Origin of the sequence: Pseudomonas sp. MWU16-30317 (genome assembly GCF_020515695.1) — a bacterium.
GTDB lineage: Bacteria > Pseudomonadota > Gammaproteobacteria > Pseudomonadales > Pseudomonadaceae > Aquipseudomonas.
On the sequence record NZ_JAIWJA010000009.1, the window covers coordinates 56,109 to 112,035 of the forward strand.

The following is a 55,927-nucleotide window of genomic DNA, read 5'->3' on the forward strand; positions in this document are numbered from 1 at the left end:
TCGCGAGTCTTACCGGCTGCGCCACCGTCAGCACGCTGGATGCCAACAAGCCCGGTGCGCCGGTGGTGTATGCCGGCACGCGATTGGATTTCTACCTGACGCAGGGCGGGTGCTGCCCTCAGGACCGCTTCGGCACTGAAGGGCCGAAATACCCCGCCTGGGACATGCCAGGCAGCATGCTGCTCGATACGTTGTTGTTGCCGCTGTCGCTGCTGACTGCTGCAGGTATTGGGTTTAGCGCTCAAGGCGGGTTGTAGGCTTTCGGGCCTCTTCGCGAGCAAGCTGTGCACCCACATCAGACTTGAGTCGTACGACTGTGGGAACGGGGCTTGCCCGCGAAGGCGCCATTAGCCACGGCTCACAAGCCGGCTATTTACCCAGCCGCCGCAGCTCATCCGACTCGACCACCCTTACCCCATCCTGCTCTTCGAGCGCCAGGCGCCACAGCGCGCGGGCCAGTTGCGTGGCTTCGATGCCATGGTATTTGCCGGGAATCAGTCGTGACAGCGGCCCTGCCAGCTGTTCGCTCAAGCGTGGCTCGGTACGGGCACCGAGCAGAATCGATGGGCGGGCGATGGTCAACTGCGGCCAGTTTTGCGCGATCAGCGATTTTTCCGTCTGGCCCTTCACGCGGTTATAGAAGATGGACGATGTTTCGTCGGCATTGACGGCGCTTATCACCAGCAGATGGCGCGCGCCCAAGTCTCGGGCGCGCTGCGCATAAGCCACCACCAGATCGTGATCGATGGCCCGAAAGGCATCCTCCGAGCCCGCCTGTTTGATGGTGCTGCCCAGGCAGCAATAGGCGATGTCGACGCGGCCTTCGAGTTGCGGCAGCAGATCGGCGAGGTTACCTACCGGGTTTTCCAGGTGCGGATGCTCGGCCAACTGGCGCCGGGTCGGAGCCAGTACACGGCTGACCGTCGGTTCGTTGAGCAAGCGGTCGAGCAGGTGTTCGCCGGTCAGCCCGGTGGCGCCGGCGAGGAGGATATGCTGCGGGGTCAGGTACATGGTGCTACTCCTTGCGACACGCGCCAGCCGGGTGATGGCTACTGTAAAGCTTAGTCTTGGGCGACAACTCCCGCTTCCTTGCGCGCTGCCTTGGCTGCGGCCGCCGCACTCTGCAAGGCCTTTTGCGCTTGCTGCTGGCGCAACCGTTGCCAGTGCGCGATCACGCCTTTGGGGGCCCAGATCTGCGGCTCGGAGGCTTCGTAGTTGTCGGCTATCTCCCTTTCGGCAACGTGAGCGCGCGCTTGTTCAAATGCCTGTTGCAAGTCGTCGGTGGCGTTCAGCGCCTGGGCGAACAAGGCATCGCCGAAATAGGTGAAGTCGGCCTCTTCCGAGCATCCGAACGACACGCGATCAGCCCGTGAGGCGGTCATGATCAGTGTACGGGCGTCCTTGAGGGCCGGGATGAAACCTCCGGAATAGCAAGATGAAATCACCACCACCTTGTCGCGGTCCTTGAGCGGCGCGAGCACGCTCGCCAGTTCGTCGGCAGGCAGGTCAGCGAGCTCCATGCGCGGCTGTTCCAGCACCAGTTCATGATTCTGGGTGCCGTGACTGGTCAGGTAGATGAAGATCAAATCTTCCGGGCCACTGCGCTCGGCCAGGGTCTTGACCGCGCGGCTGAGGGTTTCGCGGCTGGCCATGGGGCGGTCAGCGAGGTGATCGCGATGATTGACCAGAGTGATCTGGCCTACGGCGCCGAAGCGGCTGGCGAGCATGGCGCTGACGTAGTCGGCTTCACGCAGGAACACGCTCTGGTTGCCATCACCGCCCAGCACCAGGCTGTACAGTTCGGTTGCGGGCGTCGAATGCGGCACTGCGGCCAGTGCTTTGTCCAGCAGCGCGCCTTGGTTGAGCAGGCCTTGCTCCAGGCTGTCGGGCAGCAAGCGGCCACTGCCATCGCGCACGCGCTGGCCGTTGACCCAGTAGCCGCTTTGTGTGGCGCCGCTCTTGACGGTCAGCACGCCCTGACCCTGATAGGCGTCGTCGGCGAAGCCACCTTCGAATGTGCTGCCATCGGCCATGGTCAGCTTGCCCTGACCAGAAAAGTGCCAGTCGGCAAAACCGCCTACGTAGTGACTGCCATCGCTGCCCAGCAGTTCGCCTTGGCCGGTGAGGGCGCCGGCTTTGAAGTCGCCGATCCACACATCGCCGTCGCTGTTTTCAAAGCGCCCACGGCCTTGCAGCTGGTTCTGATGGAAATTGCCGATGTATTGATCGCCGTCGGCATTGCTGTAGTTGCCGTGCCCCTCCAGCTGGCCGTTGACGAACTTGCCGCTGAACTGATTGCCACTGGCGTCGCTGCGTACGCCTTCGCCGTTGGGCTTGCCTTGATCGAACAGGCCCTGGTAGGTGCTGCCGTCCTCGAGCTCAAGATGGCCGGCGCCGGAATACTGGTCGTTCTTGAAGTTGCCGCGGTAGGTCTGGCTTTTTTCCTTGAGGGTACCTTCGCCGTCGCGGCGACCGAGCTTGAAGCCGCCGCTGTAGCTGCTTTTCGGGGTGCTCAGGCTGCCTTGGCCGTCGAACAGGCCTTTTTCGAAATGGCCGCGATAGACCTCGCCGTTGCTGCCATGCCATTCGCCGTCACCGTGCCACTGGCCGTTGACGAAATTGCCCTTGTACCAGCTGCCGTTGGGGTAATCGATGCGACCTGCGCCTTGCAAAACGCCGTTGACCACTTCGCCGCGATAACGGCCGCCATCGGGCAGTCGCGCGTCGGGCGGCAATAGGGATTCGCCATCACCGCAGGCAACGAGCAGTAGCGAAAGCGCAAGAGGAGCAAGTGGGCGCATGACGGGATCCGGGCAATTGAGGCGCCGAGTATGCCGTAATCCGGTGGCGAGGAAATAGCCGTTAGCAGGCTTTCATTTCCTCTCAACTGTTACCAGATTCGCCGCGACAGCTCTGGCCCGCAGCTAAAGGAAGCACAGCGACAACGGTTCAGCGATGTACGCGGGTTTGGATTCGCCTTCTATTTCAAGAGTGGCGAGGATTTTCATCAACCACTGGCCGGGCTTTTTCTCGCTGACTTCGGTCAGGTCGACCTTCAAGCGCACCTGGGAATCGACCTTGACTGGCTGGATGAACCGCACGCTGTCCATGCCGTAGTTGATAGCCATTTTCATGCCGGCGGGGAACACCATGACCTGGCTCATCAGGGAGGGGATCAGTGAGAGCGTCAGCAAGCCGTGGGCGATCGTGGTGCCAAAAGGCCCGGTGGCGGCGCGCTCCGGGTCGACATGAATGAACTGGTGATCGCCCGTGGCATCGGCGAAATCGTTGATGCGTCCTTGGTCGATGGTCAACCAGTCGGAGCGCCCCAGGCAGGTGCCCACGTATTCGTGCAGTTGATCGGCGGGAACGTCGCGCATGGGCAATACCTCCACGGGGGGCAATGGGGGGTAACAATTTGTACGTTCGTGCCAGGGCGCTAGATCAACACGCTCGGGGCAGCGGGTCAAGCCTTGATCCAGACCGGTCGGCGGTTCTAAGCCAGGCGCTGGTCGTGCTTATAATGTCGGCTCGATGGAGAGGACCTTTATGGCGTTGCGTGGATTGACCTGGCTCGTGCTGTTCCAATTGTTGGGGACGGTGATCAATCATTTGCTGGTGCCGATCGTGCCCGGGCCGATCATCGGCCTGTTGCTGATGCTGGCGTACCTGATGCTACGCGGCGATGTGCCGGCGCCGGTGAGCGAGGCGGCCAGCAGCCTGCTGCGCTATCTGCCTTTGATGCTGGTGCCGCCAGCGGTCGGGGTGATGGTCTATGCCGGGCAGATTGCCGAGGATTTCTGGGCCATCGGCGGCGCCTTGCTGATCTCGGTGCTGGTCGCGATGGCCTTTGCCGGCTGGTTGATGCAGCGCCTGATCGGTCGTCGCCCGCCCAGCGATGAGGGTCAGCCATGACCCTGGACTGGCAGGGCACGCTGGACTCGGTCATCCATCACCCGCTGTTCGGCATCGGCATCACCTTGGGCGCCTACCAGTTGGCGGTGGGTGCCTATGAAAAGACCCGCTGGATCTTCCTCCAGCCGGTGCTGGTGTCGATGCTGATATTGATCGGCGTGCTGGTCGCCTGCGGGATCGACTACACCGAGTACCGTAAGAGCACCGACATCCTCAATACCCTGCTGGGCCCGGCTACCGTGGCCCTGGCGGTGCCGCTGTACCTGAATCTGCGGCGTATTCGTCAGCTGTTCTGGCCCACCTTGACTACGCTGGTGTTGGGTGGGGTGCTGGCTACGGGCTCATGCCTGCTGCTGGGCTGGCTGTTCGGCGCTGATCACATGATTCTCATGACCCTGGCTCCCAAGTCGGTGACCTCACCGATCGCCATGCTGGTGGCCGCGCAGATCGGCGGCGTGGCGGCGCTGGCAGCGGTATTCGTGTTGATCACTGGTGTCATCGGGGCCATCTTCGGCCCTGGGATGTTGTCTATGCTGGGAGTGGAGAACCCAGCTGCGCGCGGCATGGCCCTGGGGCTCACGGCGCACGCGGTGGGGACCTCAGTGGCGATCCAGGAAGGTGAGGAATGTGGGGCTTTCGCCGCATTGGCGATGAGCTTGATGGGGGTCTCGACCGCCGTATTGCTGCCATTGGCGGTCAGTCTGTTCGTTTAAGGAAATCCTATGATTTTGCCGCTGTTCCCGCTCAATACCGTGCTGTTTCCGGACTGCGTGCTCGATTTGCAAATATTCGAGGCGCGCTACCTGGACATGATTACCCGCTGCATGAAGCAGGGCACCGGATTCGGGGTGGTATGCCTGTTGGAGGGCGATGAGGCGGGCAATGGCGAAGTGCTGCACGCACCGGTGGGCTGCGAGGCGATGGTGGTCGACTTCAATCCGCAGAACAACGGCCTGCTGGGGATTCGCGTCAAAGGCACCCGGCGATTCGAAGTCAAAAGCTGCGAGACCCAGCGTGATCGGTTGCTTCTCGGCGAAGTGGAGTACCTGTATGAATTCCGCGAGGAGCCACTGAGTTCCGACGAGGACGACCTGTTGGCGCTGCTCAACGCCTTGGCCGAGCATCCGATGGTCGCCGCTCTGGGCATGCTTGATGGCGCAAGGACCCAGCAATCGTTGGCCAATCAGCTGGGTTATCTGCTGCCCTTCCTCAACGGCGACAAGCTGCGCTTGTTGTGCCTGGATGACCCCCGCGAGCGCCTGGATAATATCCAGACGCTGCTTGATGAGCTGCAGGGCGAGTTGTTCGACTGAAGCGGTTCTGGCCTTGCAACGAGGGGGGCTGGCCCTCAACAAGAGCAACCAGCCGCTGCGGATGCGTTGGCGTCACCGGTTTTCGGGGACAAGCCCCTTGCTAAAGGGTTTGAGCACCATACTGATAATGCGCCATGGCATGGGGCAGGGTGGTTGCCAGATGCCAGCCTAGAATGGCTGCAACCGCTGGCAGTATCCACCACCATACGCGCCCGGCCACGGCAGGCATCGACCCACCAAAGTGTCGGTTGGCCGCGAGGCTGACCGCACACAGGCAGCAGGCGAGCATGGCCCCGGCCAGCACGTCGGTCGGCCAGTGCACACCCAGGTAGATGCGCGATGCGGCGATCATCGTCGCCGGGATGCACGCCAACACCAGCCACATGATGCGCATCCGCGGCGCCTGGCCGAGGCCAGCCAGGAGCGCCAAAGTCAAAAACAGTGCAAACGACGCCGAAGCATGGCCGCTGGGCATGCTATAGGTGCTCAATGGATCGTTCAGTATCTCCGGGCGCCCGCGGGCGAAGAACATCTTCAGGCTGGCATTGCACAGTGCGGTGCCGAGCAGTGCGCCGACGGCAAAGAGGAAATGCCGCCACTGACGGTGGATTGCCAGGATCAGCACCACGGCGGCGGCCAGCATGAACTGTGTGCGGAAGTCGCCCATGGCCGTGGTCATCGCCACGAAGGGATCCATTGCCTCGCTGCGGTGCTCCTGCACCAGTTGCATGAGGCCATTGTCGAGATGGGTCAGGTAGGGCCAGCCGATCAGCAATGCCAGCAGCATGGCCAGGCTCATCAAGGCCACCCACAGGGTCGCGCGGGTATGGCGGCGCAGGCTGCTATTGATGCTCAGGCCGACGAGGATCGCCAGGCCACCGGCGACCGCCCCCGCCTCCGGCCAGAAACCGGGCGGCAGCGGCAAGCGGAAGGCCGCACCGGTGGCCCAGCCGGGGAGTAGATAAGCGATAGACCAGCCGGCCGCAGCCAGCACGCTGACCAGTGCGAAGCGGATCAGCGGCATTTCCAGCATGCCGGCGATCAGCGGCAGCATGGGCCGCAACGGGCCGATGAAACGGCCGATCAGCAAGCCCTCGACGCCATAGCGATGGAAATAGTTTTCGGCCCTCTCCATCCATTGCGGGTGGCGCGCCAGCAAGGGAATACGCTTGATGTCCTGATGATAGCGACGGCCGATGGCGTACGACAGCGCGTCGCCCAGCAGGCCGCCGGCATAGCCCAGCAGTAATGTCTGGCCAAGCGACAGGGCGCCGTGACCGGCCAATACGGCAATAGCGAAGAGCACCACGGTGCCGGGCACGATCAGCCCGGCGATCGCCAGGCATTCGACGCAAGCCACTACGAAAATCGCCAGGCCCAGCCACTGTGGGTGAGCGGTCAGCCAGCCAGTAAGGCCGTCAAGCCAAGAGCCCATCTATCGGTTTCCTTTTATCGGTGCGGCGGTGGTCGGTGAGGGGTTGATCTGCAAAGCGTAGTCCTGCCCCTCTCGCTGCCCCCGACGCAGCGGATTGCGCGTGCAATGCCGAGCGTATTCAGGATCGACGAAGCGATAGGGCAGATGTTCATCGCGCCCGGCGGGGATGCCCAGGCGAGTGGTCTGGATGACCTGGGGGACCAGGACGCCGGTGTCCTCGACAAAAAAATGTTCGGGATCGAAGCGCTGGGCGTCCCATTGCGGCACTTTCAGGCCCAGTGCCTTGCACAGAAGCGTCTGCCCGGCGCACAAGCGCTCAGGCGGGCGCAGTTGGCCATTGGCGTCGGGATTGTTGAGCTGCATCTGCGCCAGCGCGTTGCTGTCGCAGACCTCATCGACCCAGGGATAGGCCGACTTGATCAGCACGGCATTGCCAGGCCCGGCAGCGCTGAAATTCAACGAATCGCCACCACGGGCGTAATACATATAGATGTGGCCGCCATCGAGGAACAGCGCTCGGCGTTTTTCGGTGTAGCCCAGCGAAGCATGGCTGCCTTTTTCTGCCGCGTAGTAGGCCTCGGTCTCGATGATGCGCGCTGACAACCAGTAAGGCCCTTGGCGATGCCGGATGATCTTGCCCAGCAGGTCGCGGGCAAGGACTTGCGCGTCGCGATGGAAAAACTCGTCGGGCAAATGCCGGCGGACGGCGGTGGCGGGCATGGCAACATCCAGATGGGTGTGCGGATTTGGGAGCGGCAGCCGGCAGATGATAGCAACCGGCACCTTAATCGGACCTGAATGACTGGCATTTGTTGCCCAATTTCGACCATCCGCCTGCCACCGCTGTGCGTGGCGCGGCGCGGCAGCTATAATCAGCCGCTTTCCCCTTTGCCAAGACCACAGAGACCATGACTGAGTCCGTGCTTGACTACATGACCCGCCTGGGTCGCGCTGCCCGCGCAGCCGCTCGCGTGATCGCTCGTGCCAGCACCGGTCAGAAGAACCGTGCCTTGCTGGCGACTGCCACGGCGCTGGACGCTGCCCGCGAACAACTGGTCGCTGCCAATGAGCTCGACCTGGCCGCCGGCCGCGCCAACAATCTGGAGCCAGCGTTGCTCGAGCGCCTGACCCTGACCCCGGCCCGTATCGACAGCATGATCGTCGGTTTGCGTCAGGTGGCAGCGTTGCCTGATCCGGTCGGCGCCATCCGTGACATGAGCTACCGCCCCTCGGGTATTCAGGTTGGCAAGATGCGCGTACCGCTGGGCGTAGTGGGGATCATCTACGAATCCCGCCCTAATGTGACCATCGATGCCGCCAGCCTGTGCCTCAAGTCCGGCAACGCCACTATCCTGCGCGGCGGCTCCGAAGCCATTCATTCCAACCGCGCCATCGCCACGTGCATCGCTCAGGGCCTGGAAGCGGCGCAACTGCCGGCCAGCGTCGTACAAGTGGTCGAGACCACTGACCGTGCGGCCGTGGGTGCATTGATCACCATGCCCGAATACGTCGACATCATCGTCCCCCGTGGCGGCAAGGGCCTGATCGAGCGTGTCAGCCGCGATGCCCGCGTGCCGGTCATCAAGCACCTCGATGGCATCTGCCACGTCTATGTCAGCGCCAATGCCGAGCTCGACAAGGCCCAGCGCATCGCCTTCAATGCCAAGACCTATCGCTACGGCATCTGCGGTGCCATGGAGACCCTGCTGGTAGATGCCAGCGTCGCCGCACGATTCTTGCCGCCGATGGCTGCCCAGTTCCGCGAAAAAGGCGTCGAGCTGCGCGGCTGCCCGCGCACTCGCGACCTGATCGAGGCGCTGCCTGCCACCGAAGACGACTGGCACACCGAGTACCTGGCGCCGATCCTGTCGATTCGCGTGGTCGACAGCCTCGACGAGGCCATCGAGCACATCAATCACTATGGTTCCCACCACACCGATGCGATCGTCACCGAACATCAGGGTCAGGCCCGGCGCTTCATGGCCGAGGTCGACTCGGCTTCGGTGATGCTCAACGCCCCGACTTGTTTCGCCGACGGCTTCGAGTACGGCCTGGGTGCGGAAATCGGTATTTCCACGGACAAGATCCACGCCCGTGGCCCGGTCGGCCTCGAAGGCTTGACCTGCGAGAAATATGTAGTGGTCGGTGACGGCCAGTTGCGCGGCCAGGAGTCCATCTGATTGGCTGAAGTCGGCCAGTCCGGGGCACCTACCGTTCGACCGCAGCGCATTGGCGTACTGGGCGGCACCTTCGACCCGGTGCACATCGGTCACCTGCGCAGCGCCCTGGAAGTAGCCGATGCGCTGGCGCTCGACGACTTGCGCCTGACGCCGAACTTCCGGCCGCCGCATCGCGATACTCCGCAGGTGTCGCCCGAGCAGCGTCTGGCGATGGTGCGCAGCGCTGTCAGCGGGGCGGCGCCGTTGAGCGTCGATGACCGCGAACTGCGCCGCGATACGCCGTCGTACACCATCGACACACTGGAATCGATGCGCGCCGAGCTGGCGCCTCAAGACCAACTGTTCTTGCTGCTGGGCTGGGATGCCTTTTGTGGCTTGCCCTCCTGGCACCGCTGGGAAGAATTGCTGCTGCATTGCCACATCGTGGTGTTGCAGCGCCCTGACGCGGACAGCGAGCCACCGGATGCCCTGCGCAACCTGTTGGCCGCCCGTTCCGTCAGTGACCCGCAGACCCTCAAGGGGCCGGCGGGTCAGATCGCGTTTGTCTGGCAGACACCCTTGTCGGTGTCCGCCACCCAGATCCGTCAACTGCTGGCCAGCGGTAAGTCGGTGCGTTACCTGGTGCCTGACGCTGTACTGGCCTACATCGAGGCGCACGGGCTGTACCGTACGTCGAACTGAATAGGCGCACTTGAAGGCACGAACAGTCCTGTATTCAAGCGCCCGAATATACGAGCAAAACGAGTTTTATATGACGAACAAAGACGTAAGCAAAGTTAAGCGCAAAGGCACGTTCAAGAGCGCTCCCCTCGCAGTGCCGGCCCACACCGGGCCTGAGCTCGCTGGCGAAGAGCTGGTGAAGGTGGCCGTTGCCGCCCTGGAAGACGTAAAGGCTCTGGATATTCAAATCCTGGACGTGCGCGACAAGCAGAGCATCACCGACTTCATGATCATCGCGACCGGTACCTCCAACCGCCAGATCGGCGCGATGCTGGACAAGGTTCGTGACGCCGTCAAAGCCCAAGGCGTCAAGCCGCTGGGTGAAGAAGGCAAGGGCGACAGCGACTGGGTGCTGTTGGACATGGACGACGTGATCGTGCACATGATGACCAGCAACGCTCGTCAGTTCTACGACCTGGAGCGCCTGTGGAAAGGTGCCGAGCAGAGCCGTGCCGTCGATGGCAAGCACCACAGCCCGGAAGTCGGTCACTCGCAGTTCGACAAGCTCAACAAAGACCAGGAATAAGGAACCGCTGTGCGCCTGCGTCTGATTGCTGTCGGTTCTCGCATGCCCAAGTGGGTGGAAGATGGCTGGCACGAGTATGCCAAGCGCCTGCCATCCGAATTGGCGCTCGAGCTGGTGGAAATACCGCTCAACACCCGGGGCAAGAATGCTGACGTGGCGCGCTTTATCCGTCAGGAGGGCGAAGCCATGTTGGCCAAGGTCGGCCCCAACGAGCGGATTGTGACGCTCGAAGTGCATGGCAAGCCCTGGAGCACCGAGCAATTGGCGGTGGAGCTGGACAGCTGGCGGCTGGATTCACGCACGGTGAACTTCATGGTCGGCGGCCCCGAGGGGCTGGCGCCGCAAGTGTGCGCGCGGGCGGATCAACGCTGGTCGCTGTCGGCCCTGACACTGCCGCACCCACTGGTAAGAATCCTGATCGGTGAACAGCTGTATCGTGCCTGGACAGTCCTGTCCGGACACCCTTACCACAAATAATCTGCGCCCAGCCCGATGACCCAGCCGATTCGCCTCAAGGACCACGAGAAAGACGCCCGCACCGTGCGCAGCCGCGTCGTGGTCGGTGCTGTGGTCGTGTGTGCGCTGCTGTTGGTGCTGATCGCGCGTCTGTATTTCCTGCAGGTCATCCAGTACGACTATCACTCCACGCTGTCGGAGAACAATCGGGTGCACGTGCAGCCGATTCCGCCGACCCGCGGGCTGATCTTCGACCGCAACGGCGTGGTCATCGCCGACAACCGCCCCAGCTTCAGCCTCAGCGTCACTCGCGAACGGGCGGGCGACTGGCAGCAGGTGCTCGACCTCATCGTCGAGGTGCTGAGCCTGACGCCCGATGATCGCGAGCTGTTCGAAAAGCGCATGAAGCAAGGGCGGCGGCCGTTCGAGCCGGTGCCGGTGCTGTTCGAACTCACCGAGGAGCAGATCGCGCGGATTGCGGTCAATCAGTTCCGCCTGCCGGGTGTCGAGGTGGTCGCGCAATTGGTGCGCCATTACCCCCAGGGTGAGCATTTCGCTCACTCGGTGGGCTACATGGGGCGCATCAACGAGAAGGAGCTCAAGTCCCTGGATACCGTGGCCTACAGCGGCACGCATCATATTGGCAAGACCGGTATCGAGCGCTTCTACGAGCCCGAGCTGCATGGCCAGGTGGGCTACGAAGAAGTCGAGACCAACGCACGTGGCCGCGTGCTGCGGGTACTCAAACGCACCGACCCGGTGCCGGGCAAGGACATTGTCCTGAGCCTCGACATCAAGTTGCAGCAAGCTGCAGAGCAGGCACTGGCGGGACGACGTGGCGCGCTGGTGGCCATGGACCCGAGCACTGGCGAGGTGCTGGCGATGGTCAGCCAGCCAAGCTTCGATCCCAACCTGTTCGTCACGGGCATCAGCTTCAAGGCCTACGCCGAGCTGCGCGATTCCATCGACCGTCCGCTGTTCAATCGGGTACTGCGGGGGCTTTACCCACCGGGTTCGACCATCAAGCCGGCAGTGGCCATCGCCGGCCTTGATACCGGGGTGGTCAATGCCGGTACGCGGGTGTTCGACCCAGGCTATTACCAGTTGCCCAATTTCGATCACAAATACCGCAACTGGAATCGTACCGGCGATGGCTGGGTCGATCTCGACACGGCCATCATGCGGTCCAACGACACCTACTTCTACGATCTGGCGCACAAGATGGGTATCGATCGCTTGTCGACCTACCTCAACCGGTTCGGCATCGGCCAGAAGGTCTCGCTGGACATGTTCGAGGAAGCGCCGGGCCTCATGCCTTCGCGGGAATGGAAACGCGTGGCCCGCAAGCAGGTCTGGTATCCCGGCGAAACCCTGATCCTCGGCATCGGCCAAGGCTACATGCAGGCCACGCCGCTGCAATTGGCGCAGTCCACAGCGCTGATCGCCAACAAGGGCAAGTGGAATCGGCCCCGGCTGGCCAAGACCATCGAAGGCGTGCCGCCGGTTGACGACAACCCCATGGACGATATCGTCCTGCGCGACCCGGCCGATTGGGCCAAGGTCACCCACGGCATGGAGCAGGTAATGCAGGGCGCCCGTGGTACCGCGCGCAAGGCGGCGGCCGGTGCGCAATACCGGATTGCCGGCAAGAGCGGCACCGCCCAGGTGGTCGCGATCAAGCAGGGCGAGAAATACGACCGCAGCAAAGTCCAGGAGCGCCATCGTGACCACGCCTTGTTCGTCGGCTTCGCCCCAGCGCAAAGCCCGAAAATCGTGGTGTCGGTGATGATCGAGAACGGTGAGGCCGGCTCCGGAGTGGCCGCCCCCGTGGTACGTCAGGTGATGGACGCCTGGCTGCTCGGTCCCGATGGCCAGCTCAAACCCGAATACGCCAGCACCCCAGGTGCGGAGATCACGGCACGTGAAGAGTAATTTCGATCGCATCCTCTCCAGTGAGGATGTGATGCGCCGTCGCGCGACCTTTTTGCAACGTATCCATGTCGATGGGCCCCTGCTCATCCTGCTGCTGACCCTGGCGGCCGGCAGCCTGTTCGTCCTGTACTCGGCCAGCGGCAAGAACTGGGACCTGCTGATCAAGCAGGCGACCTCGTTCGGTATCGGCCTGGTGTCGATGTTCATCATCGCTCAGGTCGAGCCGCGGTTCATGGCGCGCTGGGTGCCGCTGGGCTATGTGATCGGGGTGGGCTTGCTGGTGGTCACCGACGTCATGGGCCACAACGCCATGGGCGCGACGCGGTGGATCAACATTCCTGGGGTAATTCGCTTCCAGCCGTCGGAGTTCATGAAGATCCTGATGCCGGCCACCATCGCCTGGTATCTGTCCAAACGCACCTTGCCGCCCCATCTCATTCATGTGGTGGCCAGCCTGGCGCTGATCGGCGTGCCGTTCATTCTCATCGTCCGCCAGCCCGATCTGGGGACCTCGCTGCTGATTCTGGCGGGCGGCACCTTCGTGCTGTTCATGGCCGGGTTGCGCTGGCGCTGGATCATCAGCGTGCTCGCCGCCGCGGTGCCGGTGGCGGTGGCGATGTGGTTTTTCATCATGCACGACTATCAGAAACAGCGAATTCTGACCTTCCTCGACCCCGAGAGCGACCCGCTGGGCACCGGCTGGAACATCATCCAGTCGAAGGCGGCCATCGGTTCGGGCGGGGTGTTCGGCAAGGGCTGGCTGATGGGCACCCAGTCGCACCTGGATTTCCTGCCTGAAAGCCATACCGACTTCATCATTGCGGTGATGGGCGAAGAGTTCGGCCTGGTGGGCATCTGCGCCTTGCTGCTGATTTATCTGTTGCTGATCGGGCGCGGCCTGGTGATCACGGCCCAGGCGCAGACGTTGTATGGCAAATTGTTAGCAGGCAGCCTGACGATGACGTTTTTTGTTTACGTTTTCGTCAATATCGGTATGGTCAGTGGCCTGTTGCCGGTGGTGGGGGTACCGCTGCCCTTCATTAGTTACGGCGGAACTTCGCTGGTGACCTTGATGTCAGCGTTTGGCGTTTTAATGTCGATCCACACGCACCGCAAATGGATCGCACAGGTTTGAAAAAGGTGAGCCACTCAATGCAATCAATGCGTAACTGGGCTACTCGATACGTTCCATGGGTCGGCCTGGTGGGCATCCTCGGTTCGTCGCAACATGCGGCGGCCGGCGATTACGAAGGCTCGCCTCAAGTGGCGCAGTTCGTCGGAGAAATGACACGTGATTACGGCTTTGCCGGTGAGCAACTGATGGGCGTTTTTCGCGAGGTCGAGCGCAAGCAATCGATCCTCGACGCCATCTCGCGCCCGGCCGAGAAGGTCAAACCGTGGAAGGACTACCGGCCGATCTTCATCACCGATGCGCGTATCGCCAGGGGTGTGGATTTCTGGCGTCAGCACGAGGTGGCGCTGGCGCGGGCCGAGAAGGAATACGGCGTGCCGGCCTCGGTGATCGTCTCGATCATTGGCGTGGAGACGTTTTTTGGTCGCAATACCGGCAATTACCGGGTGATCGATGCGTTGTCGACCCTGGCGTTCGATTATCCGGCGCGTTCCGACTTCTTTCGCAAGGAGCTGCGTGAATTCCTGTTGATGTCCCGCGAGGAGCAACTCGATCCGTTGACGATCAAGGGCTCCTACGCCGGTGCAATGGGGCTGCCGCAGTTCATGCCCAGCAGCTTTCGGGCGTATGCAGTGGACTTCGACGGTGATGGCCACATCAATATCTGGAGTGACCCCGATGACGCCATCGGCAGCGTCGCCAGCTATTTCCAGCGCCATGGCTGGGTCGCCGGCGAGCCAGTGGTCAGTCAGGCGACGGTGCGTGGCGATCAAGCCGACAGCGGTTTGAGCCCGGGTATTGATCCGGTCAAGACCGTTGGGGAGTTGCGGGCGCTGGGCTGGTCGAGTCATGATGCGCTGCGCGACGATATGTCGGTGACGGCATTTCGCCTGGATGGCGCCAATGGCCCTGAGTACTGGATGGGGCTGAAGAATTTTTACGCGATCACGCGTTACAACCGCAGCGTGATGTACGCCATGGCCGTACATCAGCTGGCGGATTTGCTGGTTCAAGCACGGGGCAACAAGTAATGCGGGTTACGCCGACAAGCGCACCACTCAAGCTGCTGGGCTTTACAGCAATGGCACTGTTGATCGTCAGTTGTTCGAGCACCAGCAGCCGCTCGCCTGTGCAAGGCGGCACGGCTGTTCGCTCGATGCCGGGGCTGGACATCAACCGCGCCCACAAGGACGGTGCCCCTTGGTGGGACGTCGACGTGTCGAAGATCCCCGACGCAATACCGACCCTGCACAGCGGCCCGTACAAGGCCAACCCCTATACCGTACTGGGCAAGACCTACTTCCCGCTCAACGACTCGGCCAGTTATGTGGCCGTCGGCACCGCGTCCTGGTACGGCACCAAGTTCCATGGCCAGAACACCGCCAACGGTGAGGTCTACGACCTGTACGGCATGAGCGCGGCGCACAAGACCCTGCCGCTGCCCAGCTATGTGCGTGTGACCAACCTGGACAACAACCGCTCGGTGATCCTGCGGGTCAACGACCGCGGACCGTTCTATTCCGACCGCATCATCGACTTGTCCTATGCCGCCGCGAAAAAACTCGGTTATGCCGAAATCGGCACGGCGCGGGTCAAGGTCGAGGGCATCGATCCACAACAATGGTGGGCACAGCGTGGTCGTCCGGCACCGCTGATGCTTGATCAACCCCAAGTGGTCGCCGCTGAAACACCCAAGCTGACGGCGTCCACTGGCACCGTTGAACAATATACGCCACCGCCCCAGCAACACGCGGCCGCGATCATGCCAGTGGCAATCGACGCAAAAAAAAACGCTTCTGCGCCAGCAGCTGGCCAGTATCTCCAGGTGGGAGCCTTCGCCAACCCGGACGCTGCAGAGCTCCTGAGGTCGAAGCTCAGCTCGATGGTCAAGGCCCCGGCCTTCACCAGCCCGGTGGTGCGTAACCAGCAAACTCTGTACCGCGTGCGCTTGGGGCCGATTGGCAACCCGGCGGAAGTCCAGCAGGTACAGAACAGTGTTCGCTTGGCCAATCTGGGCTCGCCGAATGTGGTCACGGAATAACCCTCCGGTACTGGCTCGGTCCGCCGAACCGCAACAACGCCAGGCCTTCAAGCCTGGGAAACGATTTGCCCATCTGGGCATCTGCCCATCAGTAATCTCGAGAGACGGATGAACATCACCACCTTTGCCAAACGCCTATGCCTGCTTGTACCCCTGATGATCGCTCCAACTGCATGGGCGGCTGATCAGATGGTGCCCGCGCCGCCGCAACTGGCGGCCAAAGCCTTCGTACTCATGGAAGCCTCCAGCGGTCAGGTGCTGGTCGAGGACAACGGCGATCAACGCCTGCCGCCTGCCAGCCTGACCAAGCTGATGACTGCCTATATCGCCACGCTGGAAATCCGTCGTGGGCAGATCGGCGAAAACGACCCGGTAACCATCAGCGAAAACGCCTGGCGCACCGGCGGTTCGCGGATGTTCCTCAAGGTCGGTTCGCAAGTGTCGGTCAGCGACCTGCTGCACGGCATCATCATCCAGTCGGGCAACGACTCCAGTGTCGCCCTGTCCGAGCACATCGCCGGTAGCGAAGACGCTTTCGCCGACATGATGAACACCACCGCCGGCAAGTTGGGCATGGCCAACAGCCACTTCATGAACCCGACCGGTCTGCCGAACCCGGAGCACTACTCCACCGCGCACGACATGGCGCTGCTGGCCCGGGCGATCATCCACGAAGATCCAGCTCACTACGCCATCTACTCGCAGAAAGAGTTCTTCTGGAACAACATCAAGCAGCCTAACCGCAACCTGCTGCTGTGGCGCGACAAGACGGTCGACGGTCTGAAGACGGGTCACACCGACGAAGCCGGCTACTGCATGGTGGCTTCGGCCGTACGTGACGGCATGCGCCTGATCGCCGTGGTATTCGGTACCACCAGCGAAGCCAACCGCGCCGCCGAGACGCAAAAGCTGCTGACTTACGGTTTCCGCTTCTATGAAACCCAGACCTTCTACAAAGCCGGTGCAGAGCTGGCACAGGCGCCTGTCTGGAAAGGCACCGCGAGCACCGTGCGTGCCGGCCTGGCTGAAGACCTGACCATGACTGTGCCCAAAGGCCAGCTGAAAAACCTCGCGGCTACCATGACCATGGTGCCGCAATTGGTCGCACCGATCGCCAAAGGCGCGGTGATCGGCAAGGTCGAAGTGAAGATGGGTGACAAAGTGCTGCAAAGCACCGACCTGATCGCACTGGATCAGGTTGATGAAGGTGGCTTCATCCGTCGCCTCTGGGATAGCATTCGGCTATTCTTCCACGGCTTGTTCAACTGATATCGTGACCTGCGCGCCCCTGGCTCTTACCTGAGCCGGGGGCGATGTTGTCGCCACGGCTTACGAGGCCGTTACTGCCATGACCGATCCCAAAGTCCCTGCTTCTGCCGACGCCAAGTCTGGCGAAGATATAAAGTCCCACGAAATCAAGTTCCCTTGTCCCGACTACCCCATCAAGGTGATCGGCGAAACGGGAGCAGGCTACAAGGCCCTGGTGCTTGAGGTCCTCGGCAAGCACGCCGAAATCGACCTTGCGACCCTGGCCGAGCGCCAGAGCAGCAACGGCAAGTACACCACTTTGCAGGTGCACATCATCGCGACCGGCGAAGATCAACTGCGCGACATCAATAGCGCGTTGCGAGCGACCGGCCACGTGCACATGGTGCTCTGATGCCGAGCGCATCCAGCGTGCTGGGCTTCCGCGAGTTGGGCCTGATGGCCTACGAGCCTGCCTGGCATGCCATGCAACGTTTCACTGATCAACGTAGCAGCGACACCCCCGACGAAGTGTGGTTGGTCCAGCACACGCCGGTGTTCACTCAAGGCCAGGCTGGCAAGGCCGAACACCTGCTGCTGCCGGGGGATATCCCGGTGGTGCAGGTCGATCGCGGCGGTCAGGTTACTTACCATGGTCCCGGCCAGTTGGTGGTGTACCTGCTGCTGGACGTGCGGCGCCTGGGTTTTGGAGTGCGCGAGCTGGTCAGTCGTATCGAAAATGCCCTGATCGATCTGCTCGCCAGTTTCGGCGTCAGCGCCGCGGCCAAGCCGGATGCACCCGGTGTCTACGTAGAAGGTGCTAAAATCGCGTCCCTGGGCCTGCGTATCCGTCGCGGCTGCTCGTTTCACGGGCTGGCGCTGAACGTCGACATGCAACTTGAACCGTTCCAACGTATCAACCCATGCGGATACGCCGGGCTGGCAATGACCCAGCTGTGCGATCATGCAGGCAGCATTGAATTTGCCGAGGTTAGTGCCCGGCTGCGCGTGCAGCTCGTCAAACACCTCGACTACGCTGAGCAGACGACCCTGACGGGCGGAATCGAATGATATGACTACTGCTTTTGACACCACCGTGGAAAACCTGATCCCGACCACCAGCTTGCCGGTCAAGGCCGCACCTCATAAAGTGGAGGCGGGCGTCAAGCTGCGCGGTGCTGAGAAGGTCGCGCGCATCCCGGTCAAGATTATCCCGACCGAAGAACTGCCGAAAAAACCCGACTGGATTCGCGTACGCATCCCGGTTTCACCGGAAGTCGACCGCATCAAGCAGCTGCTGCGCAAGCACAAACTGCACAGCGTCTGCGAAGAGGCTTCGTGCCCGAATCTGGGCGAGTGCTTCTCCGGTGGCACCGCGACCTTCATGATCATGGGTGACATCTGCACCCGTCGCTGCCCGTTCTGCGACGTCGGCCATGGCCGCCCGAAAGCGCTGGATGCCGACGAGCCGATGAACCTGGCAGTGGCCATTGCCGACCTTCGCCTCAAGTACGTGGTAATCACTTCGGTAGACCGCGACGACCTGCGTGACGGCGGTGCCCAGCACTTCGCCGACTGCCTGCGCGAGATCCGCAAGCTGTCGCCGGGCGTCCAGCTCGAAACCCTCGTCCCGGATTATCGCGGCCGCATGGATGTGGCGCTGGCTATCACCGCAGCCGAGCCGCCGGATGTGTTCAACCACAACCTCGAGACCGTGCCGCGTCTGTACAAGGCTGCGCGCCCTGGTTCCGACTACCAGTGGTCGCTGACCTTGCTGCAAAAATTCAAGGAGATGGTGCCTCACGTACCTACCAAGTCCGGCCTGATGCTCGGCCTGGGCGAGACGGACGAGGAGGTGATCGAGGTGATGCAGCGCATGCGCGAGCACAACATCGATATGCTGACCCTCGGCCAGTACCTGCAACCTTCGCGCAGCCACTTGCCGGTGCAGCGCTTCGTGCACCCGGACGTCTTCGCCTGGTTCGCCGAAGAAGGCTACAAGATGGGCTTCAAGAACGTCGCCTCCGGGCCGCTGGTACGTTCGTCGTACCATGCTGACCAACAGGCGCATGAGGCCAAGGCCAAGCTGTAAGCGCGTCGACTCGCCTTGCTCACACAGGTCTGTGAGTACGGGGGGCGTGCATTACGGGAGCAAAGCTTGCCGCGAAGAGGCCGTAACAAGCGCCGCCGTATTTTCAGGGTGAGCGCAGCGCTGTAGAAAAAGCCGACAGTTTCTATCGCATAGAAGCTGTCGGCTTTTTTGTGCAAGCTGTTAAAGTCGTTGCCATCAGCCACGCAGTGAGGCCTCGGGATGAACGTCAATCAGCAAATCGCCGCCCAACCCCGCGAGCAGGGCATCGCCGTCCCCCGGCTGCGGCCTGAAGGTCGTATCGCGATTATCGCCCCCGCCGGGCCCAGGGAGTTCGATGTTGCCACGGCCGAGCGCTGGATGGCGGCCAGGGGCTACAGTCTGAAAATCTTCCCCGGCGTGCTGCAGCAGTCCGGCTACCTGGCCGGCAGCGATCGGGTGCGCCTCAATGACTTGCACGATGCCTTCGCGGATGATCAGATCGACGCGATCATGTGCCTGCGTGGCGGCTACGGCAGCCCGCGCTTGCTGGACAAGATCGATTATGCGCTGCTGCGTCGACATGCCAAGCCATTCGTGGGCTACAGCGATATCACCGCGTTGCACCTGGCGATCGCCAAAGAGGCGGGATTCATCACGTTTCATGGCCCGATGCTGACGTCCGAGGTGCTGGCCGATCGTAAGCCACCCACCGAGACGTCATTGCGCAGGCTGGTACGCGGCCAGTTCAAGGCTGGCTCGGAGCTGGCGCATCCTGCCACCTTGCCGTTGGTTTCGATTGGCCATGGCATCAGCCGCGGGCGATTGATGGGTGGTAATCTGGCGATGATCTCGGCCCTGGAGGGCACGCCTTGGGCGCTGGAAGCGGACGGGATCATCTTGTTCATCGAGGACGTCAACGAACCCCTGTACCGGATCGACCGCTTTCTCACACAACTGAGGCTGAGCGGCAAACTGGCGAAGATCGCCGGCGTGCTGGTGGGAGACTTCGCGGGTATCAGCGTGGACGAAATGACGCCCCTGTTGCGTCAGATGTTCGAGCCGCTGGGAATTCCCGTGGTCGCTGGCTGGCGCAGCGGTCATTGTGACCCCAACCTGACCCTGCCTCTGGGCGCCATGGTGCGCCTGGACGGTGGCGAGTGCCGCTTGTGGCTGGAGCAGGATGTGGTTTGCTGACTGGCGGGCTCAATGATAGTTGTCCCGAAATTTCTGTGTGTGGTGCCGCCACAGGCGTGGGCGGTTTGCCTGAATTGAGTAATCCTTAGAGTGGGTAGTGCGCGACTTGCCAGTAAACCGGTCGCGCTTACTCAAGCCAAGGAATGACAACAATGACATACCCGAAAAACAGCATCGCGGTCTCCTTCATTGCAACGGCCCTGCTGGTTGCCGCCAGCCACGCATCTGCTGAAGTACAACCCGTTACCGAAGCCCACTGCCAAGTCATGCAAGACGCCAATACCTTTGACCCCAATGGCCCCGTTGGCTGTGATCGCCTGCGTCTGGTCAGCTTTCCTTTCACTTCACACCAGGGGCTCCCGGGTCGGGGATCGGTGGTAGTGCTTGATGCTTTCGCAGAAAACGTCGATATCATTTTCGCCAAGCTCGATGCACGGGGTTTCCCCTTGGAGCAGGCTTTAGGTCTGGAGCATTTCCAGGGTGACGACGCAGCGTCAATGGCAGCCAACAACACGTCCGCTTTCAACGGCCGGCCGATAACCGGCGGTGCTTCGTGGTCACTGCATGCCTATGGGGCTGCGATTGATTTGAATCCCGTGCAGAACCCGTTTCTCACTATCAATGCTGATGCCACCGCCACCATCGACCCAGTGGCTTCCGCCCGGGCTTACGTCAATCGCTCGGCCGTACGTGCTGAAAAGCCCGAGCGCCGGGGCATGGCGGAAGAGGTATTGGATATTTTTGCCGAGAATGGCTTTATCCATTGGGGCGGGTATTGGAATGCGCCGGTGGATTACCAGCATTTCGAGGTAGCGCCACGCAGGTTTATCGAGCATCTGGCACGTGTCGAGCCGGATGTAGCGCGCAACGACTTCAATGCATACCGGGGAATGTACAACGCTTGTATGGCGGAACAGCAAGGGCTGGATCCCGCTCGTCAGCGAGCCTCTTGCGTGGGCCGGGTGCTGGATTTCTACCGGCAGTGGCCGTTGCCATCTTCGAGCATGGCAACGGCGGCTGAATAGCGGGTGGTCAAATGATCATGGAGAAGCGGCCTGGGTCGCAGCCCGAGATTTACCTGAGGCTTTCCAGCAGCTTGTGTGTGGGATAGCCGTCAGCCGGCCAGCTCTGAGCCGCCTGTGCACTGCGGATTGCCTTGCGGGTGTTGGCGCCGATGATGCCATCGGGGTTGCCGGCATCGTAGCCCTTGGCAGTCAGCAGCGTTTGCAGCTCGATACGCTCGGTGCGGCTCAGCGGCAAGTCATCCTTCGGCCACTGCCCTTGCAGGTAGCCACCACCACCAAAGCGCTGCGACAGCAGGCTCACGCCTAGGGCATAAGCCGACGAGTTGTTGTACTTGAGGATGGCGCGGAAGTTATCCAGCACCAGAAAGGCCGGCCCGCGATAACCCGCTGGCAACAGCAGCGCGGCCTGCAATTGGTCCGAGCCTGGGGGGATGGCACTGCCCGCCGGCAAGTTCACGCCCATGGCCAGCCATTGGGCCACCGATTTGCGCTGCGCGCCATCGGCCAGTAGATAATCGAAGCCCTGTGGCAACTGCACCTCGAAGCCCCACGGCTGGCCTTTCTGCCAGCCGGAGCTTTGCAGGTAATTGGCGGTGGAGGCCAGCGCATCGGCGGCGTCGTTCCAGATATCGCGGCGCCCGTCGCCGTCGAAGTCAACCGCATGGGAGTTGTAGGTCGTCGGGATGAACTGCGTCTGGCCCATGGCGCCGGCCCAGGAGCCGAGCATCAGTTCTGGAGTGATATCGCCGTTTTGCAGAATCTGCAGCGCCGCAATCAGTTGATCCTGAGCGAAGCCGGGACGGCGGCCCTCATAGGCCAGGGTCGCCAATGAGCGAATCACTGACTTGTCGCCCTGGATCTGCCCGAAGCTGCTTTCCATGCCCCATACCGCGACCAGTGCCTGACGATCGACGCCGTAACGCTGCTCGATGCGCGTCAGCACGTCGCTGTACTGGCTGAGCAAGCCTTGCCCGCGGCGTACGCGGGTGGGCGAAATGGCGCCGTCCAGATATTCCCAGATCGGCCGGCTGAACTCCGGTTGGCTGCGATCGGCAGTGACCACACTTGGGTCCAGGGTCACGTTGGCGAACGCGCGGTCGAAGATGTCTGGCCTGATGCCGGCCTGCAGGGCCTGCGCGCGGAAACCGCTCTGCCATTCGGCAAAGGTCTCGGACGGCACGGCAATACCGTCGGCGCTCATCGGCGCAAGCGTGGTGATCGGTGCAACTGTCTTGGTTTGCTGGCTACCCGGCAAGGGCTGGGTCACAGGGAGCGTATCGGCGGCGGTAGGTTTTTCGGCGCAGGCGACAAGTGCGATGAGGCTGAAGGCAGCAATGATCTGGCGCAGTGGGCAGAGGCGGGGACGACGAAGAGACATGCAGGGGTCCAGATTTTTTCTAATCAGACCGTGACCATATCATGCCTGCGGGTGGAGCGGGTTCAGGCGGCCAAAAAGTAGGAAGCCTCCCAATCTCTCGATTGGAAGGCTTCGCGGCGGTAGCTGCCTTTGCCTTTGCCTGCGGGTTCCTGACGGCTGCGGAACAAGGGCTGGGCGACGATGGATTTGGCCTTATTGGGGCGGGCCTTGCCGGTTTTTCGACTCATGAGCGACTCCTTGGAAGAGGGCAATATCATAAGTCAATCAGCGTGCACGTCAATCGGCCGGTAGTGACAAGCGTTGTCCGGCCATCAGCAGTGTCAGGCGTGAGAGGCTGACCCAGCTCGAGCCGGGCGCCTGGCCTTTGATCTGTGCATCGATGCGTTGCGCATCCTGCAGCAGCTGCGCCCAGCGGCTCGCCGAATAGCGTTGCAGCGCCTTGCTCATCAGCGGCTTGCGTTTGTCCCAGATTGGCGGACGCGCCTGGCTGAAGGCCTTGTCCAGCGGCACGCCCTGGCTGTACTGCAATGCCAGGCCAGCCAGCACCCGCAACTCTCGGGCCAGGGCCCAGAGAATGACCGGTGGCTCGACCCCTTCACCGCGCAGGCCTTCGAGCATGCGCAGGGCATGCACCGGTTCGCCGTTGAGCACGGCGTCTACCAGGCCAAACACGTCATAGCGAGCGCTATCGGCCACGGCGCCTTGCACGGTCTCGAGGCTGATCTGCTGACCATCGGCCAGCAGCTTGAGCTTTTCGATCTCCTGGGCGGCGGCCAGCAGGTTGCCCTCGACCCTGGCGGCAATCAGCTCGATGGCATCGGGATGAGCCGCCAGGCCTGCCTGCGACAGGCGCTGCCGAATCCACTGCGGCAACTGCGCAGCATCGATGGGCCAGATCTGCACGAACTGCGTGCTTTGCCCCTCGACCAGCGCCTTGCCCCACTTGGTTTTCTGCGCACTGCCATCGAGCTTGGGCAGGCTGATCAGCAGCACGGTGTCTTCGGCCGGCCGAGCGCAATACTCGATCAGTGCCGCAGCACCCTTGTCACCCGGCTTGCCGGAGGGCAGGCGCAGCTCCAGCAAGCGTCGCTGTGCGAACAACGACAGGCTGGCGCCCGCCTGCAGCAGCGTGCCCCAATCAAAATTGGCGTCGGCGCTGAATACCTGGCGTTCGTCGAAACCTTGCTGACGTGCAGCCAGGCGAATGGCATCCGCAGCTTCCTGAGCCAGCAGCGGATCGTCGCCGCTGATAACGTAAACGGGCGCGAGGCTGCCTTGCAGGTGTTTGGCGAGTTGGGCGGGGGCGAGTTTCATCGGCAACGATTCGGTGGGGCGGCCTGGTTTCAGGCCGCCCCGGGCCGATTACTTCGCTGGCACTTCGAGCGGCGATTGCTGCGGGGTGGCGTCTTCGAGGCGCTTGGCTTCGTCAGCAGCATCCTGCTCGGCCTTGGCGCGAGCGTCGGCTTTTTCCTGCAGCGCGTCGAGACGCTCAGGCGTCATCTGCTGCAGGCGCAGCATCAGGTTCTGCACCAACTGGCGGCGCATCTCGCCACGTACCTGGTCAGTAGCGCTTTGCGAGCCGGCCAGGTTGCTGCCGTCGTGGGTGACGGAGCTGTTCACTTCAGCGCTGTCTTCCAGCAACACGCGCTTCTCGTGGCCGATCAGCTGATAGTTGACCGTGGTGGTCAGCTCGTATTCAGCAGAGCGCGCCGAACTGGTATAGCTGGTGGTGCGCTGGGTTTCGGCTTCGTTCACCAGATTCAACTGGTAAGGTGCACCCGCGTGAACCTTGACGCCGCTTTGCTCGAGGCTGCGAGTCAGTTCCTTGATGGTGTAGCCATAGGCATCACGAGCGGTGACGCTGATATCGGTCAGGGCCATTTTCGTGGTGCCCGTGCCACGCAGCTGGAAACCACAGGCGCTCAGCGCGACGGCCAGACCTATCACCAGCAGATTGCGTTTGATCATTGTTGTTGCTCCCTTCAAACCTTGTGAGCCGACTCTGTGAGAGACGCCCGGAGTGGTCCCGGGCGTGCGATCCAATCAGCTGGCGACGATATTGACCAATTTACCCGGCACGACGATGACCTTGCGGATCGTCAGGCCGTCGATGAAGCGCAGTACGTTTTCGTTGCTGCGCGCCTCGGCTTCGATTTCTTCACGGCTGGCGCTGGCGGGCATGTCGATCTGGCCGCGCAGCTTGCCGTTGACCTGGATCACCAGAGTGAGGGTGTCCTGCACCAGGGCGCTGTCATCCAGTACCGGCCAGCCAGCGTCTATCACCGGTTGGCTGTGGCCCAATTGATGCCACAGCTCATGGCTGATGTGCGGTGTGATCGGCGCCAACAGCAGGGTGACCGTTTCCAGGCCTTCCTGTACCAGGGCGCGATCCTGAACGCTCGCGTTCGGGGCTTTCTCCAGCACGTTCATGAGCGTCATCACCTGAGCAATGGCGGTGTTGAATTTATGGTGCTGGCCGACGTCCTGGCTGGCCTGCTTGATGGCCAGGTGGATGGCACGGCGGACGGCCTTTTGCTCGTCGTTCAGCGCGGCGACGTCGAGCTTGGCTGGCAAGCCCTGGCTGACGTGAGCCTGGGCCAGGCGCCAGACGCGCTTGAGGAAGCGGTGTGAGCCTTCGACGCCAGAATCGGACCACTCGGCGCTCATGTCCGGCGGCGAGGCGAACATCATGAACAGGCGGCAGGTATCAGCGCCGTACTGATCGATCATCGATTGTGGATCGACGCCGTTGTTCTTCGACTTGGCCATCTTCTCGGTACCGCCGATTTCCACCGGCAGGCCGTCAGCCTTGAGCTTGGCGCTGATCACCTTGGCCTTGCTGTCGCGTTCGAGTTCGACGTCGGCCGGGTTGAACCAGGTGTAGGCACCGTTGGCTTCGCGACGGTAGTAGGTGTCGGCGATCACCATGCCTTGGGTCAGCAGGTTCTTGAACGGCTCGTTGGAGTTCACCAGGCCTTCGTCACGCATTAGCTTGTGGAAGAAGCGTGCATAGAGCAGGTGCAGAATGGCGTGTTCGATACCGCCGATGTATTGATCGACCGGCAACCAGTGATCGGCTGCGGATTTTTCTACCAGGCCGCCTTCATAGTGCGGCGAGGCGTAACGAGCGTAGTACCACGACGACTCCACGAAGGTGTCCATGGTGTCGGTTTCACGCTTGGCCGGTGCGCCGCATTTCGGGCAGTTGCACTCGTAGAACTCAGGCATGCGCGCCAGAGGCGAACCGGCGCCGTCCGGTACCACGTCTTCGGGCAGCACGACCGGCAGCTGGTCTTCAGGCACCGGCACGTCACCGCAGGCATCGCAGTGGATGATCGGGATCGGGCAGCCCCAGTAGCGTTGGCGGCTGATGCCCCAGTCGCGCAGCCGGAACTGGGTGCGCGAGGCACCCAGATTCTTTTTGATCAGGGCAACTTCGATGGCATCGAACGCGCCTTCGAAGTCCAGGCCGTCGAACTCGCCGGAGTTGATCAGCGTGCCGTGTTCATTGTAGGCCGCCATCCACGGTGCCGGGGTCAGGTCGCCTACGCTGGTACGCACGACGGGCTTGATCGGCAGGTTGTATTTGACCGCGAATTCGAAATCGCGCTCGTCGTGAGCCGGGACAGCCATCACGGCGCCGTCGCCGTAGTGCATCAGCACGTAGTTGGCGACCCACACCGGCAGTTTTTCACCGGTCAGCGGGTGCTCGACGAACAGCGAGGTCGGCAGGCCCTTTTTCTCCTGGGTGGCGACGTCGGCTTCGGCGACGCTGCCGCTCTTGCATTCATGGATGAACGCTTGCAACTCAGGATTGTTGAGCGCTGCCAGGGTGGCCAGCGGGTGCTCGGCGGCCACAGCCACATAAGTGGCGCCCATCAGGGTGTCGGGGCGCGTGGTGAAGACCTTCAACGTACCGGCTTCACCGATGCTGGCCTGGTGGTACGGGAACTGCACCTCCATGCCCTTGGACTTGCCGATCCAGTTGCGCTGCATGGTCTTGACCTGTTCAGGCCAGCCCGGCAGGTCATCGAGGCTCGACAGCAGTTCATCCGCATAGGCGGTGATCTTGAAGTAGTACATCGGGATTTCGCGTTTTTCGATCACCGCGCCGGAGCGCCAGCCGCGGCCGTCGATCACTTGCTCGTTGGCCAGGACGGTCTGGTCGACCGGGTCCCAGTTGACGGTGCCGTTCTTGCGGTAGATCACGCCTTTTTCGAACAGGCGGGTGAACAGCCACTGCTCCCAGCGGTAGTAATCGGGCTTGCAGGTGGTCACTTCGCGCGACCAATCCACCGCCAGGCCCAGGCTGCGCAGCTGGGTTTTCATGTAGGCGATGTTTTCGTAGGTCCATTTGGCCGGCGCGACGTTGTTCTTCATCGCGGCGTTTTCCGCCGGCATGCCGAAGGCGTCCCAGCCCATGGGCTGCAGGACGTTCTTGCCAAGCATGCGCTGGTAGCGGGAGATCACGTCGCCGATGGTGTAGTTGCGCACGTGCCCCATGTGTAGCTTGCCGCTGGGGTAAGGGAACATCGACAGGCAGTAGAAGGTCTCCTTGCCTGGCTGTTCACTGACTTCAAAGGACTTTTGCTCGTCCCAGAAGGTCTGGGCGGCGGCTTCGATTTCGCGGGGCTGATAGAGTTCGTGCATGGCTACTTTTTGCTGAGAAATGGATGACCTTATCCAGGCTGCCAAAGAGACGCAGCGGCCGGCATTGCGGTGTCGATTATATAAACGCCGTAGCATACATGACCCCCCCTTATTGAGGGAAACGCTGATTGCGCCGCGCCTTCCGTTGGTCGCGGCACGAGGCTGGTTTCGCAGGTGACGCTAAGCTTGTGACTGGGGAGTCAGTCATGTCTGCAATGAGGTGAACGGATGGTAGATTCGCATCTGAAAGCAATGGAGCCGGAGCTGTGTGAACGTCTTATCGATCGTCTAGGATTGGCGCTGGATGTGGCCCGCACCGCAGTTCGACTGCGCAACGAGGAGCCTCGGGAGTTGGAGTTGCGCGGGTTGTCCCGTGCCGAATTCGATTGGATCAACGCGTACCTGCAACTCAGCGGTACCGGGGTGCACGCCGATTGCGCGGACATCGATCCCGTGCCGGTGCAACGCACTGCCAATGTGGTTTGGCTCAAGGACAAGCGCAAGCGCAAGGCGCCTCCCCGAACACGTGTTTTCTGAATGATGCGGGGCAGGGCTGACGGCTCTTTCGCGGGCAAGCCATGCCCCCACAGGTGTACGACTCAATCGGCTAGCAGTCTGGGAACAAAGCTTTCCCGCGAAGAGCCGGTTCAGGCGCAGCGTCCGCCAGCGGTTGTCCAAACTTGCGCGAGCCCTTAGGCTGCCCGGCATCTTTCAGGGAGATGCCCCATGCCACTTCGCTTCATCCTCAAACAACTGCTCATGCCGCCGGGGATTCTGTTCCTGCTGTTGCTGCTTGCCTGGTGCTGGCGTCGCTCCCGGCCGCGGTTGGCCACTGGCTGCTTCGTGCTTGGCCTGGGTGGCCTGTGGCTGATGAGCCTGCCGGTGGTCACGTTGCACGTAGCCCGCTGGATGGAAAGCCAGCCGCCATTGGCACTGGATCAGTGGGCCACCCTGGCGCAGCGCGCCGACGCAATCGTTATTCTGGGGGCTGGGCGCGAGCGCGGCGATCCGGCCTGGGGCGGCGTGGATCAATCCACCGGCCTGGCGCTGGAACGCGTGCGCTTCGCCGCCCGGCTGGCCAAGGCCTCTGGCTTGCCGGTGCTGACGTCGGGTGGTTTGCACTATGGGACGCCGCCGTCAGAGGCGTGGATCATGGCGCAGTCGCTGCACGATGATTTTGGCGTCACCGCCCGCTGGCAGGAAGAAGCAAGCCGCACGACTTGGGAGAACGCTCAATTCAGTGCGCGGATGCTCAAGGCCGAGGGTATCCAGCGGGTCGTGGTGGTCACCCAGGCATGGCATATGCCGCGAGCGGTATGGAGTTTCGAGCATGCCGGATTGACCGTGGTGGCCGGTCCGGTGGGGTTCATGGGGGTGGATCAGGACACCCCGCTGGGCGGGTGGCTGCCGGAGAGTCGAGCGTTCTGGCGCAATGCGCAGTTGCTCAACGAGGCAGTAGGGGCGGTGGGGTATCGGGTGTTCTACCGGTAGGTGAGCGGTTGCCGACTTGCCCCTTCGCCGCCGAAGGGGCCGGTATGGCAAACAAAGTTGCCGTGAACTCATCCACTCAAACCGTCTTCGCCATACGCGATGCCAACAGCGCCCAGCCAAACAGTGCCAGGCAGACGAACAGCATCGGCCAGGACCTCCAGCGCAGATACGGCGTCAGGCCCTCCATCGGCGTGACTTCGCCGTACATGATGCCTTGCTTGAACTGCGGGATCTGCTCGGTGATCTGCCCGTGCGGGTCGATCAGCGCCGTGACGCCATTGTTGGTGGCGCGGATCATCCAGCGGCCGGCTTCCAGTGCGCGCATCTGGGCCATCTGCAAGTGCTGCAGCGGGCCGATCGAGGTGCCGAACCAAGTGTCGTTGCTGATGGTGAGCAACAGATCGCTGCGCGCCGACTGGCCAGCAGCGAACTCGGGATACACCACTTCATAGCAGATGAACGTCGCGATCGAATAACCCTTGGCGCGCAGCAACGTCTGATCGCTGGCGCCTCGGGCGAAGTCAGACATGGGCAGGTCGAAGAAGCTGATCAGCCCACGCAGCAGGTCCTGCAGCGGCACGTATTCACCGAATGGCACCAGTTTTTGCTTCAGGTAGGTGCCTTCGCCCTCGCCAGTCACCGTGATGCCGTTGTAGAAGCGCCGCTCGCCGTTGGATTCCTGGCGGATCGGTACCCCGGTGATCAGCGCTGAATTTCGCTCGGCGGCGAACTTGCCCATCATGGCCAGATAGCCCGTGGCCTGATCCAGCAGGATCGGCACGGCAGTCTCCGGCCAGATCACCAGGTCAGTGCGCCGGGCGGTGAACGTCATGTCGCGGTACAACGCCAGCTGCGCATTGACCTGCTCCGGGTCCCACTTCATTTCCTGCTCGATGTTGCCTTGCATGGCGGCGATGCTTAGTGGCGCACCAGCGGGTCGGGTCCAGGCATGGCTCTTGAGCGCCACACTTGCCGCCCAAGGCGCCACCAGCAACACCACGCCGGCCGCCATGAAGGCTTTGCGCTGACGCAAGCGCTGCCCTGGCAGGTTGCATAGCAATGCCGCGCTCAAGGCCAGAACGAAGGAAATCAGCCACACGCCACCCACCGGGGCCAGCCCGGCCAGCGGGCCGTCAAGCTGACTGTAGCCGGAGTACATCCACGGGAAGCCGGTCAGGAACCAACCCCGGAAGGCTTCCTGAGCCATCCACAGTGCCGCGAAGGTCAAGGCATCTGCCAGGGGGGCTTCGTTGCGCCGTAGCCAGCGCGCCCACAGCCAGGTTGGCAGGGCGAAGAACCAGGCCACTGCGGCACAGAACAACAACATCAGGAAGCCGGCCAGCAGCACCGAGGCGCCGCCGAAGTTATGGATGCTGACGTAGATCCAGCTGGTCCCGGCGCCAAAGATGCCGAAGCCGTAGCACCAGCCGCGGCCCAGCGCTTGACGCGGGGTCAGATCGCGCAAACCGAGGTACAGCATCCCTAGCGAGATCAGGGCCAATGGCCAGATATCGTAGGGCGCCAGGGCCAGGGTGGTCAGGGCGCCGGCCAGCACGGCCAGCAGGTTACCGGGCCAGCCGGGGCGGGTGATCCAGCGCATCATGATCCTTAAGGGTCAAACCTGGCGAGAGAGAGGGGAGATACGCAGCAAGTGAATGCGGCGGCTGTCGGCATTGAGGATGCGGAAGCGATAGTCACCGATTTCGGTGGTCTCGTTGCGCTTGGGCAGATGGCCGAAGGCGCTCATGACCAGCCCGCCGACGGTATCGAATTCATCGTCGGAGAACTCGGTGTCGAAGAACTCGTTGAAGTTCTCGATCGGCGTCAGCGCCTTGATCAGGAAGTCACCGCTGGGCAGTGGCTTGATGTAGCTGTCTTCTTCGACATCGTGTTCGTCTTCGATATCGCCAACGATCTGCTCCAGCACGTCTTCAATGGTCACCAGGCCCGCCACGCCGCCGTATTCGTCGATGACGATGGCCATGTGGTTATGGTTGGCGCGGAACTCGCGCAGCAGCACGTTGAGGCGCTTTGACTCCGGCACGAACGTAGCCGGGCGCAGCAGATCCTTGATGTTGAAGGTGTCGCCGTTCTCCTTGAGGATCAACGGCAGCAAGTCTTTGGCCAGCAGCACGCCGAGGACTTCGTCGTGGCTTTCGCCAATGACTGGATAGCGCGAGTGGGCGGCGTCGATGACGGCCGGGAGGAATTCGCGAGGGGTCTGCGTGGCGCGGATGCTCATGACCTGCGAGCGCGGCACCATGATGTCGCGCACTTGCAGGTCGGCGACCTGGATGGCGCCTTCGACGATGGTCAGCGCTTCGCTGTCCAGCAGCTTGTTCTGGTGCGCCTCGCGCAACAGCTCGAGGAGCTCTTGGCGGTTTTTCGGCTCATGGGCAAAAGCTTGGGTGAGTTTACCCAGCCAGGACTTTTGCCCGTTGCTCGATCGGTCTTCGCTCATGGCGCTTACTCGTGTTCCTTTGTCGTTGCGTGGGTAGGGAAATCGTCTTCGTCATCGGCATAAGGGTCCGGGTGACCCAATTGTGCAAGCAACGTCCGTTCCAGTGCTTCCATCTCGTCGGCTTCTTCGTCATCGATATGATCGTAGCCGAGTAAATGCAGGCAGCCATGAATCACCAGATGAGCCCAGTGGCTGTCGAGCGCCTTGCCTTGCTCTTGAGCCTCGCGTTCGACCACCTGGACACAGATGACCAGATCGCCGAGCAGCGGGATATCGAGCATGTCGTCAGGGACGTCAGCCGGGAAGGAGAGGACGTTGGTGGCGTAATCCTTGTGCCGATAGGTATGGTTCAGCTCGCGGCCTTCGGCCTCGTCGACCAGGCGAATGGTCAACTCCGAGTCGCCTTTGCGCTGGCGCAGGGCCTGTTCGCACCATTGGCGAAAGTCGGCATCGCTGGGGCCGGCGCTCTGGCTGGCCCGTTGCAGGTCAATTTCAACCATGTTTGGCTTTGCCGGCCTCGACGTCGCGATTCTCGAAGCGCTCGTAGGCCTCGACGATGCGTTGCACCAGCGGGTGGCGCACCACATCCTTGGGCTTGAAATGGGTGAAGCTGATGCCAGGTACGCCGTCCAGTACCTCAATGACATGCGCCAGGCCGGACTTGGTGCCCTTGGGCAGATCGACCTGGGTGACGTCACCGGTGATCACGGCCGTTGAGCCGAAACCGATACGGGTGAGGAACATTTTCATCTGCTCGACGGTGGTGTTCTGGCTCTCGTCGAGAATGATGAAGCTGTTGTTGAGCGTACGGCCGCGCATGTAGGCCAGCGGGGCGATCTCGATGATCTGGCGCTCGATCAACTTGGTCACGTGCTCGAAGCCGAACATTTCGTACAGGGCGTCATAGAGCGGGCGCAGGTACGGATCGATCTTCTGTGCCAGGTCGCCGGGCAGGAAGCCGAGCTTTTCGCCCGCTTCGACCGCCGGACGCACCAACAGGATGCGGCGCACTTGCTCGCGCTCCAGGGCATCGACGGCGCAGGCCACGGCCAGGTAGGTCTTGCCGGTGCCCGCCGGGCCGATACCGAAGTTGATATCGTTGCCGAGGATCTCCTTCACGTAGCGCTGTTGGTTCAGCCCGCGAGGGCGGATCATGCCTTTGCGCGTACGCAAGGCCACGGCGACTTCGTTCTGGGCGGGGTTGCTCAGCTCCTGAACGGCCGACTCCTGCAAGTACAGGTGCACGGTATCGGGCGACAGCTCGCTGCCTTTGGTTTCCCGGTACAGGCGACGCAGCAGTTGCTCGGCGGAGGCGGTGGTGGAGGGCTCGCCAATGAGCTCGAACTGGTTTCCGCGGTTGCGGATCTCGATGTCGAGGCGTTGTTCGATGAGGCGCAGGTGCTCGTCGAACTGTCCGCACAGGTTGGCGAATCGGCGAGCTTCAAAGGGCTCGAGGATGAAGCGATGAGGTTCTATGGGTGCGTTCAAGGTCGTTTATGGCCGCCCGACGGCAATTTAGATGGACTCAAGGATAAACCCTGCAGCTTGTGTGCGAAAGCGGTTAATTGATGGCTCGCTGCGGCAGGGGCAAAGTGTTCTGACCGTTCATTTGCGTGATATATCCGGGCCTCTTCGCCGCCGAACGCACAAGCCCGCTCTCACACTGGATAAGGTTGTCAGTGGGAGCAAGCTTTGCGCGCGAAGCGTTCAGCGCAACGAGCCGCGCAGCGAGTGCGGTTGGGCATCGTCGATATGCACGTCGACGAATTGGCCGATCAAACGGGCATCGTCGCAGGTGAAGTTGACGATCCGGTTGTTCTCGGTACGCCCTTGCAACTGGCCTGGGTCCTTGCGTGAGTAGTCCGTGACCAGAATGCGCTGGGTGCTGCCAACCATCTGTCGGCTGATCTCGAAGCCCTGCTGGTTGAGGCGCTGTTGCAGTGCGTTGAGGCGCTGCTTTTTCACCTCTTCCGGGGTGTCGTCGGCAAGGTCGGCGGCCGGTGTGCCCGGGCGCTGGCTGTAGACGAACGAGTAGGAAAAATCGAAGCCGACATCCGCTACCAGCTTCATGGTCTGTTCGAAGTCTTTTTCGGTTTCGCCAGGGAAGCCGATGATGAAGTCCGAGCTGATGCAGATATCCGGTACCGCCGCGCGCAGCTTGCGAATTCGCGACTTGTACTCCAGCGCCGTGTGGTTGCGCTTCATGGCCGCCAGGATGCGGTCCGAGCCCGATTGCACTGGTAGATGCAGGTGCTTGACCAGTTGCGGGACTTCAGCGTGGGCCAGTATCAGGCTGTCGGAGAACTCCAGCGGGTGCGAAGTGGTGTAGCGGATGCGCTCGATACCCTCGATGGTGGCCACGGTGCGGATCAGCTCGGCGAGGTCGGCCAGGCGGCCATCGTGGGTCAGCCCGCGATAACCGTTGACGTTCTGCCCCAGCATCGTCACTTCACGCACGCCGTTGTCGGCCAGGTGGATGATTTCGCCCAGCACGTCGTCGAACGGCCGGCTGACTTCTTCGCCGCGGGTATAGGGCACCACGCAGAAGGTGCAGTACTTGCTGCAGCCTTCCATGATCGATACATAGGCGGTGGGGCCATCGATGCGCGGTTCGGGCAGGTGGTCGAATTTTTCGATCTCGGGGAACGAGATGTCCACCTGCGGCAGCTTTGTGGTGCGCACGGCGTTGATCATTTCTGGCAGCCGGTGCAGCGTCTGCGGGCCGAATACTACGTCGACGTAGGGCGCACGGTCGCGGATGGCCTGGCCTTCCTGGCTGGCGACGCAGCCACCGACGGCGATCACCATGTCGGGTTTTTCCAGTTTCAGTTCGCGCCAGCGGCCCAGTTGCGAGAACACGCGATCCTGCGCCCGCTCGCGGATCGAGCAGGTGTTGAGCAGGATCACATCGGCGTCTTCAGCGCGGGCAGTGACTTCCAGGCCTTGATGTTCACCCAGCAGATCGACCATGCGCGAGCTGTCGTACTCGTTCATCTGGCAACCGTGGGTTTCGATATAAAGCTTCTTGGCCATGCTGGATCATCTGGTCATTCAAAGAACCGCGCATTATAGGGGTGTGGTCGCACACTTGATAGGGGGCGGCAGTGCTATCGGGGATTGCCTGCCGGGCGGCTGTGCTATAGTTTGCGCCCTCTTTCCAGTCCTCATGCCGTTACCTGCCCACGATGACCAAACGCGAAGCTCCAATCTACAAAGTGATTTTCCTCAACCAGGGCCAAGTATTCGAGATGTATGCCAAGCAGATCTATCAAAGCGATCTGTGGGGCTTTCTCGAGGTCGAGGAGTTCGTGTTCGGCGAGCGCAGCCAACTGGTCGTCGACCCTAGCGAAGAGAAGCTCAAGGCGCAGTTCGAAGGGGTGGTGCGCAGTTTCGTGCCGATGCATTCGATCGTGCGCATCGACGAAGTCGAGCGACTGGGTACGCCGAAAATCAGTGAGGCGCGCGGCGTCAGCAATGTCATGCCGTTCCCGATGCCCATGCCTGAAAAGTAAATCCTGATAGCCTCTCGCAACGCCCACAGGGTGGAAAACGCTATCCCTGTTGGCGCGGGCCCTGCCCGCGAAGCTCTCAGGGCAGCGGTGCGAACGGCGTACGCCCGTCAGCCGTTTGCAGCTCCAGCAGGTATTTGCGGAAGATCTGCCCCAGCACCTGAGTGGCCACTTCGAGTTCTTCGCGCTTCATTTGCGCCGACACCTGATCAGCGGTATCCAGCGCATCTTCCTGGCCATTGACGGCCGCCATCTTCAGCACGATATAGGCCTGAACGTTATTGGCCGGCACGCCTTCGCCGCGGAAGAACATGATCCCCAGATGATATTGCGCGTCGGCGTGGCCCTGCAGCGAGGCCTGCTCGAAGTAGTTGAGCGCTTGGGTCAGGTCGCGCGGGCCATTTTTGCCGTCGTAATAGAACTCGCCCAGCTCGTATTGCGCCTGCGCGTCCCCGGACTTCGCCGCTTGCTGACACGCGGAGAGCGCCTGCGGTAGGTTCTCGGGCTGAGTATTGAGGGTGCACCGGCCCGTCGCTGGTATCAGCAACGAGTTTCCCCCTGCCTGCGCCAGCAGGGGTTGAAGGAGCAACAGGCAGCCCAAAGCAAGGGCGCGGCCGGTGCGGTTCATGGGGATCGACTTACCTCTGCAAGGATGCGGGCTAGCCCGTCCTGTAAATACTGTAGGTACATTATGAAATAAGCCGGGGCCTGGTTACAAAGTCTTTGCGGTTTTTTCTGAAATGAAGCCCGCTCCCACAGATGTTTCAAGGTCAGTCATTGAGCTTGGCGAAGGCTCGCTCGGCAGCATCGAGGGTGATTTTCAGCTCGGCATCACCATGGGCGATCGACGTGAAGCCGGCCTCGAACGCGCTCGGCGCCAGGTATACACCGCCCTCGAGCATCAAGTGGAAGAAGCGCTTGAAGCGCTCGGCATCGCTGGCCATCACGTCGTCGAAGGTGACGATGTCGTCGGCACCGCTGAAGTACAGGCCGAACATGCCGCCCGCCTGGGTGGTCACGAACGGGATGCCAGCGGCGTCGGCACGTTGCTGCAGGCCATCGAGCATGCGCGTAGTGTAGTCGCTCAATTCGGCGTGAAAGCCTGGGCGGCTGATCAGTTCGAGGGTCTTCAGGCCGGCGGCCATCGCCAGCGGGTTACCCGACAGCGTCCCTGCCTGGTAGACCGGGCCCAGCGGCGCGATATGCGACATGATCTCGCGCTTGCCGCCAAAGCAGCCTACCGGCATGCCGCCGCCGATGATCTTGCCAAAAGTGCTCAGGTCCGGTGTCACGTTGTAATAAGCCTGAGCGCCGCCCAAGGCGACACGGAAACCGGTCATCACTTCATCGAAAATCAACACCACGCCGTGCTGGTCGCACAGGCGACGCAGGCCCTCCAGGTAGCCCGGCGCAGGCGGCACGCAGTTCATGTTGCCGGCCACCGGCTCAACGATGATGCAGGCAACTTCTTCGCCGACTTCGCCCAGCATCTGCTCGAGGGCGCCGAGGTCGTTGAAGGGCAGGGTCAGGGTATGTTTGGCGAATGCCGCAGGCACGCCGGGCGAACTCGGCACGCCCAGGGTCAAAGCTCCCGAGCCCGCCTTGACCAACAGGCTGTCGGAGTGACCGTGGTAGCAGCCTTCGAACTTGATGATGCTGTCGCGGCCAGTAAAACCACGGGCCAGGCGGATCGCGCTCATGGTGGCTTCGGTGCCGGAGCTGACCATGCGCACCATTTCCATCGACGGCACGATGGCGCAGACACGCTCGGCCATCAGCGTCTCCAGCTCGGTCGGGGCGCCGTAGGACAGGCCGTGTTCGAGCTGGCGGCGGACAGCGTCGAGGACATCCGGGTGGCTGTGGCCGAGGATCATCGGCCCCCACGAGCCGACGTAGTCGACGTAACGCTTGTCGTCCTCGTCAGTCACATAGGCGCCTGCTGCATGCTTGAAAAACAGCGGGGTGCCGCCGACGCTCTTGAATGCACGGACCGGCGAGTTGACGCCACCGGGGATGTGTTTCTGGGCGTTGGCGAACAGCGATTCGGAGCGGGACATGGCAATAACTCTCAGTAGACAGGTGGCTGATGGGGCGCGAGGCCGTCAGGCAGACTTGTACAATTCATTGAAGGCGCGGGCGCGGCGGGTGACTTCAGCCGTTGTATCGACGCCGAACAGGTCGCTGATCACCGCCAGCAGGCTGGCACCGTTTTCCACCAGCTGCGGGGCGTTGGCGAGGGTGATGCCGCCGATCACGCAGATCGGCAGCTTTAGCTCGGCCCTGGCCTGGGCCAGTACGTCGAGGGGCACGACTTGGGCTTCCGGCTTGGTCGATGAGGCAAAAAATGCCCCGAAGGCCACGTAGCTCGCGCCTTCACGCGCGGCCTGGCGAGCCATCTCGAGGCTGCCGTGGCAGGTCGAACCGATGATCGACTGCGGGCGCAGCAGTGCACGGGCAGGTGTCAGCGGGCCGTCGGTCTGGCCCAGATGCACGCCGACGCCAAGACGCGCAGCCAGTTCGGCGTCGTCGTTGATGATCAGGCGGGTCTTGTAGGGCTCGCACAGCTTCAGCAGGGTCTCGGCCTCGCGCAGACGGCGGGCCTCATCCGTGCTTTTGTCGCGGTACTGCAGCAGCGTGACGCCGCCATCGAGCGCGGCCGTCACGTACTTGATGAATTTACCAGCCAGCAACTGGCCGTCGGTAATGGCATACAGGCCACGTAGTTTCATGCAGCAAGCCTCTTGCGTCGCGATCCGATCGGGGTAGGGTCCAGCGGCGCTGGACTCAGGGCGGGGAGCACCGGTGGGCGCTCCGATCAGGAACAGAAGTCTAAAGGCAGCCGGCGCGGGACGAACTGGCCTTTGCCCAGCTGTTCGGCATCGCGCAGCGTGCGCCAAGTATAGTCGAGCGCCGTTTTGACCGCGCTGCCCAGTTGCTCGCCCAATGCCAGGCGGCCGGCCAGGGCACTGGCCAAGGTGCAGCCCGAGCCGTGATAGCTGCCGGGCAGGCGCTCGCAGGTGTAGGTCTGGCAGCTGCCATCGCGGCTGTACAAACGGTTATGGATCTGTTGCTCGTCGCCATGGCCGCCGGTGATCAACAGATGCCGCACATAGGGCAGCAGTTTATCGGCGCACTCGTCGGCGCTGCCTTGCGGCAATTCCGCGAGGATGCGCGCTTCGGGCAGATTGGGCGTCGCGATGGTCGCGAGTGGCAACAGCCGTTCGCGCATGGCGTATCCGACCTCATCCTTGCCCAGCCGACCGCCGCCACCGGCGCGCAGCACCGGATCGCAGACCATCGGCAGGTGCGCATTGGCCAGCAGCAGCTCGACCACCGTGTCGACCATCTCCAGCGAGCCGAGCATGCCCAGCTTGACGGCTGCCACCGTGGAATCGTTGAGCACGGCGTTGGCCTGGGCCAGCACCCACTCGCGATCAAGCACGCGAAAATCGCTGACATTGACGGTGTCCTGCACCGTCAGCGCAGTAACGGCGGGCGCTGCGTGACAGCCCTGGGCGATGAGCGCTTCGATATCGGCCTGCAGACCGGCGCCACCACTGGGATCGTGGCCGGAGAGGCAAAGAACTACGGGGCGTGAGCTATAAATATTCATGGTGGGCGAGCTTATCACGAGCGGGGGTCGATGGAGGAGGGTGCGCGCTTGATGGCATATAGCCAGTTACTTCGTCGGAAAGTCCATGTGGCGACCCGTGTATTATCGGCTGAAAGGTCCGGGATAGAGCCTTGGAATCGATATTTTCATTCGCGTCCTACACAACCTTATAGCTATGCTAGGATGCAGCCATATTGAATAACAGGCACTGCGGGTGACGTCGTCTCAAAGGGAATGGGGGCTTCCCGACGTACCTGACAGGCTTCCCCGGGGCTGTATGCGCTATTTGCTGATATTACTTTTTACCTGGCTGCCCATGCTGGCCAGCGCCGTCGATTTCGACGAGTCCACTCGTAGCCTGCCCCTGGGGCGCACGATGCAGGTCCTTGAGGACAGCAGTGGCGAGGCGACCATCGATGAGGTTAGTGCGCCTGAAGCCCAGGCTCGATTTCATCGCAACACGGATGAGGTTCTCAACGCCGGCTATTCCAAGTCGGCGTTCTGGATCCGCCTTGATCTGCGCTATACGCCCCGGCAAAGTGGGGTAGCGCGCAACTGGCTGCTTGAACTGGCCTATCCGCCGATGGACCACGTCGAGCTTTATCAGGCCGATGCCGACGGGCACTTTTATCGTTCGCAAGTCACCGGCGACACCTTGCCCTACTCGAACCGGGTGATCCGCCAGAACAACTTCGTGTTCGACATCCCCTTTGTGCCGCAACAGGCGCAGACCCTCTACCTGCGCGTGCAGAGCGAAGGCTCTGTGCAGGTACCGCTGACCCTGTGGTCAAGCAACGCCTACCTCGAGGCCCAGCCCGAGCGCCTTTACGTATTGGGGATGATCTACGGCGTGTTACTGGGGATGCTGGTCTACAACCTGTTCATCTACCTCAGCGTGCGTGATACCAGCTACCTCTATTACATCCTCTACATCGCCTCGTTCGGCCTTTATCAGGTGTCGGTCAATGGTGCCGGCGTCGAGTTCCTGTGGCCCGAGAATCCTTGGTGGGCCAACGCCGCGACCCCGTTGCTGATTGGCGCTGCGGCGTTTTTCGGCTGCCAGTTCTCGCGCAGCTTTTTGCAGACCCGCGAGCACAGCCGCGTCTTCGACTGGCTGCTCAAGGGGCTAATGGTCTACGGGCTCGTAGTGATGGTGATGTCGCTGGGTGCCAGTTATGGTCTGGCGTTGCGCCTGGCCACATTGCTCGCGCTGCTGTTCACCGTGGTGATCTTCAGCGCTGGGGTCAAGGCCTGGTGGCGGGGGCAGCGCCAGGCGCGCTATTTCATGATCGCCTGGACCGCCTTCCTCGCCGGCGGCGTGGTCAACACCTTGATGGTGCTGGGCTATCTGCCCAATATATTCATCACCATGTACTCCAGCCAACTGGGCTCGGCACTGGAGGTCGGACTGCTGTCGCTGGCCCTTGCCGACCGCATCAATGCCATGCGCGAAGAGCAGTCGCGGATTCTGGTGGAGGCTGGGCACAAGCTCGAGCTGCTCAACCAGCAGCTGTCCAACAGCAACCGCCTGAAGGACGAGTTCCTGGCCACCGTCACCCACGAACTGCGCACCCCCATGAACGGCGTGATCGGCTCGCTGGAGCTGATGCAGACGGTGCCGATGAATATCGAGCTCGAGCAGTATCAGCAGACTGCCGCCACCTCGGCACGCGACATGATGCGCATGGTCGACGACATCCTTATCCTCACCGAGCTGCAGGCCGGCAAGCTCTACCCCCGTCACGAGCCCTTCCGCCTGCAGGGGCTGCTGGATGGCGTGCATTTGCAGTTCGCCCGCCAAGCGCACAACAAGGGCCTGGCCTTCGCCCTGGATATCCTCAGCATCCTGCCCGACAAGCTGGTAGGCGACTCGCGCAAGCTGGCGCTGTGCCTGAGCTGTCTGCTCGACAATGCCGTGAAGTTCACCCGCCAGGGCGTGGTGCGTCTGCAGGTGCTGGGCGAGGTCGATGACGAGAACAACCTGGCGCTGACCTTCAAGATCATCGACACCGGTATCGGCTTCAGCTATCTGGACGAAGACACCCTCTACCAGCGCTTCTATCAAGTCGACAGCTCCATGACCCGCGAGTACGGCGGCCTGGGGATTGGCCTGGCGATCTGCCGACAACTGGCGGAGTTGATTGGTGGTCAGTTGCACCATCAATCGGAACCCGGGCGGGGCAGCTGTTTCACCCTGACCGTCAAGCTGGCGGTGGTCGAACCGCTGCCGATGCATACGACCATCTCGCGCAAGCTGCCCGAAAGCACGCGGCGCTCGGCGCACGATTGCACGCTGTTGCTGATCGATGACAACAGCGTCAACCAGCTAGTGTTGCGCGGCATGCTGCTCAAGCTCGGCTATCGGGTGCGCACTGCCGACTGTGCCAACGCGGCCATCGAGCAGATGCAGAGCGAGAACTTCGATGCGGTGTTGCTCGATTGTCACTCACCCATGACCGATGGCGCGGTCGTCTGCGCGCGCTTGCGTGAAGTGCCGCGCACCAAGGACATCCCCGTGCTGGGGATCGTCGCCAGCCTCGAACGCAGTGACCGCGACCGTTACCTGGCGGCCGGAATGACCGAATGCATGCATCGGCCGGTGCGCTTCGAAGAGCTGCAAAGCCTGCTGCACAGCTGGCTGTTGGCACATAAACAAAGCGAGCAGGTCGGCGGTTAGGCGGTTTTGCCTCTTTGATCGAGGCGATGCCCGTGATTCACTGGGGCATCGACCCGTCGGAGCCGCCCGTGATGAATCTCCATCAGTTCGCCGAAACCCACGAAGTCAGCAATCAGCCGCCCTCCCTGGACGGCCTCAATCTCTACCTGGCCGACCTGCCGCTGCAGCAATGGACCCAGCGCTTCGGCGCCGGTTGGGCTGCCCCCCGGCTTGAGGGCTACGGCGCACTGGCGGGCGGGCCGCTGATGACCGCCGGGTTCCTGGCCAATCGCAACAAACCGGTGTTCAGCAGTCATGACCGCTATGGCCACCGAGTCGACCTGGTGGAGTTTCATCCCGCTTACCACCAACTGATGGCCACGGCGATCGAGCACGGCCTGCCATCCCTGCCCTGGACCGATCCGCAGGCGGGCGCTCACGTGGCGCGGGCGGGGCTGGCGTACTTGCACTTTCAGGCCGAAGCAGGCAGCGGCTGCCCGTTGACCATGACCTTCGCCTGCGTGCCCGCGCTGCGCTTGCAGCCGGAGCTGGCCGAGCGCTGGCTGCCCAAGGTGCTCTCGACCCACTACGACCCCCGCAACCTGGAAGTCGGCCTCAAAAGCGGCGCTACTATCGGCATGGCCATGACCGAGAAGCAGGGCGGCACCGACGTGCGCGCCAACACCACTCGGGCTTACCCGGTGGGCGCGCCGGGGCCCGGGCAGGCCTATGAACTGCTGGGCCACAAGTGGTTCTGTTCGGCTCCCATGTGCGATGCCTTCCTCACCCTCGCGCAGACCGACAAGGGCCTGAGCTGCTTCCTGCTGCCACGTCATCGCCCGGACAACACCCGCAACGAATTCTATATCCAGCGCCTCAAGGACAAGCTCGGCAACGTTTCCAATGCTTCCAGCGAAGTGGAGTTTCGCGGCGCCCTGGCGTGGATGATCGGTGAGGAAGGCCGCGGTGTGCCGACCATCATCGAGATGGTCGCCATGACCCGTTTCGATTGCATGATCGGTTCCAGCGCGCTGATGCGCCAGGCCTTGACCCAGGCGGCGCATCACTGTGCCCATCGACGTGTGGGCGGGCGGGTGCTGGCCGAGCAGCCCCTGATGCAGAACGTGCTGGCCGATCTGGCGCTCGAGAGCGAGGCAGCGCTGGCGTTGACCCTGCGCATGGGCCAGGCGCTGGACCAACTGGGGGATCCGCAGCAGGCGCGCTTCGCTCGGCTGGTGACGGCGGTGGGCAAGTACTGGATCTGCAAGCGCGCGCCGGCGATGATCAATGAAGCGGCGGAATGCATGGGCGGCGCGGGGTATGTGGAGGACAGTATCCTGCCGCGACTGTACCGCGAGGCACCGGTGAATTCGATCTGGGAGGGGTCGGGCAACGTCCAGTGCCTGGACGTGCTGCGAGCGCTTTCCAAGGAGCCTGGGGTGCTCGACAGCCTGTTCGCCGAGCTGGGCGATGGCCATGGCGACCGGCACCTGGCCACGCATATCGGGCGTCTGCGCGCGGCCTTTGCCGACCCCCAGGACGCGCAATACCGTGCACGGCAACTGACCGAGGACATCGCCCTGGCGCTGCAAGCCAAATTGCTCCTGGAGGCGGGCGACAGCCTGGTCAGCGATGCCTTTATCGCCAGCCGTCTGGAGGGCAGTGGGCGTACCTATGGCGCATTGCCGCAGGGCGTCGATGCCGCTGCGCTCGTCCAGCGGGCAATGCCGCTATAACCCGGTGGGAACGGCCTCTGTCCGCGAAGCTTTGTGGATGTTGGAAAGTCGAGAAGCTTCGCGGGCTTAGTCCGCGCCCACCGGAGTGGTGTCTGGAAAAACGCGACACATCAACCGGATACAGGCAAGATGCAGCTCTGCAAGATCAGAAAGGACGTGCACCGTGACCCAAACTGCCCCAGCTTTCGTTGTCGTTGAAACCGCCGAGCAAGCCGTCGACCAGCTCGCCCTGCTGCACGATCAGGCGACCCAGTCTCTGAGCCAGGCACTCAAGCGTTATCTCAAGGATCGCAGCGAACCCGACGCTGCCGAGCGCGCGCTGTTCCGCTATCCCGAATTGCGCATTACCTACGAATTCCACGGCGAAGTGCCCAGTACTACCCGCGCCTACGCCAAGCTGCAGGCCCCAGGCGTCTATTCGGTGACCGTGACCCAGCCAGCCGCCTACCGCAAGTACCTCGTCGAGCAATTGCGCCCGTTGATGCGCGACTTCGAGGTCAAGGTCGAAGTGGGCGTCAGCGAGCAGAACATCCCTTATCCGTATGTCGTCGACCAAGGCGATGAGCTGGCCGGCACCGGTGTCACCGCCGCAGCGCTGGCGCGGGTGTTCCCGAGCACCGACCTGTCCGCCGCCACCGATGGCATCGCTGATGGCCTCTACGACTGGGCCAACGTCGATCCGTTGCCGCTGGCACTGTTCGATGGCGCGCGGGTGGACTTCTCCTTGCGTCGCCTGGTGCACTACACCGGCAGCGACTGGCGGCACGTGCAGCCGTGGATCCTGCTGACCAACTACCATCGCTATGTCGACCAGTTCGTCAGCCACGGCCTCGAGCAATTGCAGAGCGATCCGCGCTTCGTGCGTATGGTCATGCCCGGCAACGTCATCATCGACAAGGGCATGGACCAGACCGAGGCTCAGGCCTTGGTCGACAGCGTGGTCTGGCACCGCTACCAGATGCCCGCGTACCACTTGATCGCGGCCGATGGCGACGGTGTCACGCTGGTCAATATCGGCGTCGGCCCATCCAACGCCAAAAACATCACCGACCACCTCGCGGTGCTGCGTCCGCACTGCTGGCTGATGATCGGTCATTGCGGCGGCCTGCGTCAGTCGCAGACCATCGGCGACTATGTGCTGGCTCACGCCTACATGCGTCAGGACGGTATTCTGGATCGGGTATTGCCACCCAATATCCCGATCCCGGCACTGGCCGAAGTGCAGATGGCCCTGCAAGAGGCGGCGGCGCAGGTGACGGGTGAACGCGGCGACGAGCTGAAAAAGCGCTTGCGCACCGGCACCGTGCTGACCTACGACGACCGTAACTGGGAGCTGCGTTGGGCGCAGGAGCGTCCGCTGATCAACCTGTCGCGTGCCGTGGCGGTGGATATGGAGAGCGGTACCATCGCCGCCCAGGGTTACCGTTTGCGAGTGCCTTATGGCACGTTGTTGTGTGTGTCGGACAAACCGCTGCACAGCGAGATCAAGCTGCCGGGCTCGGCCAACGCTTTCTATAACCGCGCGGTCAGCCAGCACTTGAAGATCGGCATCGCCGCGCTTGATCTGCTGCGCAATCAGCTCAACTCGTTGCACTCGCGCAAACTGCGCAGCTTCGACGAGCCGCCGTTCCGCTGAAAGGGGTGGTCTGCGATATCTTCATCGTTATCGCGGCCCCCTTCGCGGGCGAGCCTTGCTTGCACAGTGGATCTGCGTATTCCTGTGGGAACGGGCTCTACCCGCGAAGGGGCCGTCAAGGTCTCCCTCGATCTCCCGGGATTTGCTCAAAGGCACCCGGCCCACTAGCATAGGCGGCCCTGCTGCCCGTGAATCCTCGTCCATGTCCAAACCTCCCCGCCCGGCCGCCGCCCGGCCTGCGTCTCGTCGCCAGGGCGCGCCTGCGTCTGCCAATCGCCGTGTGGCCAAAGCACCGCCTGCCGAGCCGCGCTTGCTGGTGTTCAACAAGCCGTTCGATGTACTGACCCAGTTCAGCGATGGCGAAGGGCGGGCGACGCTCAAGGATTTCATCGACGTGGCGGGCGTGTACCCGGCCGGTCGCCTGGACCGCGACAGCGAAGGCTTGCTGCTGTTGACCAACGACGGACAACTGCAGGCGCGGATCGCCGACCCCAAACACAAGTTGGCCAAGACGTACTGGGTGCAGGTAGAAGGTTCGCCCACCGACGAGCAATTGCAGCGGCTACGCGAAGGTGTCGAGCTCAACGACGGCATGACCTTGCCCGCCCAGGCGCGCATGTTGGAGGAGCCGGCATTATGGCCGCGGGATCCGCCGGTACGCTTTCGATTGAGTGTGCCGACGCACTGGCTGGAGTTGGTGATCAAGGAAGGACGCAATCGCCAGGTGCGGCGGATGACCGCCGCCGTGGGGCTGCCGACCTTGCGCCTGGTGCGCGTGGCCATCGGTCCGTGGACGCTGGATGGCCTCGAACAAGGGCAGTGGCGCGAGGCGCCGGCTCGGCTTTAGTTCGCGCGCGCCACTTTGCGAGCAGCTTTGCTGCCCACAGTGTGGACCAAGCGCAAGTCGACATCTGTGGGAGCAAGGTGGCGCGTTCGGCGGCGAAGGCGTCAGCAGGCTCGCCGCCGGATCACCCGCGCAAATGCAACAACGGCAACTCCGTGCTCGCCAGCACCTGATTGAGCACAAAGCTGGAGCGCACGCTGGTCACGCCGTCGATACGGGTCAGGTGCCCGAGCAGCAGCTTCTGGTAGTGGTCCATGTCCGGCACCACCACCTTCAATTGGTAGTCAGCATCCATCCCGGTCACCAGGCTGCATTCCATCACCTGGGGCAAAGTGCGTATGGCCGCCTCGAAATGCTCGAAACGCTCCGGAGTGTGGCGGTCCATGCCGATCAGCACATAGGCCGTCAGGCTCAACCCGAGCTTCTTGCGGTCCAGCAGGGCTACCTGACGGGAGATATAGCCGTCATCCTCCAACTGCTTGACCCGCCGTGAGCAGGGTGAAGGCGACAGACCGATACGCTCGGCCAGTTCCTGGTTGGAGATGCGCGCATCGCGCTGCAGTTCAGCAAGAATGCTCAAGTCGTAGCGGTCCAGCTTGCTCATTACACGGCCCCGAATGATAGCGATTGCGTGGGATTATCTATCCGCAGCGAAAAATTGCGCAAGCAGTGATTTTGTGAGCAAATTTCGCAATCCTGTCCTCATCGTACGGCTCTATGCTTATACACAGAATCACTGCCCGGACACGAGTCCACAGCAGCAGGCCCAAGCAGGCCGGCTGCGGCCGCCAACCCCACCGGGTCGGGCTGGCCCCCGGGCTGCACACTGTCCAGAAGACGGCGTGATGTGAGCCGATGCCAAAAGCGTCGCGCCAGGACGAAGTTCATCGAGGGAGGCCGACGGGTCTCCCTTTTTTTATGCGCAGATTTCATTATCAAAAGCGCATCCACGGCCGATAATAATTTTGCCATCTGGGCCGGGTCGCGCGAACCGCATGCCTGTTTTCCAGTCTTATCTGTACCGCCCTATCCCGTGAGGAATCCATGAATTCGCCCATCTGGCGCCTGGCTGGCGTCGGTTTGCTGTACCTGAGCGTGAGTGCTCAAACCTGGGCCGACGACAACGGTCCGCAAAATCGGCCAGAAGGGGGCGGGCAGAACCGCGCCCCACAACAAGAGCAACGTGGTCAGCAGCAAGGTCAGCAGGTCCAGCAACAGATGCAGCAGAGGGTGCAAGAGCAGCAACGCAACCAGCAGCAGGAGCAGCGTGGCCAGCAGCAACAGATGCAACAGCAGGTGCAGCAACAGCAACGCGAACTGCGTGGCCAGCAACAAGAGCAGCAACGCGGTCAGCAGCAGCAACAGCAGCAGACCCAATGGCAGCAGCGCCAGCAGGAATTCAACCAGCGTCAGGCCCAGCGCGTGCAGGAACAGCAAAGCCATGGCCCGCAAGTGCCGGCGCCTCAACCAGGCCGCCAGGATGGCCCGGCGATCCAGGGCAAGCCAGGCGTGGTGTGGCAGACGCAGCAGCCGATTCGCGGCAACAACGAAGGGCCACGGGGCGATTACGGCCCTGGTCGCGGCAACGATGGCCGCGGACCTGGTGGACCAGGTCGGGGTAACGGCTGGGGACCAGGACCGCAGTATCGTCCGGGCTACACCATCGATCGCTTTCCCGGTCAACAATACCGCGTGCCGTACCGTGGCCAGGACTTCTTCTATTCCGGCGGCTACTGGTACCGTCCGCAAGGTCCGCGCTATGTAGTGGTAGCGCCGCCCTATGGCATTCGTACGCGCGAGTTGCCGGACTATGCGACCCGCATGTGGATTGGCGGCGCGGTGTTCTTCCTCGCTGCAGGCACCTACTACCAGTACATGGATGACAGCCAGGATTACGTGGTAGTTAATCCGCCACAAGGTGTGCCGGAGTCTCAACCGCAGCCAGCGCAGACGGGTGGCATCGACGTGTCGTTCTACCCGGCCAACGGCCAGAGCCCGTCGCAGATGGAGCAGGATCGTTACGATTGCCAGCGCTATGCCGCGCAGCAGAGTGGCTTCGACCCGGCCACCGCGACCTACGCGCCAGCTGATTCGGTGGCTTACGTGTACCGTCAGAACATGGGCAATTGCCTGGCCAGCCGCGGCTACCAGGTCAACTGACGATCACACCACCAGTGGCGCGCCCGGAGCGTTGGTCGTCGGGGTTTCCTTGGGGTCGGCGTGTACCAGCACCTCGGCCAACGGGAACTCGGCGTGGATGGCTGCCTCGGCCTTGTCGCACAAGGCGTGCGCAGCCGACAGGGTCAATTGCCCCGGCAGTTCCAGGTGCAATTGCACGAACCAGTGATTGCCCGACATCCGCGTGCGCAAATCATGGGCGCCCAACACCCCAGGTACGCTGCACGCCAGCGTCAGCATCTGCTCGCTGACGTCTAACGGCAGCTCCTTGTCCATCAGGATGGCGCTGCTCTCGCGCGCGATGTGCACCGCGCTCCAGAGTATGTAGAGGGAGATCCCCAGGCCGAACCATGCGTCCAGCTGAGCCCAACCGAAGCGCGACAGCACCAGGGCCACCAGAATACTGGTGTTGAGCATCATGTCGGAGCGGTAGTGCAGCGAGTCCGCGCGGATCGCTGTCGAACCGGTTTCCTTGATGACCTTGTGCTGAATCAGCAGCAGCCCCGCCGTCATGATCAGCGACAGCACCATCACCGCGATACCGAGATCGGCCTGGCCCATAGGTTCGGGATGGCGCAGCCGCTCGACTGCCTGGACCGCGATCACCACGCCGCTGAAGGCAACGAACATCGCCTGCGCCATGCCCGCCATCGCCTCGGCCTTGCCGTGACCATAGCGGTGATCTTCATCGGCGGGGCGCAGCGCGTAATGCACTGCCAGCAGATTGAGAAAGGAGGCCGCGCCGTCGAGGACGGAGTCGGTGAGGCCCGCCAACAGGCTGACCGACCCACTGAGCCACCAGGCGATCGCCTTGGCGACGATCAGGGTGCTCGCCACTGTGAGAGAAGCGCGAGTGGCGAGACGCAGCAGGCTGACGTGGCGATCGGTCGGTGTCATCTAGAACTCGGGTCAGGCGGCGGGGATGAGGCCGTACGCAGCCAGTTGCTGCGCGCTGCCGCGGTGTTCGATGAGGCGTGGGTCGTCGAGCGGCAGGTTGCGGCCCAACTCGGTTTGCAGGATGGCCTGCAGCTTGCTGCGGTCGACCTTGCCATCGGCGCCGATCGCCTGCTGAAGTTTTTCCGGCGCGACCTGTGCGGTCTTGCCGCCTTCCTGATAGATAGCGCCCGTGGCGAAGTCGACACCGAAGGCGATCAGGCCGGGGATCACATAAAACAGAATACCGATGGCATCGAGGCCGGCGACCAGCGGGTCGATCTTGCCTTCGATCTGGCCACGGCGGTCAGGCCAGAAGAGGGTACCGCACGCCGTAATCTGGGTGAGCAGCACAGCAACCAGAACACCACCAACGACACGGAAAGGGATGCGCATGAATATCTCCTGAGGGAAGTCGCCACAATACAGGCAAAAGGCCCGTGCTGTACCTCAGACCTGCGAAAGCGGGCCGGGTTCGCCGTTATACCGTTAGCGCCCGGTGTCCGCTACCCTGGTTTTATTGCCTGTTGCTACATCACTCCCATCACAAAATCCGCAAATCAACACTCAACCAGATTCACCGCCAACCCACCCCGCGACGTCTCCTTGTACTTGTCATGCATATCCGCGCCGGTATCGCGCATCGTGCGAATGGCATGATCAAGCGAAATAAAGTGATCGCCATCACCGCGCAATGCCATCTGCGCCGCATTGATAGCCTTCACCGCAGCAATCGCATTGCGCTCGATGCACGGCACCTGGACCAGCCCGCCGACCGGATCGCAGGTCAGGCCGAGGTTGTGTTCCAGGCCGATTTCCGCTGCATTCTCGACCTGCTTGGGCGTGGCTCCCAGCACCTCGGCCAGGCCGGCGGCGGCCATGGCGCAGGCCGAGCCGACTTCGCCCTGGCAGCCCACTTCAGCGCCGGAAATCGACGCGTTTTTTTTGCACAGAATACCCACCGCAGCCGCCGCCAGGAAAAACCGCACGACATCGTCGGCGCAGGCTTCAGGGTTGAATTTCATGTAGTAGTGCAGCACCGCCGGGATGATCCCCGCCGCACCGTTGGTAGGCGCGGTGACCATGCGCCCGCCCGCAGCGTTCTCCTCGTTCACCGCGAGGGCGAACAGGTTGACCCACTCCATGGCGCTGAGCGTCGAGCCGATCACGTTCGGCTTGCCGATTTCCTGCAGACTCTGGTGCAGGCGCCAGGCGCGGCGCCTCACGTTCAAGCCTCCCGGCAAGATACCCTGGGCATTCAGACCTTGGTCGACGCAACGGCGCATGGCCTGCCAGATGAAATCGATTTTGCTGCGGATTTCGTCCTCGCTGCGCCAGGTCTTTTCGTTCTCCATCATCAATGTGGCGATGCTCATGCCGGTTTGCGCGCACAGGTTCAGCAACTGCGCTGCCGAGTTGAAGTCGTAGGGCAGTTCGGTGGTGTCGCTGTCGAGCTTGCCGCTGGCGGCCTGGGCTGCGTCGATGACGAAACCGCCGCCGACTGAATAGTAGGTCTGCTCGATGCACTGGCCGTTCTGCAAATAGGCCAGCAGGGTCATGCCGTTAGGGTGATAGGGCAGGCTCTCCTCCAGCAGACGCATGTCGCGCTGCCAGTCGAAGACCACGGCATGCTCGGCGCCCAGCGACAGGCACTGGCGGGCGATCACCTCGTCGACACGCCCCGCCACGGCAACGGGGTCGACCTGGTCAGGCCATTCGCCCATCAATCCCATCAGCGTCGCTCGGTCGCTGCCATGGCCGATACCCGTGGCCGACAGCGATCCATACAGCCGCGCTTCGACACGTTCGACCAGGCCGAGCTTGCCGCGCTCGCGCAGTTCAGCGGTAAACAGCGCCGCCGCCCGCATCGGCCCGACCGTATGCGAACTGGACGGGCCGATACCGATTTTGAACATGTCGAAGACACTGATAGCCATGATGAACCCATAATGATCGCGTGATGGATGCTTCCACCCCTGGGGCTATCTTTGGTGGAATCCGATGCGCAAACAAACGATAGTTCCTATGTCACCGTTTAGTGGGGCTCAACAATGAGCAAGATTCTCAACGCGCAGATGCATGCCTGGTTGCAGGTCTTCGCCTGCGCGGCGCGGCATTTGTCCTTCACCCGCTGCGCTGATGAATTGCATGTGACCCCCGGGGCGATCAGCCAGCAGATGAAACAACTGGAAGATCGCCTCGGCTTTGCGCTGTTTCACCGCGTCGGCCGCGGCCTCGAGCTCACCGCTCAGGGCCAGCGCCTGGCCATCGTCGCCAATGAAGTGCATAGCCGCATCGATGACGAGTTGCGCCTGCTGCATTCCGGCGCCATTGGTGGCATCTTCAAGCTGCGCTGTATTCCCTCGTTCCTGAGCAAGTGGCTGATGCCGCGCTTGCCGGCGCTGGAGCAGCGCTTCCCGGACGTGGAGTTGCGCATCATCGCCGAGGACAGCAGTGGTTCGCTGCGTGACGATGATTTCGACCTGGCCATTGATCTCAACGATGGCAGTTACGCCGGGCTGATGACCACGCCGTTGCTGGAGGAAGAGCTGTTCCCGGTGTGCTCCCCCAGCCTGCTAGAGGACCGGCCGCCTTTGGATGGGCCCGGCCAGTTGGTACATTACCCGCTGCTGCACGACATCACCGCCTGGCGCGGCAGCTATGAATATGCCGAATGGGAGTTCTACCTGTCCGCCATCGGCGCTCAGGGTATCAACGTGCGCCGGGGCCACACCTTCAACCGCAACCACTTGACCATCGAGGCCGCCCGCCTTGGTATGGGCGTGGCTATCGCCCGTCGCGCGTTGATCACCAACGAGCTGGAACAGGGCTCGCTGATCGTGCCGTTCGGCCAGCCGATAAAGGCGCGTAAAAAGTATGTGTTGGCCTACCGAGAAGGCGCGTTGAACACCCCCTCGCGGCGGGCAATTCATGATTGGCTGGTGACGCAGGCGGTGGGGTCGGGGAATACGTTGTGAGTCAGGGCTGTGATGCCGCTGCTGGCCCCTTCGCCGCCGAACCTGCCGCCCCCTATTTCCTACAATAACAACCCCTGGAGCGCACAATGAAAATCGTCATCGCCCCTGACTCCTTCAAAGACAGCCTCAGCGCCGAAGGCGTCGCCAACGCCATCGCGCAAGGCGTGCGCGACGCATTCCCGGATGCCGAGCTGATTCTGTGCCCCATGGCCGACGGCGGCGAAGGCACCGTCGATGCCATCCTCGCCGTGTTACCCGGCGAGCGTCGCCGTGCCTCGGTCCGCGGTCCGCTAGGCACAGAGGTCATCGCCCACTGGGGGTGGCTGCCAGAATCGCGCACGGCCATCATCGAAATGGCCGAAGCCAGCGGCCTGCAACTGCTCACCCTGGAGCAACGCGACGCGTCCCACAGCTGCACTTACGGCACCGGGCAATTGATCCTCGAAGCGGTAGAGGCCGGGGCGGAGAAAATCATCCTCACCATCGGCGGCAGCGCCACCAACGATGGTGGCGCCGGCATGCTGCGGGCGCTGGGCGTGCGCTTCTACGATTTCTCCGGCAGTGAACTGCCCCCCGGCGGCGTGGCATTGGCGCAACTGTCGCAGGTCGACCTGACGCACTTCGATCCACGCTTGCAAGCGCTGCACTTTTCCGTCGCCGCCGACGTCGATAATCCGCTGTGCGGGCCCCACGGCGCGTCGTTCATTTTCGGCCGCCAGAAGGGCGCTACTCCCCAGCAGATCGAAGCCTTGGACCACGCCTTGGCGCACTTCGCCGACTGCTGCGCCCAGGTGCTCGATCACGATCTGCGTGATGAGCCCGGTGCGGGCGCCGCTGGCGGTATGGGCTTCGCGGCCAAGGCATTTCTGGGTGCCGAATTTCGCCCGGGTGTCGAGGTGGTCGCGGAGTTGGTCGATCTGGAAGACAAGGCCCGAGGCGCCGATCTGGTCATCACCGGCGAAGGCCGCTGCGACGCCCAGACGCTGCGCGGCAAGACCCCTATGGGCGTGGCCCGTTTGGCCCAGCGCCACGGCGTGCCGGTGGTGATCCTGGCGGGGACCTTGGGCGAGGGCTATCAGGCGTTGTACGAGCATGGCATCGATGCCGCGTTCGCCATCGTCTCCGGGCCGATGACCTTGGCGGATGCCTGTGCTGATGCGCCACGGTTATTGCGCGAGCGGGCGCGGGATGTGGTGCGGTTGTGGCAGCTGCGTCGTTGATGGCGCGCGCGCAGCCGTCGTGATCGACGAGTGGAGGAAGGCCCGCCGATGCATCGGCTACGCTTTGCAACGTAAAGGTTTTTTTGAAAAGGAAATTCAAATGCGAGTGTGTTCTGCAGTGTTCATTTTCTCCCTTCTCCTCAGCGGTACTGCGCTGGCCAAAGATGACCACCATGAGTGCGAGGCGGCGCTGGACAAGCTCAAGTCTGCGTCCGAGGAGTCCTTCGTCAAGGATGGTCATCACGAACATCAGCAAGCGCTGGAAGCCCATAAGTCTGGCGACTTCAAGAAGTGCGCCGACCAGGCCCGCAAGGCTCAGTCACATCTGAAAAACAGTTAGCTGGGAGGCGTTATGAAAGCACTGATTCTGGGCGGTCTGTTACTGCTGGCCGGCTGCAAATACTTCGGCTATCAGGAGAGTTGTACGGATAATCCCGATCGCCCCGAGTGCGATGGCTCGCATCAGGTCGAGGGGCATCGCAAGTAGGGCGCCTTTTTGCCGCACTGGTTCAGGAGCGCGGCGGGGAGGTCGCTGGATTGTTGCGCCCTGTGTCAGCGTCCTGCCAGGCGCTTGTGATCGGGCGATGGGCAAGTTAACGTCTCGGCCGTCGCTGCTCATCAGCGGCCTGGGCTTGGCGGCTCGGAGGTACAGCGCAACAGCGCCCACACACCGAAATGCAGGCGCATTTTTTTCGCCTGGATTTCGGCGTTATGGCGAGTTGCGTGGGGACCTTTTCGAAGGTGCCGGTCCGCCAACCTCGCGCAATTCGCCACCTAGACGACTACAGGATTATTCTGATCCATCGGATGCAGATAAAGCGGCAGGAGTAGCCGCAGCCGACTCGGCAAGTCTATCGATGCTCACGCCAACACCCATAACCTGCGCCAATCCTGAAACAAGTCGTTCCTTGGCAGTTTTGGAGAACTCGTCTCGCTCGACACTGGATGCGGCGAAAAACAGAATGAACAGCACTGCCACCGTGGTGAAAAAGTTGCCCACAACACCGCCGGCCCCCCCGAACGTCAGACCTTTCACGAGGTGCCATGCCCGCTCGGGAAGTGATTCATGTTGATGTCTGCCGATGAACGTCCAGAGCCGGTCTTTGAAGTGCGCCTCCAGTTCGTCTTGCTTTTCCTGGGCAGCCTGAGCCAGCAATTCTGAGACAACACGGGTGGCTTTTTCGCGATACATCCCCAAGGCGGGCAGTTCAGCGCAAGCCACGTGATTTCGCAGCTCCACATCCGTAGGTCGCCGCTGATTGAGGCGCTCGAATTCCTGAAGATATTGCTGCTTGCTCTGCTTGTACAGGCAATAGGCGAGTTGGCCAACGACGTCATCGTCATTGGCCACCAGTTGTTGGTAGACATCAGAGCATTGGCGCCACCAGAGAACGAACGGTGTTCACTGCCACGTTATACTCCCCGCCCTACCCGGGAGCCCTGTATGCAATCCTTACCCATCGACGCGGCCTTGCCAGCGCTGCGCCAAGCCCTGTCCACTCGCCACGAAGCGGTCCTCGAAGCGCCACCCGGCGCTGGCAAGACCACCCGCGTGCCGCTGGCGATGCTCGGCGAGGCGTGGCTCGGCGACCAGACCATCCTCATGCTCGAACCCCGGCGCCTGGCCGCCCGTGCCGCCGCCGAACGGCTCGCCAGCGAGCTGGGCGAGAAGGTCGGCGAGACGGTGGGTTATCGCATCCGCCTTGAAAGCCGTATCGGCCCGCGCACCCGCATAGAAGTGGTCACCGAAGGGATTCTCACTCGGCGCTTGCAGGATGATCCGGCGTTGGAAGGCGTGGGCCTGTTGATCTTCGACGAGTACCACGAGCGCAGTCTCGACGCCGATCTGGCCCTGGCGTTGAGCCTGAACGGCCGCGAACTGCTGCGCGATGATCCGCCGCTGAAAATCCTCTTGATGTCCGCGACATTGGAAGGCGAGCGGCTGTCGGCCTTGCTTGATGGCGCCCCGGTGATCCGCAGCGAAGGGCGAATGTTTCCGGTGGTCACGCGCTGGGGCAAGCCGTTTGTGGCGGGCGAATATATTGAACCGCGCGTGTACAGCACCGTGCTCGATGCCCTGAACGACGAGTCCGGCAGCCTGCTGGTGTTCCTGCCGGGCCAGGCCGAGATCCGCCGCGTCGCGCAGCAATTGAGTGAGGCACTGACCGGGCGCGACGACGTGCTGATCTGCCCGCTGCACGGCGAGCTGGACCTGAACGCGCAGCGGGCGGCCATCGATCCAGCGCCGCTCGGCAAGCGCAAGGTGGTATTGGCCACTAACATCGCCGAGACCAGCTTGACCATCGATGGCGTGCGGGTGGTGATCGATGCCGGGCTCGCGCGGGTGCCGCGCTTCGATGCGAACAGTGGCATGACTCGGCTTGATACCCAGCGCATCTCCCGCGCCAGTGCGACCCAGCGGGCCGGCCGGGCAGGGCGGCTGGAGCCGGGCGTGTGTTATCGCTTGTGGTCGGAGGCGCAGCACGAGCAGTTGGCCGCCTATGGCAGCCCCGAAATCCTGCAGGCGGACCTCGCCGGGCTGGCGTTGCAACTGGCGCGCTGGGGCGTGACGCCGGACCAATTGGCGTGGTTGGATGCGCCACCGGCCGCCGCTTATGCACAGGCGGGGGATTTGTTGCAGCGCCTGGGGGCGGTCGCGGAGCAAGGCGACACCACGCTGACGCCCCATGGCCAGGCCATGGCGCAATTGCCCGCGCACCCGCGTATCGCTCATCTGTTGTTGCGTGGGCAGGCGCTGGGGCTGGCTGAGTTAGCCTGTGATGTGGCGGCGATGCTCGGCGAACGTGACATTTTGCGGGGTGCGGGTGCCGATCTGCATAGCCGTCTGGCGTTGTTGAGCGGCGAGCAGCGCGCGGCTCGCGGGGCGCAAGGTGGGGTGCAGCGGATCAAGCAGTTGGCGCGGCAGTATCGTGGGTATTTGCCGAAGCGGCTCGCCTCCCTGACCGTCCCTGATCCTGAGCACACTCGCTGGTTAGGTGCCCTATTGGCCTTGGCCTATCCAGATCGCGTCGCCCATCAACGCCGCCCCGGTGGCGCCGAATACCGTCTGGCCAACGGCCGCGCCGCATTGTTTGGCGAGGCCGATGCCCTGATGAAAAACGAATGGATCGTCATCGCCGACCTCGGCAGCCGTCAGGGCCAGCGCGAAGAGCGCATCTACCTGGCCACCGATTTCGATCCGCAACTGTTCGATGATGTCTTGGCCGAACAGGTGCGCAGCGTCGAGCAACTGGACTGGGACGAGCGCGAAGGCGTGATGGTCGCCGAGCGCCAGCGCAAGGTCGGCGCGCTGATCCTCAGCCGCGAACCCTTGACCGGCCTGGACGCTGACGCCCGGGCGCGCGCGTTGCTCGGGCTGGTTCGGCGCAAGGGCCTGGCGTTGCTGCCGTGGACGCCGGAGCTGCGCCAGTGGCAGGCGCGTGTTGGCTTGCTGCGCAG

55 protein-coding genes (2 of these 55 only partly in view) are annotated in these 55,927 nt (G+C 62.5%); 31 read left to right on the forward strand and 24 right to left on the reverse strand.

What is annotated here, in order from left to right:
• Nucleotides 1–257, forward strand: the 3' portion of a protein-coding gene (locus LIX93_RS22585) for a YceK/YidQ family lipoprotein (protein WP_226506288.1). It extends 16 nt beyond the left edge of the window; the window shows 257 of its 273 coding nt (coding positions 17–273); the start codon falls outside the window, past its left edge; it ends in the stop codon at nt 255–257.
• A 112-nt stretch (nt 258–369) separates the two neighbouring features.
• Here LIX93_RS22585 and LIX93_RS22590 read toward each other — a convergent pair whose 3' ends face one another.
• The 3 genes from LIX93_RS22590 to LIX93_RS22600 all read right to left on the reverse strand — a co-directional run bounded on the left by LIX93_RS22590 (nt 370) and on the right by LIX93_RS22600 (nt 3,380).
• Nucleotides 370–1,011 (reverse strand): oxidoreductase, encoded by a 642-nt coding sequence (locus LIX93_RS22590; protein WP_226506289.1) that lies wholly within the window; start codon nt 1,009–1,011, stop codon nt 370–372.
• Between the two features lie 50 nt (nt 1,012–1,061).
• Nucleotides 1,062–2,801 carry a C13 family peptidase gene (locus LIX93_RS22595; protein ID WP_226506290.1) on the reverse strand — a complete coding sequence of 580 codons (1,740 nt, stop codon included), beginning with the start codon at nt 2,799–2,801 and terminating at the stop codon, nt 1,062–1,064.
• Nucleotides 2,802–2,924: 123 nt separating this feature from the next.
• Entirely contained in the window at nt 2,925–3,380 is a 456-nt protein-coding gene (locus tag LIX93_RS22600; RefSeq protein ID WP_226506291.1) for a MaoC family dehydratase, read from the reverse strand.
• Nucleotides 3,381–3,549: 169 nt separating this feature from the next.
• Here LIX93_RS22600 and LIX93_RS22605 point away from each other — a divergent pair, with 169 nt between their 5' ends.
• Genes LIX93_RS22605 through LIX93_RS22615 form a run of 3 tightly spaced genes read left to right on the forward strand, consistent with a single transcriptional unit; the run spans nt 3,550 to nt 5,228 of the window.
• Nucleotides 3,550–3,915 carry a CidA/LrgA family protein gene (locus LIX93_RS22605; RefSeq protein ID WP_226506292.1) on the forward strand — a complete coding sequence of 122 codons (366 nt, stop codon included), beginning with the start codon at nt 3,550–3,552 and terminating at the stop codon, nt 3,913–3,915.
• Nucleotides 3,912–4,628 (forward strand): LrgB family protein, encoded by a 717-nt coding sequence (locus LIX93_RS22610; RefSeq protein ID WP_226506293.1) that lies wholly within the window; start codon nt 3,912–3,914, stop codon nt 4,626–4,628. The genes LIX93_RS22605 and LIX93_RS22610 overlap by 4 nt, the downstream gene beginning before the upstream one ends.
• 9 nt (nt 4,629–4,637) lie before the next feature.
• Complete coding sequence (locus tag LIX93_RS22615) at nt 4,638–5,228, forward strand: LON peptidase substrate-binding domain-containing protein (RefSeq protein WP_226506294.1); 591 nt, start codon at nt 4,638–4,640, stop codon at nt 5,226–5,228.
• Between the two features lie 100 nt (nt 5,229–5,328).
• On the opposite strand, the gene LIX93_RS22620 is transcribed toward LIX93_RS22615, so the two are convergent.
• Both LIX93_RS22620 and LIX93_RS22625 read right to left on the reverse strand, forming a co-directional pair.
• Nucleotides 5,329–6,663: a bifunctional DedA family/phosphatase PAP2 family protein gene (locus LIX93_RS22620; protein WP_226506295.1), complete on the reverse strand. Its 1,335-nt coding sequence runs from the start codon at nt 6,661–6,663 to the stop codon at nt 5,329–5,331.
• A complete protein-coding gene (locus LIX93_RS22625) occupies nt 6,664–7,383 on the reverse strand; it encodes a DNA-3-methyladenine glycosylase (RefSeq protein WP_226506296.1) in 720 nt (239 codons plus the stop codon).
• Between the two features lie 188 nt (nt 7,384–7,571).
• Here LIX93_RS22625 and LIX93_RS22630 point away from each other — a divergent pair, with 188 nt between their 5' ends.
• The 14 genes from LIX93_RS22630 to LIX93_RS22695 all read left to right on the forward strand — a co-directional run bounded on the left by LIX93_RS22630 (nt 7,572) and on the right by LIX93_RS22695 (nt 21,185).
• Nucleotides 7,572–8,843 carry a glutamate-5-semialdehyde dehydrogenase gene (locus LIX93_RS22630; protein ID WP_226506297.1) on the forward strand — a complete coding sequence of 424 codons (1,272 nt, stop codon included), beginning with the start codon at nt 7,572–7,574 and terminating at the stop codon, nt 8,841–8,843.
• Entirely contained in the window at nt 8,844–9,524 is a 681-nt protein-coding gene (nadD, locus tag LIX93_RS22635) for a nicotinate-nucleotide adenylyltransferase (RefSeq protein ID WP_226506298.1), read from the forward strand.
• A gap of 70 nt (nt 9,525–9,594) precedes the next feature.
• The gene (gene rsfS, locus LIX93_RS22640) at nt 9,595–10,089 is read left to right on the forward strand and encodes a ribosome silencing factor (protein WP_226506299.1); all 495 of its coding nucleotides are present in this window, start codon (nt 9,595–9,597) and stop codon (nt 10,087–10,089) included.
• 9 nt (nt 10,090–10,098) lie between these two features.
• Nucleotides 10,099–10,566 carry a 23S rRNA (pseudouridine(1915)-N(3))-methyltransferase RlmH gene (rlmH, locus tag LIX93_RS22645; RefSeq protein WP_226506300.1) on the forward strand — a complete coding sequence of 156 codons (468 nt, stop codon included), beginning with the start codon at nt 10,099–10,101 and terminating at the stop codon, nt 10,564–10,566.
• A 15-nt stretch (nt 10,567–10,581) separates the two neighbouring features.
• A complete protein-coding gene (gene mrdA / locus LIX93_RS22650; protein ID WP_226506301.1) occupies nt 10,582–12,477 on the forward strand; it encodes a penicillin-binding protein 2 in 1,896 nt (631 codons plus the stop codon).
• 31 nt (nt 12,478–12,508) lie between these two features.
• Nucleotides 12,509–13,612 (forward strand): rod shape-determining protein RodA, encoded by a 1,104-nt coding sequence (gene rodA, locus LIX93_RS22655; RefSeq protein ID WP_226506474.1) that lies wholly within the window; start codon nt 12,509–12,511, stop codon nt 13,610–13,612.
• Between the two features lie 17 nt (nt 13,613–13,629).
• Nucleotides 13,630–14,640 carry a lytic murein transglycosylase B gene (gene mltB / locus LIX93_RS22660; RefSeq protein ID WP_226506302.1) on the forward strand — a complete coding sequence of 337 codons (1,011 nt, stop codon included), beginning with the start codon at nt 13,630–13,632 and terminating at the stop codon, nt 14,638–14,640.
• Nucleotides 14,640–15,650 (forward strand): septal ring lytic transglycosylase RlpA family protein, encoded by a 1,011-nt coding sequence (locus LIX93_RS22665; protein WP_226506303.1) that lies wholly within the window; start codon nt 14,640–14,642, stop codon nt 15,648–15,650. The genes mltB and LIX93_RS22665 overlap by 1 nt, the downstream gene beginning before the upstream one ends.
• A gap of 108 nt (nt 15,651–15,758) precedes the next feature.
• Nucleotides 15,759–16,919, forward strand: a complete 1,161-nt coding sequence (locus LIX93_RS22670) for a D-alanyl-D-alanine carboxypeptidase family protein (RefSeq protein WP_226506304.1) — start codon at nt 15,759–15,761, stop codon at nt 16,917–16,919.
• A 79-nt stretch (nt 16,920–16,998) separates the two neighbouring features.
• Nucleotides 16,999–17,310, forward strand: a complete 312-nt coding sequence (locus tag LIX93_RS22675) for a DUF493 domain-containing protein (RefSeq protein WP_226506305.1) — start codon at nt 16,999–17,001, stop codon at nt 17,308–17,310.
• On the forward strand, nt 17,310–17,966 hold the full coding sequence (lipB, locus tag LIX93_RS22680; RefSeq protein WP_226506306.1) for a lipoyl(octanoyl) transferase LipB: 657 nt from the start codon (nt 17,310–17,312) through the stop codon (nt 17,964–17,966). The genes LIX93_RS22675 and lipB overlap by 1 nt, the downstream gene beginning before the upstream one ends.
• A gap of 1 nt (nt 17,967) precedes the next feature.
• Nucleotides 17,968–18,987, forward strand: a complete 1,020-nt coding sequence (gene lipA / locus LIX93_RS22685) for a lipoyl synthase (protein ID WP_226506307.1) — start codon at nt 17,968–17,970, stop codon at nt 18,985–18,987.
• A gap of 219 nt (nt 18,988–19,206) precedes the next feature.
• Entirely contained in the window at nt 19,207–20,160 is a 954-nt protein-coding gene (locus tag LIX93_RS22690) for an LD-carboxypeptidase (RefSeq protein ID WP_226506308.1), read from the forward strand.
• Between the two features lie 152 nt (nt 20,161–20,312).
• Nucleotides 20,313–21,185: a M15 family metallopeptidase gene (locus LIX93_RS22695; protein WP_226506309.1), complete on the forward strand. Its 873-nt coding sequence runs from the start codon at nt 20,313–20,315 to the stop codon at nt 21,183–21,185.
• 49 nt (nt 21,186–21,234) lie between these two features.
• On the opposite strand, the gene LIX93_RS22700 is transcribed toward LIX93_RS22695, so the two are convergent.
• The 5 genes from LIX93_RS22700 to leuS form a co-directional block, all read right to left on the reverse strand.
• Complete coding sequence (locus tag LIX93_RS22700) at nt 21,235–22,563, reverse strand: lytic murein transglycosylase (RefSeq protein ID WP_226506310.1); 1,329 nt, start codon at nt 22,561–22,563, stop codon at nt 21,235–21,237.
• 62 nt (nt 22,564–22,625) lie between these two features.
• Nucleotides 22,626–22,790 (reverse strand): alternative ribosome rescue factor ArfA, encoded by a 165-nt coding sequence (gene arfA, locus LIX93_RS22705; protein WP_226506311.1) that lies wholly within the window; start codon nt 22,788–22,790, stop codon nt 22,626–22,628.
• A gap of 49 nt (nt 22,791–22,839) precedes the next feature.
• Nucleotides 22,840–23,877: a DNA polymerase III subunit delta gene (gene holA, locus LIX93_RS22710; RefSeq protein ID WP_226506312.1), complete on the reverse strand. Its 1,038-nt coding sequence runs from the start codon at nt 23,875–23,877 to the stop codon at nt 22,840–22,842.
• A gap of 48 nt (nt 23,878–23,925) precedes the next feature.
• A complete protein-coding gene (lptE, locus tag LIX93_RS22715) occupies nt 23,926–24,531 on the reverse strand; it encodes an LPS assembly lipoprotein LptE (protein ID WP_226506313.1) in 606 nt (201 codons plus the stop codon).
• Between the two features lie 75 nt (nt 24,532–24,606).
• Entirely contained in the window at nt 24,607–27,213 is a 2,607-nt protein-coding gene (gene leuS, locus LIX93_RS22720; protein WP_226506314.1) for a leucine--tRNA ligase, read from the reverse strand.
• Between the two features lie 228 nt (nt 27,214–27,441).
• Between leuS and LIX93_RS22725 the strand changes: the two genes are divergently transcribed.
• Together LIX93_RS22725 and LIX93_RS22730 are read left to right on the forward strand one after the other, a co-directional pair.
• A complete protein-coding gene (locus LIX93_RS22725; RefSeq protein WP_226506315.1) occupies nt 27,442–27,750 on the forward strand; it encodes a hypothetical protein in 309 nt (102 codons plus the stop codon).
• A gap of 189 nt (nt 27,751–27,939) precedes the next feature.
• Nucleotides 27,940–28,704 carry a YdcF family protein gene (locus LIX93_RS22730; RefSeq protein WP_226506316.1) on the forward strand — a complete coding sequence of 255 codons (765 nt, stop codon included), beginning with the start codon at nt 27,940–27,942 and terminating at the stop codon, nt 28,702–28,704.
• A gap of 76 nt (nt 28,705–28,780) precedes the next feature.
• On the opposite strand, the gene lnt is transcribed toward LIX93_RS22730, so the two are convergent.
• The 5 genes from lnt to miaB all read right to left on the reverse strand — a co-directional run bounded on the left by lnt (nt 28,781) and on the right by miaB (nt 34,198).
• Nucleotides 28,781–30,304 carry an apolipoprotein N-acyltransferase gene (gene lnt / locus LIX93_RS22735; RefSeq protein WP_226506317.1) on the reverse strand — a complete coding sequence of 508 codons (1,524 nt, stop codon included), beginning with the start codon at nt 30,302–30,304 and terminating at the stop codon, nt 28,781–28,783.
• Between the two features lie 15 nt (nt 30,305–30,319).
• Nucleotides 30,320–31,165 (reverse strand): HlyC/CorC family transporter, encoded by an 846-nt coding sequence (locus tag LIX93_RS22740; protein ID WP_226506318.1) that lies wholly within the window; start codon nt 31,163–31,165, stop codon nt 30,320–30,322.
• A gap of 5 nt (nt 31,166–31,170) precedes the next feature.
• Complete coding sequence (gene ybeY, locus LIX93_RS22745; protein WP_226506319.1) at nt 31,171–31,665, reverse strand: rRNA maturation RNase YbeY; 495 nt, start codon at nt 31,663–31,665, stop codon at nt 31,171–31,173.
• The gene (locus LIX93_RS22750) at nt 31,658–32,653 is read right to left on the reverse strand and encodes a PhoH family protein (RefSeq protein WP_226506320.1); all 996 of its coding nucleotides are present in this window, start codon (nt 32,651–32,653) and stop codon (nt 31,658–31,660) included. Before LIX93_RS22750 ends, ybeY begins: the two co-directional genes overlap by 8 nt.
• A gap of 219 nt (nt 32,654–32,872) precedes the next feature.
• Complete coding sequence (miaB, locus tag LIX93_RS22755) at nt 32,873–34,198, reverse strand: tRNA (N6-isopentenyl adenosine(37)-C2)-methylthiotransferase MiaB (protein ID WP_226506321.1); 1,326 nt, start codon at nt 34,196–34,198, stop codon at nt 32,873–32,875.
• A 152-nt stretch (nt 34,199–34,350) separates the two neighbouring features.
• Between miaB and LIX93_RS22760 the strand changes: the two genes are divergently transcribed.
• Complete coding sequence (locus tag LIX93_RS22760; protein WP_226506322.1) at nt 34,351–34,677, forward strand: DUF1820 family protein; 327 nt, start codon at nt 34,351–34,353, stop codon at nt 34,675–34,677.
• A 76-nt stretch (nt 34,678–34,753) separates the two neighbouring features.
• Here LIX93_RS22760 and LIX93_RS22765 read toward each other — a convergent pair whose 3' ends face one another.
• From LIX93_RS22765 to LIX93_RS22780, 4 genes are all read right to left on the reverse strand, one after another.
• Complete coding sequence (locus tag LIX93_RS22765) at nt 34,754–35,302, reverse strand: tetratricopeptide repeat protein (RefSeq protein WP_226506323.1); 549 nt, start codon at nt 35,300–35,302, stop codon at nt 34,754–34,756.
• Between the two features lie 142 nt (nt 35,303–35,444).
• Nucleotides 35,445–36,731: a glutamate-1-semialdehyde 2,1-aminomutase gene (gene hemL / locus LIX93_RS22770; protein ID WP_226506324.1), complete on the reverse strand. Its 1,287-nt coding sequence runs from the start codon at nt 36,729–36,731 to the stop codon at nt 35,445–35,447.
• Nucleotides 36,732–36,776: 45 nt separating this feature from the next.
• The gene (gene thiE / locus LIX93_RS22775; protein ID WP_226506325.1) at nt 36,777–37,403 is read right to left on the reverse strand and encodes a thiamine phosphate synthase; all 627 of its coding nucleotides are present in this window, start codon (nt 37,401–37,403) and stop codon (nt 36,777–36,779) included.
• Between the two features lie 86 nt (nt 37,404–37,489).
• The gene (locus tag LIX93_RS22780) at nt 37,490–38,287 is read right to left on the reverse strand and encodes a hydroxymethylpyrimidine/phosphomethylpyrimidine kinase (protein WP_226506326.1); all 798 of its coding nucleotides are present in this window, start codon (nt 38,285–38,287) and stop codon (nt 37,490–37,492) included.
• Between the two features lie 277 nt (nt 38,288–38,564).
• Here LIX93_RS22780 and LIX93_RS22785 point away from each other — a divergent pair, with 277 nt between their 5' ends.
• The 4 genes from LIX93_RS22785 to LIX93_RS22800 all read left to right on the forward strand — a co-directional run bounded on the left by LIX93_RS22785 (nt 38,565) and on the right by LIX93_RS22800 (nt 45,162).
• The gene (locus LIX93_RS22785) at nt 38,565–40,964 is read left to right on the forward strand and encodes a 7TM diverse intracellular signaling domain-containing protein (protein WP_226506327.1); all 2,400 of its coding nucleotides are present in this window, start codon (nt 38,565–38,567) and stop codon (nt 40,962–40,964) included.
• Nucleotides 40,965–41,035: 71 nt separating this feature from the next.
• Nucleotides 41,036–42,679: an acyl-CoA dehydrogenase family protein gene (locus LIX93_RS22790; protein WP_226506475.1), complete on the forward strand. Its 1,644-nt coding sequence runs from the start codon at nt 41,036–41,038 to the stop codon at nt 42,677–42,679.
• A 163-nt stretch (nt 42,680–42,842) separates the two neighbouring features.
• Nucleotides 42,843–44,315, forward strand: coding sequence for an AMP nucleosidase (gene amn, locus LIX93_RS22795; protein ID WP_226506328.1), 1,473 nt, complete (start codon nt 42,843–42,845; stop codon nt 44,313–44,315).
• A gap of 280 nt (nt 44,316–44,595) precedes the next feature.
• Entirely contained in the window at nt 44,596–45,162 is a 567-nt protein-coding gene (locus LIX93_RS22800; protein WP_226506476.1) for a pseudouridine synthase, read from the forward strand.
• Between the two features lie 121 nt (nt 45,163–45,283).
• Here the strand turns inward: LIX93_RS22800 and LIX93_RS22805 are convergent, their stop codons facing one another.
• Nucleotides 45,284–45,763 (reverse strand): Lrp/AsnC family transcriptional regulator, encoded by a 480-nt coding sequence (locus tag LIX93_RS22805; RefSeq protein ID WP_226506329.1) that lies wholly within the window; start codon nt 45,761–45,763, stop codon nt 45,284–45,286.
• A 440-nt stretch (nt 45,764–46,203) separates the two neighbouring features.
• Here LIX93_RS22805 and LIX93_RS22810 point away from each other — a divergent pair, with 440 nt between their 5' ends.
• Nucleotides 46,204–47,319, forward strand: a complete 1,116-nt coding sequence (locus tag LIX93_RS22810) for a DUF6515 family protein (RefSeq protein ID WP_226506330.1) — start codon at nt 46,204–46,206, stop codon at nt 47,317–47,319.
• Between the two features lie 3 nt (nt 47,320–47,322).
• Here LIX93_RS22810 and LIX93_RS22815 read toward each other — a convergent pair whose 3' ends face one another.
• The 3 genes from LIX93_RS22815 to LIX93_RS22825 form a co-directional block, all read right to left on the reverse strand.
• Nucleotides 47,323–48,234, reverse strand: coding sequence for a cation diffusion facilitator family transporter (locus LIX93_RS22815; RefSeq protein WP_226506331.1), 912 nt, complete (start codon nt 48,232–48,234; stop codon nt 47,323–47,325).
• A 12-nt stretch (nt 48,235–48,246) separates the two neighbouring features.
• On the reverse strand, nt 48,247–48,666 hold the full coding sequence (locus LIX93_RS22820) for a polyribonucleotide nucleotidyltransferase (RefSeq protein ID WP_226506332.1): 420 nt from the start codon (nt 48,664–48,666) through the stop codon (nt 48,247–48,249).
• 164 nt (nt 48,667–48,830) lie between these two features.
• Nucleotides 48,831–50,207 (reverse strand): L-serine ammonia-lyase, encoded by a 1,377-nt coding sequence (locus LIX93_RS22825; protein ID WP_226506333.1) that lies wholly within the window; start codon nt 50,205–50,207, stop codon nt 48,831–48,833.
• A 114-nt stretch (nt 50,208–50,321) separates the two neighbouring features.
• Between LIX93_RS22825 and LIX93_RS22830 the strand changes: the two genes are divergently transcribed.
• The 4 genes from LIX93_RS22830 to LIX93_RS29610 all read left to right on the forward strand — a co-directional run bounded on the left by LIX93_RS22830 (nt 50,322) and on the right by LIX93_RS29610 (nt 52,955).
• The gene (locus LIX93_RS22830; RefSeq protein ID WP_226506334.1) at nt 50,322–51,248 is read left to right on the forward strand and encodes a LysR substrate-binding domain-containing protein; all 927 of its coding nucleotides are present in this window, start codon (nt 50,322–50,324) and stop codon (nt 51,246–51,248) included.
• An 86-nt stretch (nt 51,249–51,334) separates the two neighbouring features.
• Nucleotides 51,335–52,468, forward strand: a complete 1,134-nt coding sequence (locus tag LIX93_RS22835; RefSeq protein ID WP_226506335.1) for a glycerate kinase — start codon at nt 51,335–51,337, stop codon at nt 52,466–52,468.
• A 19-nt stretch (nt 52,469–52,487) separates the two neighbouring features.
• A complete protein-coding gene (locus tag LIX93_RS22840; RefSeq protein WP_226506336.1) occupies nt 52,488–52,808 on the forward strand; it encodes a hypothetical protein in 321 nt (106 codons plus the stop codon).
• Between the two features lie 12 nt (nt 52,809–52,820).
• The gene (locus LIX93_RS29610; RefSeq protein ID WP_260524884.1) at nt 52,821–52,955 is read left to right on the forward strand and encodes a hypothetical protein; all 135 of its coding nucleotides are present in this window, start codon (nt 52,821–52,823) and stop codon (nt 52,953–52,955) included.
• A gap of 303 nt (nt 52,956–53,258) precedes the next feature.
• Here LIX93_RS29610 and LIX93_RS22845 read toward each other — a convergent pair whose 3' ends face one another.
• A complete protein-coding gene (locus tag LIX93_RS22845; RefSeq protein ID WP_226506337.1) occupies nt 53,259–53,819 on the reverse strand; it encodes a hypothetical protein in 561 nt (186 codons plus the stop codon).
• 93 nt (nt 53,820–53,912) lie between these two features.
• On the opposite strand from LIX93_RS22845, the gene hrpB reads away from it, so the two are divergent.
• Nucleotides 53,913–55,927, forward strand: the 5' portion of a protein-coding gene (hrpB, locus tag LIX93_RS22850; RefSeq protein ID WP_226506338.1) for an ATP-dependent helicase HrpB. 514 nt of this gene lie beyond the right edge of the window; only the first 2,015 of its 2,529 coding nucleotides appear in the window; the start codon lies at nt 53,913–53,915; its stop codon lies off the right edge, out of view.

Excerpts from the sequence above, each read along its gene's own strand:
- LIX93_RS22590 (WP_226506289.1), bottom strand. The coding sequence starts at position 1,011 with ATGTACCTGACCCCGCAGCATATCCTCCTCGCCGGCGCCACCGGGCTG.
- LIX93_RS22595 (WP_226506290.1), bottom strand. The coding sequence starts at position 2,801 with ATGCGCCCACTTGCTCCTCTTGCGCTTTCGCTACTGCTCGTTGCCTGC.
- LIX93_RS22600 (WP_226506291.1), bottom strand. The coding sequence starts at position 3,380 with ATGCGCGACGTTCCCGCCGATCAACTGCACGAATACGTGGGCACCTGC.
- LIX93_RS22605 (WP_226506292.1), top strand. The coding sequence starts at position 3,550 with ATGGCGTTGCGTGGATTGACCTGGCTCGTGCTGTTCCAATTGTTGGGG.
- LIX93_RS22610 (WP_226506293.1), top strand. The coding sequence starts at position 3,912 with ATGACCCTGGACTGGCAGGGCACGCTGGACTCGGTCATCCATCACCCG.
- LIX93_RS22615 (WP_226506294.1), top strand. The coding sequence starts at position 4,638 with ATGATTTTGCCGCTGTTCCCGCTCAATACCGTGCTGTTTCCGGACTGC.
- LIX93_RS22620 (WP_226506295.1), bottom strand. The coding sequence starts at position 6,663 with ATGGGCTCTTGGCTTGACGGCCTTACTGGCTGGCTGACCGCTCACCCA.
- LIX93_RS22625 (WP_226506296.1), bottom strand. The coding sequence starts at position 7,383 with ATGCCCGCCACCGCCGTCCGCCGGCATTTGCCCGACGAGTTTTTCCAT.
- LIX93_RS22630 (WP_226506297.1), top strand. The coding sequence starts at position 7,572 with ATGACTGAGTCCGTGCTTGACTACATGACCCGCCTGGGTCGCGCTGCC.
- rsfS (WP_226506299.1), top strand. The coding sequence starts at position 9,595 with ATGACGAACAAAGACGTAAGCAAAGTTAAGCGCAAAGGCACGTTCAAG.
- mrdA (WP_226506301.1), top strand. The coding sequence starts at position 10,582 with ATGACCCAGCCGATTCGCCTCAAGGACCACGAGAAAGACGCCCGCACC.
- rodA (WP_226506474.1), top strand. The coding sequence starts at position 12,509 with ATGCGCCGTCGCGCGACCTTTTTGCAACGTATCCATGTCGATGGGCCC.
- mltB (WP_226506302.1), top strand. The coding sequence starts at position 13,630 with ATGCAATCAATGCGTAACTGGGCTACTCGATACGTTCCATGGGTCGGC.
- LIX93_RS22665 (WP_226506303.1), top strand. The coding sequence starts at position 14,640 with ATGCGGGTTACGCCGACAAGCGCACCACTCAAGCTGCTGGGCTTTACA.
- LIX93_RS22670 (WP_226506304.1), top strand. The coding sequence starts at position 15,759 with ATGAACATCACCACCTTTGCCAAACGCCTATGCCTGCTTGTACCCCTG.
- LIX93_RS22675 (WP_226506305.1), top strand. The coding sequence starts at position 16,999 with ATGACCGATCCCAAAGTCCCTGCTTCTGCCGACGCCAAGTCTGGCGAA.
- lipB (WP_226506306.1), top strand. The coding sequence starts at position 17,310 with ATGCCGAGCGCATCCAGCGTGCTGGGCTTCCGCGAGTTGGGCCTGATG.
- lipA (WP_226506307.1), top strand. The coding sequence starts at position 17,968 with ATGACTACTGCTTTTGACACCACCGTGGAAAACCTGATCCCGACCACC.
- LIX93_RS22690 (WP_226506308.1), top strand. The coding sequence starts at position 19,207 with ATGAACGTCAATCAGCAAATCGCCGCCCAACCCCGCGAGCAGGGCATC.
- LIX93_RS22695 (WP_226506309.1), top strand. The coding sequence starts at position 20,313 with ATGACATACCCGAAAAACAGCATCGCGGTCTCCTTCATTGCAACGGCC.
- LIX93_RS22700 (WP_226506310.1), bottom strand. The coding sequence starts at position 22,563 with ATGTCTCTTCGTCGTCCCCGCCTCTGCCCACTGCGCCAGATCATTGCT.
- arfA (WP_226506311.1), bottom strand. The coding sequence starts at position 22,790 with ATGAGTCGAAAAACCGGCAAGGCCCGCCCCAATAAGGCCAAATCCATC.
- holA (WP_226506312.1), bottom strand. The coding sequence starts at position 23,877 with ATGAAACTCGCCCCCGCCCAACTCGCCAAACACCTGCAAGGCAGCCTC.
- lptE (WP_226506313.1), bottom strand. The coding sequence starts at position 24,531 with ATGATCAAACGCAATCTGCTGGTGATAGGTCTGGCCGTCGCGCTGAGC.
- leuS (WP_226506314.1), bottom strand. The coding sequence starts at position 27,213 with ATGCACGAACTCTATCAGCCCCGCGAAATCGAAGCCGCCGCCCAGACC.
- LIX93_RS22725 (WP_226506315.1), top strand. The coding sequence starts at position 27,442 with ATGGTAGATTCGCATCTGAAAGCAATGGAGCCGGAGCTGTGTGAACGT.
- LIX93_RS22730 (WP_226506316.1), top strand. The coding sequence starts at position 27,940 with ATGCCACTTCGCTTCATCCTCAAACAACTGCTCATGCCGCCGGGGATT.
- lnt (WP_226506317.1), bottom strand. The coding sequence starts at position 30,304 with ATGCGCTGGATCACCCGCCCCGGCTGGCCCGGTAACCTGCTGGCCGTG.
- LIX93_RS22740 (WP_226506318.1), bottom strand. The coding sequence starts at position 31,165 with ATGAGCGAAGACCGATCGAGCAACGGGCAAAAGTCCTGGCTGGGTAAA.
- ybeY (WP_226506319.1), bottom strand. The coding sequence starts at position 31,665 with ATGGTTGAAATTGACCTGCAACGGGCCAGCCAGAGCGCCGGCCCCAGC.
- miaB (WP_226506321.1), bottom strand. The coding sequence starts at position 34,198 with ATGGCCAAGAAGCTTTATATCGAAACCCACGGTTGCCAGATGAACGAG.
- LIX93_RS22760 (WP_226506322.1), top strand. The coding sequence starts at position 34,351 with ATGACCAAACGCGAAGCTCCAATCTACAAAGTGATTTTCCTCAACCAG.
- LIX93_RS22765 (WP_226506323.1), bottom strand. The coding sequence starts at position 35,302 with ATGAACCGCACCGGCCGCGCCCTTGCTTTGGGCTGCCTGTTGCTCCTT.
- hemL (WP_226506324.1), bottom strand. The coding sequence starts at position 36,731 with ATGTCCCGCTCCGAATCGCTGTTCGCCAACGCCCAGAAACACATCCCC.
- thiE (WP_226506325.1), bottom strand. The coding sequence starts at position 37,403 with ATGAAACTACGTGGCCTGTATGCCATTACCGACGGCCAGTTGCTGGCT.
- LIX93_RS22780 (WP_226506326.1), bottom strand. The coding sequence starts at position 38,287 with ATGAATATTTATAGCTCACGCCCCGTAGTTCTTTGCCTCTCCGGCCAC.
- LIX93_RS22785 (WP_226506327.1), top strand. The coding sequence starts at position 38,565 with ATGCGCTATTTGCTGATATTACTTTTTACCTGGCTGCCCATGCTGGCC.
- LIX93_RS22790 (WP_226506475.1), top strand. The coding sequence starts at position 41,036 with ATGAATCTCCATCAGTTCGCCGAAACCCACGAAGTCAGCAATCAGCCG.
- LIX93_RS22805 (WP_226506329.1), bottom strand. The coding sequence starts at position 45,763 with ATGAGCAAGCTGGACCGCTACGACTTGAGCATTCTTGCTGAACTGCAG.
- LIX93_RS22810 (WP_226506330.1), top strand. The coding sequence starts at position 46,204 with ATGAATTCGCCCATCTGGCGCCTGGCTGGCGTCGGTTTGCTGTACCTG.
- LIX93_RS22815 (WP_226506331.1), bottom strand. The coding sequence starts at position 48,234 with ATGACACCGACCGATCGCCACGTCAGCCTGCTGCGTCTCGCCACTCGC.
- LIX93_RS22820 (WP_226506332.1), bottom strand. The coding sequence starts at position 48,666 with ATGCGCATCCCTTTCCGTGTCGTTGGTGGTGTTCTGGTTGCTGTGCTG.
- LIX93_RS22825 (WP_226506333.1), bottom strand. The coding sequence starts at position 50,207 with ATGGCTATCAGTGTCTTCGACATGTTCAAAATCGGTATCGGCCCGTCC.
- LIX93_RS22830 (WP_226506334.1), top strand. The coding sequence starts at position 50,322 with ATGAGCAAGATTCTCAACGCGCAGATGCATGCCTGGTTGCAGGTCTTC.
- LIX93_RS22835 (WP_226506335.1), top strand. The coding sequence starts at position 51,335 with ATGAAAATCGTCATCGCCCCTGACTCCTTCAAAGACAGCCTCAGCGCC.
- LIX93_RS29610 (WP_260524884.1), top strand. The coding sequence starts at position 52,821 with ATGAAAGCACTGATTCTGGGCGGTCTGTTACTGCTGGCCGGCTGCAAA.